The sequence below is a fragment of the Flavobacterium sp. W22_SRS_FP1 genome (assembly GCF_052113685.1).
GTDB lineage: Bacteria > Bacteroidota > Bacteroidia > Flavobacteriales > Flavobacteriaceae > Flavobacterium.
This window is the reverse complement of the sequence record NZ_JBGQOE010000010.1, coordinates 57,672-115,342: the sequence shown is the minus strand read 5'-3', so window position 1 is coordinate 115,342 and position 57,671 is coordinate 57,672. Positions and strand designations below refer to the sequence as shown.

Annotated in this window: 59 protein-coding genes and 1 pseudogene (2 of these 60 cut by a window edge); 32 read left to right on the top strand and 28 right to left on the bottom strand. The window is 34.4% G+C overall.

The genetic code is table 11. The annotated features are described in order from the left end of the window. The 13 genes from ilvD to ACEN2H_RS07965 all read left to right on the top strand — a co-directional run. A protein-coding gene (ilvD, locus tag ACEN2H_RS08025) for a dihydroxy-acid dehydratase (protein WP_441731806.1) crosses the window boundary here: on the top strand, positions 1-899 show its 3' portion. It extends 775 nt beyond the left edge of the window; the window shows 899 of its 1,674 coding nt (coding positions 776-1,674); the start codon falls outside the window, past its left edge; it ends in the stop codon at positions 897-899. 76 nt (positions 900-975) lie between these two features. Beyond that, complete coding sequence (ilvB, locus tag ACEN2H_RS08020) at positions 976-2,670, top strand: biosynthetic-type acetolactate synthase large subunit (RefSeq protein ID WP_441731805.1); 1,695 nt, start codon at positions 976-978, stop codon at positions 2,668-2,670. Positions 2,671-2,674: 4 nt separating this feature from the next. Continuing rightward, positions 2,675-3,208: an acetolactate synthase small subunit gene (ilvN, locus tag ACEN2H_RS08015; protein WP_441731804.1), complete on the top strand. Its 534-nt coding sequence runs from the start codon at positions 2,675-2,677 to the stop codon at positions 3,206-3,208. Positions 3,209-3,212: 4 nt separating this feature from the next. Then, the gene (ilvC, locus tag ACEN2H_RS08010; RefSeq protein ID WP_441731803.1) at positions 3,213-4,682 is read left to right on the top strand and encodes a ketol-acid reductoisomerase; all 1,470 of its coding nucleotides are present in this window, start codon (positions 3,213-3,215) and stop codon (positions 4,680-4,682) included. Between the two features lie 529 nt (positions 4,683-5,211). Next, entirely contained in the window at positions 5,212-7,119 is a 1,908-nt protein-coding gene (gene acs / locus ACEN2H_RS08005; RefSeq protein ID WP_441731802.1) for an acetate--CoA ligase, read from the top strand. A 256-nt stretch (positions 7,120-7,375) separates the two neighbouring features. Then, positions 7,376-8,650, top strand: coding sequence for a mechanosensitive ion channel family protein (locus ACEN2H_RS08000; RefSeq protein WP_441731801.1), 1,275 nt, complete (start codon positions 7,376-7,378; stop codon positions 8,648-8,650). Positions 8,651-8,782: 132 nt separating this feature from the next. Beyond that, complete coding sequence (locus ACEN2H_RS07995) at positions 8,783-9,907, top strand: NAD(P)/FAD-dependent oxidoreductase (RefSeq protein WP_441731800.1); 1,125 nt, start codon at positions 8,783-8,785, stop codon at positions 9,905-9,907. A 6-nt stretch (positions 9,908-9,913) separates the two neighbouring features. Further along, complete coding sequence (locus ACEN2H_RS07990; RefSeq protein WP_441731799.1) at positions 9,914-10,627, top strand: methyltransferase domain-containing protein; 714 nt, start codon at positions 9,914-9,916, stop codon at positions 10,625-10,627. After that, positions 10,624-11,676, top strand: a complete 1,053-nt coding sequence (locus ACEN2H_RS07985; protein WP_441731798.1) for a type III polyketide synthase — start codon at positions 10,624-10,626, stop codon at positions 11,674-11,676. The genes ACEN2H_RS07990 and ACEN2H_RS07985 overlap by 4 nt, the downstream gene beginning before the upstream one ends. A gap of 25 nt (positions 11,677-11,701) precedes the next feature. Further along, positions 11,702-12,130 carry a 3-hydroxyacyl-ACP dehydratase FabZ family protein gene (locus ACEN2H_RS07980; protein WP_441731797.1) on the top strand — a complete coding sequence of 143 codons (429 nt, stop codon included), beginning with the start codon at positions 11,702-11,704 and terminating at the stop codon, positions 12,128-12,130. 62 nt (positions 12,131-12,192) lie between these two features. Continuing rightward, positions 12,193-13,467, top strand: coding sequence for a beta-ketoacyl-[acyl-carrier-protein] synthase family protein (locus ACEN2H_RS07975; protein WP_441731796.1), 1,275 nt, complete (start codon positions 12,193-12,195; stop codon positions 13,465-13,467). 10 nt (positions 13,468-13,477) lie between these two features. Beyond that, complete coding sequence (locus tag ACEN2H_RS07970) at positions 13,478-13,732, top strand: acyl carrier protein (RefSeq protein WP_441731795.1); 255 nt, start codon at positions 13,478-13,480, stop codon at positions 13,730-13,732. Beyond that, positions 13,729-14,214, top strand: coding sequence for a 4'-phosphopantetheinyl transferase family protein (locus ACEN2H_RS07965; RefSeq protein WP_441731794.1), 486 nt, complete (start codon positions 13,729-13,731; stop codon positions 14,212-14,214). Before ACEN2H_RS07970 ends, ACEN2H_RS07965 begins: the two co-directional genes overlap by 4 nt. Before the next feature lie 11 nt (positions 14,215-14,225). On the opposite strand, the gene ACEN2H_RS07960 is transcribed toward ACEN2H_RS07965, so the two are convergent. Beyond that, positions 14,226-14,822, bottom strand: a complete 597-nt coding sequence (locus ACEN2H_RS07960) for a 3'-5' exonuclease (RefSeq protein ID WP_441731793.1) — start codon at positions 14,820-14,822, stop codon at positions 14,226-14,228. A gap of 2 nt (positions 14,823-14,824) precedes the next feature. After that, the gene (locus ACEN2H_RS07955) at positions 14,825-16,741 is read right to left on the bottom strand and encodes a DUF294 nucleotidyltransferase-like domain-containing protein (RefSeq protein ID WP_441731792.1); all 1,917 of its coding nucleotides are present in this window, start codon (positions 16,739-16,741) and stop codon (positions 14,825-14,827) included. Between the two features lie 339 nt (positions 16,742-17,080). Between ACEN2H_RS07955 and ACEN2H_RS07950 the strand changes: the two genes are divergently transcribed. Beyond that, positions 17,081-17,443, top strand: a complete 363-nt coding sequence (locus ACEN2H_RS07950) for a DUF2237 family protein (RefSeq protein WP_441731791.1) — start codon at positions 17,081-17,083, stop codon at positions 17,441-17,443. On the opposite strand, the gene ACEN2H_RS07945 is transcribed toward ACEN2H_RS07950, so the two are convergent. From ACEN2H_RS07945 to ACEN2H_RS07900, 10 genes are all read right to left on the bottom strand, one after another. Continuing rightward, positions 17,436-18,668 (bottom strand): FAD-dependent oxidoreductase, encoded by a 1,233-nt coding sequence (locus tag ACEN2H_RS07945; RefSeq protein ID WP_441731790.1) that lies wholly within the window; start codon positions 18,666-18,668, stop codon positions 17,436-17,438. The genes ACEN2H_RS07950 and ACEN2H_RS07945 overlap by 8 nt on opposite strands. A 133-nt stretch (positions 18,669-18,801) precedes the next feature. Continuing rightward, on the bottom strand, positions 18,802-19,758 hold the full coding sequence (locus tag ACEN2H_RS07940; protein ID WP_441731789.1) for an aldo/keto reductase: 957 nt from the start codon (positions 19,756-19,758) through the stop codon (positions 18,802-18,804). A gap of 20 nt (positions 19,759-19,778) precedes the next feature. Continuing rightward, entirely contained in the window at positions 19,779-20,294 is a 516-nt protein-coding gene (locus ACEN2H_RS07935) for a peptide-methionine (S)-S-oxide reductase (protein WP_441731788.1), read from the bottom strand. Positions 20,295-20,743: 449 nt separating this feature from the next. Further along, positions 20,744-21,460: an SDR family oxidoreductase gene (locus ACEN2H_RS07930; protein ID WP_441731787.1), complete on the bottom strand. Its 717-nt coding sequence runs from the start codon at positions 21,458-21,460 to the stop codon at positions 20,744-20,746. A 456-nt stretch (positions 21,461-21,916) separates the two neighbouring features. Then, a complete protein-coding gene (locus tag ACEN2H_RS07925) occupies positions 21,917-23,284 on the bottom strand; it encodes an NAD-dependent succinate-semialdehyde dehydrogenase (RefSeq protein WP_441731786.1) in 1,368 nt (455 codons plus the stop codon). Positions 23,285-23,648: 364 nt separating this feature from the next. After that, positions 23,649-23,939, bottom strand: coding sequence for a hypothetical protein (locus ACEN2H_RS07920; RefSeq protein WP_441731785.1), 291 nt, complete (start codon positions 23,937-23,939; stop codon positions 23,649-23,651). A 105-nt stretch (positions 23,940-24,044) separates the two neighbouring features. After that, positions 24,045-24,317 (bottom strand): hypothetical protein, encoded by a 273-nt coding sequence (locus tag ACEN2H_RS07915; RefSeq protein ID WP_441731784.1) that lies wholly within the window; start codon positions 24,315-24,317, stop codon positions 24,045-24,047. Positions 24,318-24,319: 2 nt separating this feature from the next. Further along, entirely contained in the window at positions 24,320-25,267 is a 948-nt protein-coding gene (locus tag ACEN2H_RS07910; RefSeq protein WP_441731783.1) for an L-histidine N(alpha)-methyltransferase, read from the bottom strand. Between the two features lies 1 nt (position 25,268). Beyond that, positions 25,269-26,417 (bottom strand): ergothioneine biosynthesis protein EgtB, encoded by a 1,149-nt coding sequence (gene egtB / locus ACEN2H_RS07905; RefSeq protein ID WP_441731782.1) that lies wholly within the window; start codon positions 26,415-26,417, stop codon positions 25,269-25,271. A 652-nt stretch (positions 26,418-27,069) separates the two neighbouring features. Next, complete coding sequence (locus ACEN2H_RS07900; RefSeq protein ID WP_441731780.1) at positions 27,070-28,083, bottom strand: zinc-binding alcohol dehydrogenase family protein; 1,014 nt, start codon at positions 28,081-28,083, stop codon at positions 27,070-27,072. 518 nt (positions 28,084-28,601) lie between these two features. Here ACEN2H_RS07900 and ACEN2H_RS07895 point away from each other — a divergent pair. After that, positions 28,602-29,048 (top strand): FKBP-type peptidyl-prolyl cis-trans isomerase, encoded by a 447-nt coding sequence (locus ACEN2H_RS07895; protein WP_441731779.1) that lies wholly within the window; start codon positions 28,602-28,604, stop codon positions 29,046-29,048. Between the two features lie 69 nt (positions 29,049-29,117). On the opposite strand, the gene ACEN2H_RS07890 is transcribed toward ACEN2H_RS07895, so the two are convergent. Then, positions 29,118-29,540, bottom strand: a complete 423-nt coding sequence (locus tag ACEN2H_RS07890; protein WP_441731812.1) for an Lrp/AsnC family transcriptional regulator — start codon at positions 29,538-29,540, stop codon at positions 29,118-29,120. Positions 29,541-29,650: 110 nt separating this feature from the next. Here ACEN2H_RS07890 and ACEN2H_RS07885 point away from each other — a divergent pair, with 110 nt between their 5' ends. Beyond that, entirely contained in the window at positions 29,651-30,364 is a 714-nt protein-coding gene (locus tag ACEN2H_RS07885; RefSeq protein WP_441731778.1) for a TSUP family transporter, read from the top strand. An 88-nt stretch (positions 30,365-30,452) separates the two neighbouring features. On the opposite strand, the gene ACEN2H_RS07880 is transcribed toward ACEN2H_RS07885, so the two are convergent. From ACEN2H_RS07880 to ACEN2H_RS07835, 10 genes and pseudogenes are all read right to left on the bottom strand, one after another. Continuing rightward, on the bottom strand, positions 30,453-30,911 hold the full coding sequence (locus ACEN2H_RS07880) for a VOC family protein (protein ID WP_441731777.1): 459 nt from the start codon (positions 30,909-30,911) through the stop codon (positions 30,453-30,455). A gap of 130 nt (positions 30,912-31,041) precedes the next feature. Continuing rightward, a complete protein-coding gene (locus tag ACEN2H_RS07875) occupies positions 31,042-32,292 on the bottom strand; it encodes an FAD-dependent oxidoreductase (RefSeq protein ID WP_441731776.1) in 1,251 nt (416 codons plus the stop codon). Between the two features lie 202 nt (positions 32,293-32,494). Then, positions 32,495-33,895 (bottom strand): alpha/beta hydrolase family protein, encoded by a 1,401-nt coding sequence (locus tag ACEN2H_RS07870; protein ID WP_441731775.1) that lies wholly within the window; start codon positions 33,893-33,895, stop codon positions 32,495-32,497. 324 nt (positions 33,896-34,219) lie between these two features. Then, complete coding sequence (locus ACEN2H_RS07865) at positions 34,220-34,357, bottom strand: hypothetical protein (RefSeq protein WP_441731774.1); 138 nt, start codon at positions 34,355-34,357, stop codon at positions 34,220-34,222. A 236-nt stretch (positions 34,358-34,593) separates the two neighbouring features. Beyond that, the gene (locus tag ACEN2H_RS07860; RefSeq protein ID WP_441731773.1) at positions 34,594-35,343 is read right to left on the bottom strand and encodes a phosphatase PAP2 family protein; all 750 of its coding nucleotides are present in this window, start codon (positions 35,341-35,343) and stop codon (positions 34,594-34,596) included. A 171-nt stretch (positions 35,344-35,514) separates the two neighbouring features. Then, a complete protein-coding gene (locus ACEN2H_RS07855) occupies positions 35,515-36,108 on the bottom strand; it encodes a hypothetical protein (protein WP_441731772.1) in 594 nt (197 codons plus the stop codon). A 153-nt stretch (positions 36,109-36,261) separates the two neighbouring features. Continuing rightward, positions 36,262-36,492, bottom strand: a complete 231-nt coding sequence (locus ACEN2H_RS07850) for a DUF2268 domain-containing putative Zn-dependent protease (RefSeq protein ID WP_441731811.1) — start codon at positions 36,490-36,492, stop codon at positions 36,262-36,264. 24 nt (positions 36,493-36,516) lie between these two features. Continuing rightward, the gene (locus ACEN2H_RS07845; protein WP_441731771.1) at positions 36,517-37,260 is read right to left on the bottom strand and encodes a gliding motility protein GldB-related protein; all 744 of its coding nucleotides are present in this window, start codon (positions 37,258-37,260) and stop codon (positions 36,517-36,519) included. 508 nt (positions 37,261-37,768) lie between these two features. After that, positions 37,769-38,659 (bottom strand): SDR family oxidoreductase, encoded by an 891-nt coding sequence (locus tag ACEN2H_RS07840; RefSeq protein ID WP_441731770.1) that lies wholly within the window; start codon positions 38,657-38,659, stop codon positions 37,769-37,771. Positions 38,660-38,916: 257 nt separating this feature from the next. After that, a pseudogene (locus ACEN2H_RS07835) lies at positions 38,917-39,321 on the bottom strand (aldehyde dehydrogenase family protein). 241 nt (positions 39,322-39,562) lie between these two features. On the opposite strand from ACEN2H_RS07835, the gene ACEN2H_RS07830 reads away from it, so the two are divergent. Continuing rightward, complete coding sequence (locus tag ACEN2H_RS07830; RefSeq protein ID WP_441731769.1) at positions 39,563-40,756, top strand: multidrug effflux MFS transporter; 1,194 nt, start codon at positions 39,563-39,565, stop codon at positions 40,754-40,756. A gap of 27 nt (positions 40,757-40,783) precedes the next feature. Here the strand turns inward: ACEN2H_RS07830 and ACEN2H_RS07825 are convergent, their stop codons facing one another. The 4 genes from ACEN2H_RS07825 to ACEN2H_RS07810 all read right to left on the bottom strand — a co-directional run bounded on the left by ACEN2H_RS07825 (position 40,784) and on the right by ACEN2H_RS07810 (position 45,826). After that, positions 40,784-42,070 carry an NAD(P)/FAD-dependent oxidoreductase gene (locus ACEN2H_RS07825; RefSeq protein ID WP_441731768.1) on the bottom strand — a complete coding sequence of 429 codons (1,287 nt, stop codon included), beginning with the start codon at positions 42,068-42,070 and terminating at the stop codon, positions 40,784-40,786. 96 nt (positions 42,071-42,166) lie between these two features. Beyond that, positions 42,167-43,504 (bottom strand): DEAD/DEAH box helicase, encoded by a 1,338-nt coding sequence (locus ACEN2H_RS07820; RefSeq protein WP_441731767.1) that lies wholly within the window; start codon positions 43,502-43,504, stop codon positions 42,167-42,169. Positions 43,505-43,646: 142 nt separating this feature from the next. After that, positions 43,647-45,191 carry a DEAD/DEAH box helicase gene (locus ACEN2H_RS07815; protein ID WP_441731766.1) on the bottom strand — a complete coding sequence of 515 codons (1,545 nt, stop codon included), beginning with the start codon at positions 45,189-45,191 and terminating at the stop codon, positions 43,647-43,649. A gap of 107 nt (positions 45,192-45,298) precedes the next feature. Next, positions 45,299-45,826: a DUF6155 family protein gene (locus ACEN2H_RS07810; protein ID WP_441731765.1), complete on the bottom strand. Its 528-nt coding sequence runs from the start codon at positions 45,824-45,826 to the stop codon at positions 45,299-45,301. A gap of 97 nt (positions 45,827-45,923) precedes the next feature. Here ACEN2H_RS07810 and ACEN2H_RS07805 point away from each other — a divergent pair, with 97 nt between their 5' ends. From ACEN2H_RS07805 to ACEN2H_RS07780, 6 genes are all read left to right on the top strand, one after another. After that, positions 45,924-46,208: a DUF3817 domain-containing protein gene (locus tag ACEN2H_RS07805; RefSeq protein ID WP_441731764.1), complete on the top strand. Its 285-nt coding sequence runs from the start codon at positions 45,924-45,926 to the stop codon at positions 46,206-46,208. Next, on the top strand, positions 46,201-47,457 hold the full coding sequence (locus ACEN2H_RS07800) for a mechanosensitive ion channel family protein (RefSeq protein WP_441731763.1): 1,257 nt from the start codon (positions 46,201-46,203) through the stop codon (positions 47,455-47,457). Before ACEN2H_RS07805 ends, ACEN2H_RS07800 begins: the two co-directional genes overlap by 8 nt. Positions 47,458-47,467: 10 nt before the next feature. Then, the gene (locus tag ACEN2H_RS07795) at positions 47,468-47,635 is read left to right on the top strand and encodes a hypothetical protein (protein ID WP_441731762.1); all 168 of its coding nucleotides are present in this window, start codon (positions 47,468-47,470) and stop codon (positions 47,633-47,635) included. Further along, positions 47,602-48,036 (top strand): GNAT family N-acetyltransferase, encoded by a 435-nt coding sequence (locus tag ACEN2H_RS07790; RefSeq protein ID WP_441731810.1) that lies wholly within the window; start codon positions 47,602-47,604, stop codon positions 48,034-48,036. Before ACEN2H_RS07795 ends, ACEN2H_RS07790 begins: the two co-directional genes overlap by 34 nt. Positions 48,037-48,113: 77 nt before the next feature. Then, complete coding sequence (locus ACEN2H_RS07785; protein WP_441731761.1) at positions 48,114-48,305, top strand: ACT domain-containing protein; 192 nt, start codon at positions 48,114-48,116, stop codon at positions 48,303-48,305. Then, positions 48,254-48,436, top strand: coding sequence for a hypothetical protein (locus tag ACEN2H_RS07780; protein WP_441731813.1), 183 nt, complete (start codon positions 48,254-48,256; stop codon positions 48,434-48,436). Before ACEN2H_RS07785 ends, ACEN2H_RS07780 begins: the two co-directional genes overlap by 52 nt. On the opposite strand, the gene ACEN2H_RS07775 is transcribed toward ACEN2H_RS07780, so the two are convergent. Beyond that, entirely contained in the window at positions 48,429-48,827 is a 399-nt protein-coding gene (locus ACEN2H_RS07775) for an acyl-CoA thioesterase (RefSeq protein WP_441731760.1), read from the bottom strand. The two genes, ACEN2H_RS07780 and ACEN2H_RS07775, sit on opposite strands and share 8 nt — an antisense overlap. Positions 48,828-48,893: 66 nt before the next feature. Here ACEN2H_RS07775 and ACEN2H_RS07770 point away from each other — a divergent pair, with 66 nt between their 5' ends. From ACEN2H_RS07770 to ACEN2H_RS07730, 9 genes are all read left to right on the top strand, one after another. Beyond that, a complete protein-coding gene (locus ACEN2H_RS07770; RefSeq protein ID WP_441731759.1) occupies positions 48,894-49,298 on the top strand; it encodes a glyoxalase in 405 nt (134 codons plus the stop codon). A 131-nt stretch (positions 49,299-49,429) separates the two neighbouring features. After that, positions 49,430-50,143: an esterase family protein gene (locus ACEN2H_RS07765; RefSeq protein WP_441731758.1), complete on the top strand. Its 714-nt coding sequence runs from the start codon at positions 49,430-49,432 to the stop codon at positions 50,141-50,143. 59 nt (positions 50,144-50,202) lie between these two features. After that, positions 50,203-51,150, top strand: coding sequence for an ATP-grasp domain-containing protein (locus tag ACEN2H_RS07760; RefSeq protein WP_441731757.1), 948 nt, complete (start codon positions 50,203-50,205; stop codon positions 51,148-51,150). Between the two features lie 129 nt (positions 51,151-51,279). Next, the gene (locus ACEN2H_RS07755) at positions 51,280-52,386 is read left to right on the top strand and encodes a carboxylate-amine ligase (RefSeq protein ID WP_441731756.1); all 1,107 of its coding nucleotides are present in this window, start codon (positions 51,280-51,282) and stop codon (positions 52,384-52,386) included. A gap of 45 nt (positions 52,387-52,431) precedes the next feature. Further along, entirely contained in the window at positions 52,432-53,262 is an 831-nt protein-coding gene (locus tag ACEN2H_RS07750; RefSeq protein WP_441731755.1) for a type 1 glutamine amidotransferase, read from the top strand. Positions 53,263-53,276: 14 nt separating this feature from the next. Next, positions 53,277-54,467 carry a hypothetical protein gene (locus ACEN2H_RS07745; protein ID WP_441731754.1) on the top strand — a complete coding sequence of 397 codons (1,191 nt, stop codon included), beginning with the start codon at positions 53,277-53,279 and terminating at the stop codon, positions 54,465-54,467. Positions 54,468-54,962: 495 nt separating this feature from the next. After that, complete coding sequence (locus tag ACEN2H_RS07740) at positions 54,963-55,523, top strand: gluconate 2-dehydrogenase subunit 3 family protein (protein WP_441731753.1); 561 nt, start codon at positions 54,963-54,965, stop codon at positions 55,521-55,523. 57 nt (positions 55,524-55,580) lie between these two features. Continuing rightward, positions 55,581-57,284: a GMC oxidoreductase gene (locus ACEN2H_RS07735; RefSeq protein WP_441731752.1), complete on the top strand. Its 1,704-nt coding sequence runs from the start codon at positions 55,581-55,583 to the stop codon at positions 57,282-57,284. A gap of 10 nt (positions 57,285-57,294) precedes the next feature. After that, positions 57,295-57,671: the start of a Gfo/Idh/MocA family protein gene (locus ACEN2H_RS07730; RefSeq protein ID WP_441731751.1), read on the top strand. It continues 787 nt past the right edge of the window; the window shows 377 of its 1,164 coding nt (coding positions 1-377); it begins with the start codon at positions 57,295-57,297; its stop codon lies off the right edge, out of view.

Genomic DNA, 57,671 nt, shown 5'->3' with positions numbered 1-57,671 from the left:
AAAATGCGATTACTATGGTAGCTGTTTTAGGTGGTTCAACAAATGCAGTTATGCACTTAATTGCTATGGCACATTCAGTTGATATCGAAATTACACTTAAAGATTTTCAAGATATCAGTGACAAAACTCCATTGCTTGCCGATTTGAAACCAAGTGGTAAATATTTAATGGAAGATCTACATGAAGCTGGAGGAGTTCCTGCGGTAATGAAATATTTATTGAAAGAAGGATTATTGCATGGAGACTGTTTAACGGTAACTGGGAAAACATTAGCTGAAAATTTAGCTTCTGTTCCTAGTTTAAATGACGGTCAGGAAGTAATACACGAAATTCAAAAAGCATTAAAAGCGACGGGAAATATACAGATTCTTTATGGAAATCTTGCAGAAGAAGGATGTGTTGCCAAAATTAGTGGTAATGAAGGAGAGTATTTTGAAGGAGATGCTATTGTTTTTGAAAATGAATATGATGTAATAACTGGAGTTCGTAACGGTGAAGTGAAACCAGGTAATGTAGTCGTCATCAGGTATTGTGGACCGAAAGGTGGACCAGGAATGCCTGAAATGCTTAAGCCAACTTCAGCCATCATGGGTGCAGGTTTAGGTAAGAGTGTAGCTTTAATTACGGATGGTAGATTTTCTGGGGGTTCACACGGTTTTGTTGTAGGACATGTTACACCAGAAGCTTTTGACGGCGGCGGAATCGCTCTTGTTAAAAATGGGGATATTATCACCATTGATGCAGTAAAAAACACCATCAATCTGAAAATTTCTGATGAAGAGTTTGCAACAAGAAAAGCAAATTGGGTTCAACCCGAATCAAATATTAAAAAAGGAGTTTTACTAAAGTATATCAGATCAGTTTCAAGTGCTTCCACAGGATGTGTAACTGATAAATAATTTATAAAAGAAAAGGGTGAATGTTAAAAGGTGTTTTACATCTCTTTTCACCCGCTTAAAACAACATATATAATCAATGGAAACAAATAAAATATCTGGTGCAGAAGCTATTATTAGATGCTTACTAGAGGAAGGCGTGAATTTGGTTTATGGCTATCCTGGTGGAGCTATAATGCCTGTTTATGATGAATTATATAAATTTAAAGATCAATTGCAGCATGTATTAGTTCGCCATGAACAGGGTGCAACTCATGCCGCTCAAGGATTTGCAAGAGCGACTGGAAAAGTAGGTGTTGCAATTGCGACTTCAGGGCCGGGAGCAACTAACTTAGTAACAGGTATTGCTGATGCACAAATCGATTCAACTCCTATGGTTTGTATCACGGGACAGGTTGGAAAACATTTGTTGGGTTCAGATGCCTTTCAAGAGACAGATATTATTGGGATTTCTACTCCAGTAACCAAATGGAATTACCAGATTACGGAAGCTTCAGAGATTCCGGAAATCATGGCAAAAGCATTTTATATCGCACGATCTGGCCGTCCAGGTCCGGTTTTGATAGACATTACTAAAAATGCACAGTTTGACGAATTGGAGTTTAGCTATAAAAAATGTACAGGAATTAGAAGCTATGTTCCAAAACCAATTTTAAATATTGATAAAGTAAAGGAAGCCGCGGAACTGATTAATAATGCTAAAAAGCCATTTATTATTTATGGTCAGGGAATCATTTTAGGTCAAGCGGAAGCGGAATTAAAGGCTTTTATTGAAAAATCAGGAATTCCGGCTGCTTGGACTATCTTAGGACTTTCGGCTTTGGCTACAGATCACGATTTAAATGTCGGGATGTTAGGAATGCACGGTAATTACGGTCCAAATGTTTTAACTAATGAATGTGATGTCTTGATTGCGCTTGGTATGCGATTTGACGACCGTGTCACGGGTAATTTAGCTACTTATGCTAAACAAGCCAAGGTGATTCACTTCGATATTGATCCGGCAGAAATAGACAAAAACGTTAAAACAACAGTAGCTGTTTTAGCAGATGTTAAAGAATCTTTAACAGCTTTGCTTCCGCTTATCGAAAGTAAAAACCATGATTCTTGGCACAATAAATTCAAAGAACTTTATGAAATTGAATTAGAAACTGTTATTAATGATGAGTTAAAACCTAAGAAAGAAGGTATTTCTATGGGAGAAACGATTGAAATGATTAACAAACATTCAAAAGGAGATGCTATTATGGTTTCGGATGTGGGACAACACCAAATGTTTACTTGCCGCTACTCTAAATTTAATGCTACCAAAAGTAGTGTTACTTCTGGAGGTTTGGGAACAATGGGGTTTGCATTACCTGCTGCTATAGGGGCTAAAATGGGAATGCCCGACAGAGAAGTGGTCGCAGTTATTGGTGATGGTGGATTCCAAATGACAATTCAAGAACTGGGAACTATTTTTCAAACAAAAGTTCCTGTAAAAATTGTAGTGCTGAATAATGAGTTCCTAGGAATGGTAAGACAATGGCAACAATTGTTTTTTGATAAAAGATATGCATCAACTGAGATGACCAACCCAAATTTCTGTGCTATTGCAGAAGGTTATTATATAAAAGCTAGAAAAGTAACAAGAAGAGAAGATTTAGATGCTGCTGTCGCAGAAATGATGGCTTCAAAAGAATCCTATTTCCTGGAGGTTATGGTAGAAAAAGAAAACAATGTATTCCCAATGATTCCTACAGGAGCCTCAGTTTCTGACATCAGATTAAGTTAATATTATGGAAAATCAAACATTCACTATTTCTGTTTATTCAGAAAACAACGTTGGCTTACTAAATAGAATATCAGGTATATTCTTAAAACGTCACATCAACATACTAAGTTTAAATGTTTCAGAATCAGAAATCGAAAACGTTTCAAGATTTATTATTGTAGTGCATACTACTGAAAAATGGGTGCAAAATATTGTAGGTCAAATTGGGAAGCAAATTGAAGTTATAAAAGCATTTTATCATGTAGATGATGAGACTATTTTCTTGGAAAATGCTTTATTTAAAATAGAATCAAGTTTACTATTTGACGAAAAACAAATCCAGAATATCATAAAAGAAAGCAACTCGGAAATAGTTACTGTTTCTAGAGATTTTTTTGTGATTTCCAAATCCGGTAGACGTTCAGAAATTGAGGCATTATATGAAAAATTAAAACCTTTTGGAATCATGCAGTTTGTGCGTTCCGGAAGAATTTCCATTTCTAAAGAAAAAATGGAAATTTCAGCATTATTAGAAGAATTAAAAAATAAACAAATATAACACGATGGCAAATTATTTTAACTCATTACCACTTAGATTACAATTAGAACAATTAGGAGTTTGTGAATTTATGGATCAGGCGGAATTCTCAGACGGTATAACAGCTTTAAAAGGAAAGAAAGTGGTTATAGTAGGCTGTGGAGCGCAAGGTTTAAACCAAGGTTTAAACATGAGAGATTCAGGACTGGATATTTCTTATGCATTACGTGCTGAGGCAATTACTCAAAAAAGAGCTTCTTACATGAATGCTTCCGATAATGGTTTCAAAGTAGGTACGTATGAAGAATTAATTCCAACGGCTGATCTTGTATGTAACCTTACGCCAGACAAACAACATACAGCTGTTGTAACGGCGATTATGCCATTGATGAAAAACGGATCAACTTTAGCTTATTCTCACGGTTTCAATATTGTGGAAGAAGGAATGCAAATTCGAAAAGACATTACCGTTATTATGTGTGCTCCAAAATGTCCTGGATCAGAAGTTCGAGAAGAATATAAAAGAGGTTTTGGTGTGCCAACACTAATCGCTGTACACCCTGAAAATGATCCGAATGGAGAAGGTTTTGAGCAAGCAAAAGCTTATGCAGTTGCAACTGGAGGTCACAAAGCAGGAGTTTTAAACTCTTCATTTGTAGCCGAAGTGAAATCTGATTTGATGGGAGAGCAAACTATTCTTTGCGGTATGTTGCAAACTGGATCTATTTTATGTTTTGACAAAATGGTTGAAAAAGGAATAGAGCCTACTTATGCTTCAAAATTGATTCAATACGGATGGGAAACAGTTACCGAGGCCTTAAAGCATGGCGGAATAACTAATATGATGGATCGACTTTCAAACCCTTCAAAAGTAGAAGCTTTTAGATTAGCGGAAGAATTAAAAGATATTATGCGTCCATTGTTTCAAAAACATATGGATGATATTATTTCAGGAGAGTTTTCAAAAAACATGATGATTGACTGGGAAAATGACGATATCAACTTGTTAACTTGGAGAGCAGCCACAGCGGAGACTAATTTTGAAAAAACGGCTGCCACTACAGCTGAAGTTTCTGAGCAAGAATATTTCGACAATGGTGTTTTAATGATTGCAATGGTAAAAGCGGGAGTAGAGTTGGCTTTTGAAACTATGACGCAAACAGGAATAATCGAAGAGTCAGCGTATTACGAATCATTGCATGAATTACCTTTGATTGCTAATACCGTAGCAAGAAAAAAACTATATGAAATGAACCGAATTATATCGGATACAGCAGAATATGGTTGTTATTTATTTGACCATGCCTGCAAACCATTATTAACTGATTTTATGAAAAACATTGACACTAATGTGATAGGGAAGCCTTTTTCTGCAACAAATAGCGTTGACAACTCAGTTCTGATTAGAGTTAATAAAAGCATTCGTCAACATCCGATAGAAGAGATCGGACAGTGGTTGAGAGAATCTATGACTGCAATGAAGAAAATTGGATAGTTTAAATTGGGAATTACCACACATGAGGGTGTGTTTATATTGGCGCTTTATTATTTGTTTCTACTATTTTGGATTAGTAAACAACATATTAACTTAGATAATTAATATAGCTGCCTAATACTTTCACTTAACTGGAAGCGAGCTCGAAAGTTAAGTGAAGTAGTTCCTCTTTAAAAAAAAAACCATTACGTTTTAGCCTAACTAACTAACTAACTAACTGATAAAAAATGAAACAAATCGATTTTATTTTTAAAGAGCTTTTTTAAATCATTTAAATGTTTAGTTTTTTCAAACAGCTGTGTTTTTTATAGTTTTATTGATTATTGTAATTATTCTTAATTTTAAAAGACGTTGGAGTTTATCTTCTGCGTCTTTTTATTTTTGTGATTATTCAGAAATTAAGCCAAGAATATCAAATACTCACAAATAGATAAGGTTTTGTGAAAATTGTTTAATTTTTCATATCTATTTATAAAATAAAAACCTTGAAGAATCAGCAGAGATTTAATACATTTATAAAAAAAATCGAATGAGTTACTACAAGATAGATAATCTAGAGCAATACTTCAAACATTATAACAAATCTGTTCGTGAACCCCGTAAATTTTGGGGTAAAATTGCTGAAGAGAATTTTACTTGGTATCAACAGTGGGATCAAGTTATCGATTTTAATATGGCCGACGCTGACATAAAATGGTTTACGGAAGCAAAAGTAAATATCGCAAAAAATTGTATCGATAGGCATTTAAATAAAAGAGGGGAAAAGACAGCTATCATTTTTGAGCCTAACGACCCAACTGAAAAAGCCTTGCATATCTCATATAATCAGTTGCATCAACGAGTTTGTAAAATGGCCAATGTTTTACGTGAGCAAGGGATAGAAAAAGGAGATCGGGTTTGTATTTATTTACCTATGATTCCGGAACTTGCTATAGCAATGTTAGCTTGTGCCAGAATTGGTGCGATCCACTCCGTAGTTTTTGCAGGGTTTTCTGCCTCAGCAGTAGCAACGAGAATTAACGATAGTGATTGTAAAATGGTTATTACCTCCGATGGTGGTTACCGCGGAAATAAAACCATAGATTTAAAAGCAATAATTGATGAAGCATTGGAAAAATGTCCTTCAGTAAGCTCTGTTTTAGTTGTAAAAAGAACCAACACCTCAATAAATATGAAGTCAGGTAGGGATATTTGGCTGCAACCATTATTAGATGAAGCTTCAGATAACAGCGTAGCCGAAATAATGGATTCAGAAGATCCTTTGTTTATTCTTTATACTTCTGGTTCCACCGGAAAACCTAAGGGTATGGTGCATACAACTGCTGGATATATGGTTTATACAGCTTATACATTTAAAAACGTGTTTAATTATGAAGAAAATGACGTTTTTTGGTGTACCGCTGATATTGGTTGGATAACAGGTCACTCTTATATTTTATATGGTCCATTGTTGAATGGAGCTACGACAGTTATTTTTGAAGGTGTACCTTCTTATCCAGATTACAGTCGTTTTTGGGAAATCATTGAGAAACACAAAGTGAGCCAATTCTATACTGCTCCAACTGCGATTCGTGCTTTGGCTAAAGAAAATTTAGAATATGTTCAAAAACACCATTTAAAAACCTTAAAAGTTATCGGTTCCGTAGGTGAACCTATAAATGAAGAGGCTTGGCACTGGTATAATGACAATGTGGGTGCAAAAAAATGCCCTATAGTAGATACCTGGTGGCAAACCGAAACAGGAGGAATCATGATTTCGCCGGTAGCATTTATTACACCTACAAAACCAACTTATGCTACGCTGCCGTTGCCAGGAATTCAACCTGTTTTAATGAACGAAAAGGGTATTGAAATTGAAAGAAATCAAGAAGTGGGTAGTTTGTGTATTAAATTCCCATGGCCAGGAATTGCAAGAACAATTTGGGGAGATCACCAAAGATATAAAGACACCTATTTTTCAGCTTTTCCCGGAAAATACTTCTCCGGAGACGGGGCTTTACGAGATGAAGTGGGCTATTACAGAATAACAGGTCGTGTAGATGATGTTGTGATTGTATCAGGACATAATTTAGGCACTGCTCCAATTGAAGATGCTATAAATGAACACCCGGCGGTTGCAGAAAGTGCTATCGTAGGATTTCCTCATGATATAAAAGGAAATGCCCTTTACGGTTATGTTATTTTGAAAGAAACAGGTGAGATTAGAAATAAAGAAAACCTCTTTAAAGAGATAAATCAGCACATTTCAGATCACGTTGGGCCTATAGCCAAATTAGATAAAATTCAATACGTGTCCGGTTTACCAAAAACACGTTCTGGTAAGATTATGCGTCGCATTCTTAGAAAAATTGCCGAAGGGGACTTTTCAAACTTTGGAGATACTTCAACTTTACTAAATCCGGAGATTATTGAAGAAATAATAGCAGGAAAACATTAATCTAACATTTTATATAAAAGGACTGTAGATCGATCTTTTTACAAAACATTATATTTTATTTATAAACCCTTTCCAAATTTAAATTTGGAAAGGGTTTTTTAGTTTACGACTATCCCTCAGTAAATAACAATAAGCTTCGCAATAACATAAACAGAAATAGATAAATACTTAGGATGTTAATGTAAACATAATAAAGATATAGTTGACGACTGCTTTGAATAGGAAGGTTATATTTGTGAATAAAGTTAAATTTCCTATGATTCAGATTGAAAAAAAATACAACATCGCGCTTTGGTTAGATAAATGGTTTATTGAAGATTTTGGTTTAGATACCACGCTGGCATTGTATTTAAAACTTTTAGCACTTATTTTAGGCTTATTTGCAATTTGCGCTCTGTCTTGGTACCTGACAAAAATAGTCATTGTCAGTTTTGTACATAAGATTTTTTTAAAGACCAAAGTAGTTTGGGATGATGTCTTAGTAGAAAAAAAGATTTTTGAAAAAATGGCATATTTGATACCTGCTTTTATAATTGTTTTAGCAGCTCCATACGTATTTGGAGATTTTCCGAAAGTAATTAAATTTGCAATTATTCTATCGAACATCTTTATAATTACTGTGATAATACGTTCCACTATCACTTTATTATCAGCCTTTGATAAAATTCTATCCAACACAGTAATTTTGCAAGACAAACCAATCACCACTTATGTTCAAGTTCTTAAAATTGGAGTCTATTTTATTGGAGGTATTCTAGTACTATCTTTAATTTTAGGGAAAAGTCCTTTCTATTTTTTAGGTGCAATGGGGGCTATGACCGCTATATTGCTTTTAATTTTCAAAGACACTATTCTGGGTTTTGTAGCTAGTATCCAAATGTCCGTTTATGATATGGTTCGGGTAGGAGATTGGATTTCGATGCCAAAATATGATGCGGATGGAGATGTTATGTCGATCAATTTAAACACAGTAAAAGTTCAGAATTGGGATAAAACAATAACTACAATACCTACTTATGCCTTTATTACAGATTCATTCAAGAACTGGCGTGGTATGAGCGACTCTGGTGGAAGACGAATTAATAGAGCTATAAATTTAAAGATGAGTAGTTTTAAGTTTTGTGATGAGAAAATGCTTTCACAATTGAAAAAGTACAAACTAATCGAAGATTTCATAATTGAAAAAGAAAACGATGTACATAAATTTAATTCGAAAATAATTGATGATAAGATAGACTCTGTAAACAATAGAAGGATAACAAACATAGGCGTTTTTAGAATTTATGCAGAAAAATATATCTCGGCTCATCCTAACATCAACGAGAATATGACATTGATGGTTCGTCAGTTAGAATCAACGTCTAAAGGCTTGCCATTAGAAGTTTATTGCTTTACATATGAAAGGAAATGGGTAAAATATGAAAGCGTTGTTTCAAATATCTTCGATCATTTATTTACAATTATTTCCGATTTTGGGCTAGAAGTTTTTGAAGAACCCACTGGAGATGACTTTCGGAATCTCGGTAGGTAATTCAGATTTATGCCGTTTAAACTGGCTGATAAGTCGATCTTTTTGGTTGTAAAAAATAATAGATCGGTTAGTTTGTTTTTTTAGCATTTGTTATAACGGTGTTTTCAAACAAATCCATAAATTTACTTCCATATGAAAGATAAAGCAGTGATAATTATTGGCGGCGGCTTAGCTGGATTAACCTCGGCTATACATTTATCTAAATTAGGGCTTCAGGTGACAGTTATTGAAAAGAATAGTTATCCAAAACATAAAGTGTGCGGTGAATATATCTCTAATGAAGTGTTGCCGTATTTTAGTTGGTTAGATTTAAAAATTTCTGAGTTGCAACCAACGGCCATCAACAAATTAGAGTTCTCAACAGTAAACGGAAAAGTAATCAATAGCGAGTTGCCACTAGGAGGTTTCGGTGTTAGTCGCTATGCCTTGGATCTCTTTTTATATGAAGAGGCCATTGCTAATGGCTGCTTAATGATACAAGATACCGTAGAAAATATAGTTTTTAAGGAGAACCGATTTACGATAACCACTTCGAATAAGACGGTGCTCGAATCCGAGATTGTCATAGGGGCTTTTGGGAAGCGCTCGAATGTAGATCAAAAACTAAACAGAGACTTTATTCAAAAAAAATCATCGTGGCTTGCCGTTAAAGCTCATTATTCTGGCAAATTCCCGAATGATTTGGTGGGCCTGCATAATTTTAAAGGTGGATACTGTGGAGTATCAAAGGTCGAAAACAACAAAATAAACATTTGTTATTTGGCGGATTACGATACGTTTAAACAATATAAAAACATAGAGGAATATCAAGATAAAGTAGTTTCACAAAATCCGAAAATGAAAGCTATATTCGATAACTCCAAATTACTTTTTGACAAACCAATAACGATCAGCCAAATTTCTTTCAGCAAAAAAGAAGCCGTAGAAAATCATATCCTGATGATAGGAGATACAGCCGGATTAATTCATCCTTTGTGTGGTAATGGAATGGCAATGGCTATTCACAGCGCTAAAATTGTTTCTGAATTGATTGTGGGCTATTTCAATGGCGAAATTAAGTCTAGAGATGTGTTAGAAAAAAGATATTTTAAGGAATGGGAGATGAATTTTAGTAAAAGATTAAAAACAGGAAGGTTATTATCTAAATTACTTCAAAAACAAAGTCTATCCTATGTGTTATTGCGTATATTAGTAAGATTTCCTTTTCTTTTGCCTATTGTCATTAGGAAAACTCATGGTAAACCCATTTTAAACTAATATTGAATGTCTTTAAATACCAAATACAGAACGGATAAACCCGAAATCATGGATGATTTTGCCATGGAAGGTGAAGTTTTACGGGAGGCTTTGGATAAAATAGCCAAAATAAATCAGCTTTTGGGAGGAAACAAACTAACCTTACTCGGAGTAAAATCATTGATAACTACGATTCCTAAAACAGCTGTAATAACAATTGTTGACATAGGTTGCGGTAATGGCGATATGCTGAGAAATCTTGCCGATTATGGACTGAAAAACAATCTAAATTTTAATTTAATTGGAATAGATGCAAATAATTTCACGATTAATCATGCCGCGAAATTGTCAAAAAACTACCCAAATATAACCTACCGTTGCGAAGATATATTTGATAAACCTTTTAGTGAAATAAAATATGATATAGCACTATGCACATTGACTTTACATCATTTCAAGGAGAACGAAATTCTTGATATAATGAATGTTTTTTACAATAACGCATCACTGGGAGTTGTTATTAATGACTTGCAAAGAAGTAGTCTCGCGTATCGATTATTCCAGTCGCTATGTCTTGTTTTCAAATTGAACGCCATGTCCAGAGAGGATGGCTTAATCTCGATTTTAAGAGGTTTCAAAAAGAAGGAATTAATCGATTTTTCAGAAAAATTAAATTTTAATAACTATACCATTACATGGAAATGGGCTTTCCGCTACCAATGGATAATTTCAAAAATATGAGTGTAAAAATACATACCGTTACAAAGCAACTGCCCAAATACTCCAGAACAACAGAGGAAATCATTCCGTTTTTAGATGCTTGGCTAACTGGACAGGAAGAACGTTTCATTAGAAAAGTAAAAAAAATATTTGAAGGGGCAGCAGTAGATAAGCGCTATTCCATTATGGACCCAATCGAAGTTTTTACAAAAACATCATTCGAGGAAAGAAATGACATTTATGTTCGCGAGGTCATTGATCTAGGTGAGAAGGTCCTTGAAAAGGCATTGGTGAAATCCAAATGGAAACCAGAAGATTTAGATTATATTATCACCGTAAGTTGTACCGGAATCATGATTCCTTCACTAGATGCGTATTTGATTAATAAATTGAAATTGCGCCAGGATATCGTACGTCTCCCTGTTACGGAAATGGGATGTGCAGCCGGCATTTCAGGTATAATATATGCCAAAAATTTCTTGCAGGCAAATCCAGGTAAGCGTGCCGCGGTAATTGCGGTCGAAAGTCCTACAGCAACCTTTCAACTTGACGATTTCTCCATGTCCAACATTGTAAGTGCTGCCATTTTTGGAGACGGAGCTGCTTGTGTGCTACTTTCGTCGCATGAAGATGACGAGGGGCCAGAAGTACTAGCAGAAGAAATGTATCATTTTTATGATAATGAACATATGATGGGTTTTAAACTTACAAATTCAGGTTTGCAAATGATTTTGGACATTGAGGTTCCAGAGACAATCGCGTCCCATTTTCCAGCAATTATTCACCCCTTTTTAGAGAAAAATGATTTGACAATTGAAAATATTGACCATTTGATATTTCATCCTGGTGGAAAAAAAATCGTTCAGACAGTTGAAAGTTTGTTCTCAGATTTAGGCAAAAATATTGATCACACAAAAGAAGTGCTACGTTTGTATGGAAACATGTCCAGTGCAACTGTTTTATATGTCTTGGAGCGTTTTATGGACGATTCACCTGCCAAAGGGGAGAAAGCCTTGATGTTGAGTTTCGGACCTGGATTTTCGGCACAAAGAGTTTTGTTGCAGTTTTAGAAGCTAAAAACCAAGAAGTACGATAATGACACATCAGGAAATCATCTCGAAATTACCGTATTCCAAACCCTTTTTATTCGTTGACGACTTAATGGAAGTTGACGAGAACGGGGTTGTGGGTAGTTATACTTTCGATGAAAACTTAGATTTTTACAAAGGACATTTCAAAGAGGATCCAGTGACACCGGGGGTTATTTTAACGGAAGTGATGGCTCAAATCGGGCTGGTATGCTTGGGGATATTTTTGTTAGATGATACATTTAATAAAAATACCACAATTGCCTTAACATCAACGTCTATTGAATTTATAAAAGCTGTTTTTCCAAATGAAAAAGTGAGTGTTACTTCAGAGAAAATATACTTTAGATTTGGCAAGCTTAAATGTAAAGTAAAAATGACAAATGTAAGTGGAGAAGTAGTTTGTATGGGAGAAATTGCAGGAATGATTATTTAATTAAAACAGAAAAAGTCAGAACTGGTTTTTTACGGTTCTTCAGATTTAAAAATAGCAAATAAATGAATAGGAGAGTGGTCATCACCGGATTAGGCGTTGTTGCTCCAAATGGAGTGGGGCTCGATGCATTTACTGCAGCGATAAAAAAAGGAGTTTCTGGAATTAAAAAAGATCCAGAATTAGAAAGATTGAAGTTTTCGTGCCAAATTTCGGGAAAACCAGAAGTTTCAGTAGAGCACTCCTTAAAATATTTTACTGAGTTAGAACTTCGAAATTTTAATTCCTCGGGTATTTTATACGGCGTAGTTGCAGCTATGGATGCATGGAAAGATGCAGGATTGTCTATCGCGGTAAATGATGAACCCGATTGGGATAGCGGAACTATCTTTGGAACAGGTACTTCGGGAATTGATAAGTTCCGCGAAAGTATCTATAAAATAGATGATTTTCAAACACGAAGGTTGGGAAGTACCGCCGTGGCTCAGACAATGAACAGTGGTGTGAGTGCCTACATAGGTGGAAAATTGGGTTTGGGAAATCAAGTCACCACCAACTCTTCTGCCTGTACAACGGGCGCAGAAAGTATTTTAATGGCATACGACCGAATAAAATCAGGACAAGCTAAGCGTATCTTGGCAGGAAGTACTAGCGATAGCGGACCCTATATTTGGGGAGGATTTGATGCTATGAGGGTCTGTACTTTTAAACATAATGAAACACCTGAAAAAGCTTCGAGACCAATGAGTACAAGTGCTTCTGGTTTTGTTCCTGGAAGTGGAGCAGGTGCTTTAGTATTAGAAGATCTAGAAACGGCTTTAGCTCGTGGAGCGCGAATTTATGCGGAAGTATTGGGTGGGAATGTCAATTCAGGAGGACAGCGTGGTCTTGGAAGTATGACGGCGCCAAATCCCGTAGCGGTTCAAAAATGTATCAAAAGTGCTTTAGAGAATGCAGGAATAGTAGCCGAGGCCATCGATGCTATTAATGGACATCTAACAGCTACTTCAAAAGACAGTTTGGAAATTCAGAACTGGAGCGAAGCCCTGGGGCGAAAAGGCCTTGATTTTCCATACATAAACTCATTAAAATCCATGGTAGGTCATTGCCTATCAGGTGCCGGAAGTATCGAAAGTGTCGCTTCGGTACTGCAATTACATCAAGGATTTATATTTCCCAATATCAATTGTGAGGATTTACATCCCGAGATTACGAGTATAATTGATAAGTCTAGAATACCACAACAATTAATTGAAAAAGAATTGACTATCATTGCAAAAGCCAGTTTTGGTTTTGGCGATGTTAATGGCTGTGTTATTCTAAAAAAAAATCCCATTTAAATTTTAAAAAATGAACAAAGAAGAGACATTAGAGCAGTTAAAGGAAATAATCAAGCCCTACACGAACAACCAAGAGGCTTTTGATAATTTTACAGCTGATACAGACTTTATTGCTGATTTAAATATTAATTCAGCCAATTTAGTAGATATAATTTTAGATGTGGAAGACGCTTTTAAAATTCATATCGACAATGAATCGATGGAAAAAATGCTTGATGTAAAATCAACCTTGGAAATTATTGAAGCTAAGCTATCTGAAAAGTGATTGGGAACGATATCGTAGATTTGGCTTTAGCTAGGAAACAAAGCAATTGGAAACGAACAGGTTTCTTAGAGAAAATTTTCACTGCCAAAGAACAATTGCTGATTGCAAATGCTGTGAACCCGGAAATTATGGTTTGGAATCTATGGAGTAGGAAAGAAGCTGCGTATAAAATTTACAATAGGCAAACTGGAATTCGGGCATATATACCCATACAATTAGAATGTTTTTATGAGAATGAGTATTCGGGCTCTGTTCATTGTAGAGGGAATATTTATTACACCAAAACAGAAATTTCAAAAGCTAAAATAGCGACCGTTGCTGTAATCCGAAAATCTGATTTTAAAGAAATAATAGTTGTAAAGCCCACGGCTATAATCCGCAAAAAAAATGGTGTGCCTTATTTATTGGATGCTAACAATTTAGCAAAGCCAATTTCCATAAGCCATCATGGGCGCTTCGTCACTGGGGTTAGCCTGAAATAAAGGGAATGCATTTATTTGATACCCAATCTTGACTTTAATTTCAAGAATAACAAAGCAGCTTTATAAGCATCTTCCGAAGCGGTATTCCTGTTACTTTTAGGAATTTTATAAATTTCTGATAATTGATCCAACGAGAATTTTGTATCTGTTATATCATGTAGTTTTTGATGCATAATATCAATATCCAGAGCTTCATTTCTAAGTCGGCCACATCCCTGTCTTTCTAGAGCGGCATTAATCATTTCGACGTGATCATCTATATGGTGCCCAACAATTACTGCGTTTCCAATAAATTCAACCAATGCAATAATGCCATCGATTTCCCCCATTTTTTTCATTTTGCTTTCAATAATAAATGCATTTGAAAGCTTATTTTGATGAAGAAATTTATACTGCAATAAAACAACCTCAAAACTATCACTAATAAGGATGCTATCATCCACCACAGCAAAGGCTCCTATAGAGAAGATGACATCGCTAGAATATTTTAAACCAGAAGCTTCCGTAGACAAAATGACATAGCGCGTCGATTTTTTATTGAATTCTGAAAGATAGGTTTTCCAGAATTCAGGAAACTCTTTATTGATATGTTTTAGCCAGTCTAGCATAACTATGAAAATTGAGTCAGTTGAAATTTGTTTTTTATTAATTCCTCCAATTCTTTCATTGGTAAAAGTGCGTTTTTTAGTTTTTCCTTATCAATTTTTGATAATTCTTCTAAATTTATGTAATGACCTGAGTTTTCGTTTTTGAGTCCCTCTAAGGTACTAAATTTTGATAAAATCAAGAAGGCCTCGGCGCAGTTCAAATAAACTTCGGAGTGTTTAGGATCCGAAATAGCTAATTGCTTAAATCGAACATAGGTATTATTTATGCCTTTTAGATCAAAATACAGAGTGAATAAGCGGGCCCCATCAACAAGTGGCAGAATGGCACGGGTCTTAATATCAAACATGTTTTTATAAGGACCTTCTTCCTCTACATTAAAATTTTTGAAAAAACTTAAAGGCGAATTTTTTCTTAAAGCATCGTTACCTAAATAATCAAAGAATAAGCTATTGTTTTTTGAAGTTATAAAAACAATTTTGCTAATCGCATCTTCCAGTTTTTGGTCCCCAAAGACAAGCTCATAATCAAAGAAAATACTACTTATATTATTATTCTTTTCTCCTGGTGCAGTCATCCAGCTATCATATTGTTTTATCCAATCAGTCAATGATTTACACCACATCATATTACTTGCCATATGTCCATTTGGGCATAATTCATAACCTACTTTTTCAAGAGTCAAAGTCGTCATTTTTCCAAGTTTAAGAAAATAATCTTTAACATCCCTATATTTTTCAGCTGCAACATCTTCGAATATTAAAATACTATCTTGGTCCGTAAGCAATAGCTGTTCTTTTCTTCCTTGGCTACCAATGCTTAACCAAGCAAACCGAGCAGGAGCTGAGCCTAATTCTAAAATTGATAGTTCTATTGCACGCTTTAATAAGGCAAAATTGATTTCACTTGTGAGATTAGTAATATGCGTAAGAGGAATGTTTTTTTGAATAGAAGTCTGAATGAGGCCTGTTAATCGTATTCTAATTTGTTTGAGTTCATTTGCACTTTGGGAACGTTTAATTTCCTTTATTAAAACTCCAGGATTACTGGCTTGGGCGATTATCAAATCATGTTCAGAAATCACTCCTTTGATAACACTAGCATTTGTTCCGTCTAATGTTACACATAAATGAGTCACATTATTTTTCAACATTAAAAGTTGAGCTTCCGCCAATGAAACATTTTCCAACACCGTTATCACCGGAGATGACATGATTCTATCGACAGAAACCGTTATAGGGAATCTCCCTGTAGCAATTTTAGAAGACATGTCAGTATAAGTTACAATACCAACTGGAATATTATTTTCACATACAATAGTGCTGTTAATTCGTGTTTCAGCCATCAATTGCGCTACATCTTTTACAATGCCGCTGATTGCCGTTGTTAATGGAGCTGTATTATAAGATAAGGTTTGGAAAAATTGCATTTCAGATTGTTGGTCAGTGTAGAATACCGAATCAGAAATTAAATTTCCACGCGAACTTTCATTGTCGTTAGAATCTGGGGTATTAGTAGCAAAGTTCTCCAACAGGAAGTTTAAAACATTCATATTACTGGCCAAAAAAGGTCGAAAAACAGAGATAGGAATGGCATAAACGATGCTTTCTTCCCGAGCTTTTGCTGTCATTCTGTAATTGTTTTTCGCAAAAAACGGCCGTAACCCAAAAATGGCACCTTCATGACATTTGTTTAAAATGGTTTCTTCGGCGTCAGCAATGACAGACAAATCGATAACTCCTGAAGCAACAACATAAAAACTATCGTGAACGATATCATTTATCTGGAAAAGAGTTTTATGTTTTTGTAAATTAACCACACGAATATTGCCTGCAATTTCAGATAACTCTTGAACTGTCAGTTGGTCAAATGGTGAGTATTCTTTTAAAAACTCCGCAATATTCTCTGCAATAGAATTCATGTTGTTGTAATATTATATTTCCGTAAAAATAATAAAATAAATAATTACAATGAAATCAAACCTGGTGTAAAAACATCAAATTAGTAAGAAATTCATTTTCGGTAGTATTTGGAAAGAGCTTATTCAAGTATAGAGTAGCACCGATATAATTTCAGGAATAGATAAGATTTTTAATTTTCGTGCTCTTATAGTCAATCAGGAGATCTACGCATATTCTATTTTACATAATATAAATTATAGTTCAAAACATTATATCATATTTTTAGAGCCAGTCAGCCATTTGATCGCTATATTTCAATAATCCGCCTATATTTGTAAAAAACTGTAATTTTTAAATTTATGACTTCTTCATTAAACGTTTATGGAAAACCTTTAGAAAACTGTTCCTGTGATCCAATGACTGGATATTTCCGTGATGGTCTTTGTAATACGATATCAGCAGATTTTGGAACTCATGTTGTTTGCGCAATTGTGACAGCGGAGTTTTTAGAATATTCATTAAAAAACGGAAATGATTTAATCACTCCAAAACCAAACTGGGATTTTCCAGGACTAAAAGCTGGTGATAAATGGTGTTTATGTGTTTCTCGCTGGAGCGAAGCTGAAAAAGCCAATGTCGCTCCAAAAATAGATTTAAATGCAACACATCAATTAACACTAGAATATGTATCACTAGAATTATTACAACAGTATTCTATTTAAAACGCTCAGCAATTAGCTTAGCAACAGATTCTCCACTTGTCATAGCCGCGTTTAAAGAGCCATTAAGCTGTGTATCTCCCGCTAGATAAATACTTTCTGAAAATTTAAACTCAGCTTCGGATCCATTATATTCAACATGTTCTAAATCTGGTAAAGCTTTTTTAATAATGTAACGCTTTATGAAGCGCTTAGTAATAATGCCGCAGTTGTTTTTCAACTCCGTTTCAACTTTGTTTATTAAGTCGGTTTCTTCTAAATCATGATGCTTAACAATGGTTACTGACAGTACATGTGCTTTGGATGTATTATTATTAGCAATACTTGTTGTAAAAAAAATATTATTTATTAAAGCATCATTATCAGCTACTAAACCTATAATTGGTTTTTTTAAGCTATCCTGTTCTATTTCAAAATAAAGATTATCACAGGCTTTCCAGCTAATGGGTTTTTCTAAACCTATTAGCTTACTAGGATCAGTCGCAATTATAATAATATCAGATGTAGTAATGGAGCCGTCTTCTAAAACAATACGCCCCTCCTCTACTGTTTTTACTTTAGTATTGAATCTAAATACAGTTTTAGTTAGTTGTGATTTTAACTGGTTAGGAATAGCTTGAATACCCTCTTTTGGGATAACTGCTAAACCTTCTCCAAACATTTTATACGTAAACTCAAACATAGCACTTGAAGTTCGTAAATCAGTTTCTAAAAAGATACCAGAAAAAAAAGGTTTGAAAAAATTTTGGATAATACGATCTGAAAAACCTTTCGCTTTTAAGTATTGAAGTGTACTTACTTGTTCAGAATCAAAAATAGCTTCTAGAGATTTGTTTTTGAGCGATAAATTCAACTTAAAAATGGCTAGTTTGTCTTTTATCGAACCCACATCAGCAACAAGCGTTGGCAACAACAATGAAAAATCCCTGAGCGGGTCACCGATTAAGGTCGTTTTACCGTTTTTATAAATTACGGCGCCCGGTATTAATTTTTGAAGTTCTAAAGTCTTGTAATTTAGATATTTCTTTGCTTGTGGGTATGCTTCTAATAGGACCTGAAATCCATGATCTAATTGAAGTCCGTCAACAATATCTGTTTTAACACGGCCACCAACACGATCACTAGCTTCAATAATTGTAGGATTAAATCCTAACTTTTCTAGTTCTATAGCGGTTATTAATCCGCTAATTCCTGCCCCAATTATTGTAATTTTCTTATTTGTGTTCATGTTTATTACCTTCAGTGCAAAGCAAAGATACAAATATCATTAATTGTTTTTAGTACAGAGCAGTCCATTTAATAGCTCTTATGAAATCTTATTTTACCGATCGTATTTACATTATCATCTGTAAACAAACCAATCAATTCCAAGACAGCTCATTTCTTTCTTTCCAGTACTTATGAGAATCTGTTTTAAAAGATTGTAGCACATTCAATTCCTCTTTATCCAACTTAAAACTATAAGCTTTTATATTTTGTTCAAGTTGTTCAATACTTGATGCGCCACTTAATACATATGTTGGTTCCAAATTATCCATTATAAACCGAAGTGCAATCGCATCTGTGCCTACCCGGTATTTTTTAGCTAAAGAGTCAACAACCATATAAAGCTTTTCATAATGGCTGAAATTTTCATTTTTAAATATACGACCGTTTGCCAAAGCTTCTTTAATAATTACTGTTTTTCCTAGCTGGAGCAAATACTTTAAAATGGCGTGTGTCGATTGTTCAAAAATGTTATACGTTACTTGATAACTATCAAACAAGTCTTTCTTTTCAACCTTAATTTTTAATGCTGCTTCAATAATTTGACTTTGATTTGTTCCACTTGTTGTGATACCAATCTGTAAGCCTGTCTCTTTTTTTATTTCGTAGAGTTGTTTAAAAACTTCTTTATTTTCCAATATGCCACTTTCAAATGTTGCAGAATGTACTTGGTATATTTTTAATTGGGAGTGTAGTTTTTTTGAAACCTGCCATTGCTCTATTAGTTTATCTAAAGAATGTTCTTTTACTTCGTGAGCTCCGCTAAAACCGAATTCCCAATTTGCCACATAGGTATATCCCCATTTTGTACTGAGAGTAACATCCTTGTGCTGATATTCAGAATTCCAGTTTGTTAAGAACTCTTCGCCCTTTCCATAAGAAGGAGCTGTATCAAAATAACGAATGCCGCTTTTATAAGCAAAATTAAGAACACTAAAAGCATTTTCCCTAAAAGCATCTTGGGATTTATCATGAGTACTCTCGTCTCTGATATTGATATATTCAGGCCTCCCTAAAGCCGCTAAACCTAATCCTATTTTAGTCTTTGACATACAATTAATACGGTTATAATTTATTTTAAATGTTTTACTTTTTCTGGATTTACTGCACTTGAAAATTGATTCAATAACAGTTTCAGTTTAGGGTTTATAAAGCTCTCGCAGAAAGGTTTCTTTGGATTATTATAATAGTAATTGGTTATTTCGTCTCTTGAAGCTTTAAAAGTTTGAAAAGGAAACACTTGTGTTATTAATTTCTTTTCTGAAAGCTTTTGAAACGTTGCAATGATTTGCTCTACTTCCTGTTTTTGGACTTCAGAAAATGTGTAAACTGCAGATCGGTATTTGTTTCGCATAGAATGGTTTGAGGTACTCTTGTGCGTCTGTAAATGAATTTCAATTAGTGCTGTAACAGCAATTTCTTCCGAATTAAAATACACGATAACGGCTTCAGAAAACGAGCTGTTATCTCCTATTGAAGCGACATGACCTTGTTCTACTTTTATGACACCCAGTAACGACTGAAACACCGCTTCAGTGCACCAGTGGCAGCCGCCGCCTAAGGCTATTTTATTTTTGTTTAATGTCATATTACTTCGTAGTCCAATTATTCGAGTCTTTATCTGAGAGAAGGCTTACTATTTTTTCTCTAATTGTATTTCTTGGAAAATTTAGCTTTCTAGTTTTATATGAACTACTTAGCTCTTCTTCATTAATTGCATTTGATTATGCATCAAGATTAGTGCGAGTTAAATACAAGTATTATAAATACTTTTTATAGTATTGGGTTTTAGGGCAACCTTAGGCGCCATAAAATCTAATTTCTGCTGTCATTTAGACTATTATTTAAAAAACACCAATGATTGCCCACGGCTTTCAGTAAAATATCAAATCATCATTTTTAGCAATAAAATAACAACCAAGGTGTTGCTGTAATTCCTAACTAACAAGCTAGTAATTTATGCAACTACTTTTCTCAACAATTAGAAATTATATGCTCTATTAGGGGTCATTTGCTTTTTAATAAATCTCTCGTTTTTTATTCAAAAGGGTTTGTTGCCCAAATAGTTACTTCAGGGACAAATCCTTTGTTACGCATTTCTACAATCGAAATGATGGTATGTGCAATATCTTCTGAACCTAGTTTGTTAGATTGTTCTTTACGTTCGTCACGATTTTCTCGGAATCTGTACGTAAATGCGGTTGTAACTTCACTTGGATTAACTAAAGTTACTCGAATATTATATTTTCGCAGTTCAGCCTGCCAAGATTGAGTCATACCTCTAACTGCAAATTTTGATGCGGCAAAAACGGAACCTTGTGCAAAACCTTTTTGGCTAGCGGTTCCTCCTATATTTATAATATTGCCTGAACCTTGCTCCTTAAATTGTGGTAAGACCTCTTGAGTTAACAAGGCCATGCCAAATACGTTAGTGGTGTAAACACTTAGTAAGTCGTTTTCCGTAATTTCTCCTAGAGCTGGAAAAGCTCCAATGCCAGCATTATTTACTAAAGTATCAATTTTCCCGTCTAATAGAGCGAGTGCCTCTTTGGCCTTTTGTGGTATTGATTTTAAATCACTAATGTCAAATGATAATGGAATTGCTCCTATTTCGTCAGCTACTTTTTTTAGTTTGTTTTGATCTCTACCAGTAATTACAACTTTAGCACCTCTAGCAATAAATTGTTTTGCTGTCTCTTTTCCGATTCCGGAACTTCCTCCCGTAATTAGAACCCTTGAATTATTAATTTCCATTTTATTATTTTAATAATCGAAAAAAATATTCCGATTTCTACTCTATTATTTGTTAAAAATGCTTCCGTTTTAAGCAGCATTATAATCACTCGCAGTAAAAGTAATCTTTAAATTCAATGCAGCAATAATTGATTTTTTTATTTAAAAGATACTCTTTCTCCATGTTTAATTTTGGAAGAAATACCTATCGAAACTGTAATCGCTTTGAACAACCAATAATCCATTATATTTTTTAAAGCTGCTTTCAAAAATAAAAATATTATCTAAAAATAATAGCTGCTGAAGTTTTATGCTAACTTAAAAGTCAAGCAACATTTACATTTTGGTTTACCTTCTTTGTCTGATAAGAGAGAAAACGATTTCACAAACTCAACATTTTTCAATGAAAATTAATTACAGAACATACTTAGCCTGTGAAGCAAAATAATAATTATATTCGTTTGAAAAAACTTTAGTTTATTGTATCCAAATAGTTTTTGTGTTCACAAATTCACGAATTCCATAAGCGGCAAGTTCCCTACCGTAACCACTATTTTTTACTCCACCAAAAGGCAACCTTGGGTCGGAGACTACTAGCTTATTTACAAAACTACTCCCCGCTTCTAACCGTAGGGCCAGCCTTTCCCCTCTTTCACTATTCCCTGTGAATACTCCAGAACCTAGGCCAAAAATAGAATTGTTGGCTAATTCTACCGCATGTGCATCATCTCTTGCACGGATCACTGAAGCCACAGGGCCAAACAGCTCATTGTCAAAACCTTCCATTCCTGGCTCTAAGTCGGCCAAAATAGTAGCAGGGTAATAAGCGCCTTTGCTATCAGGAATTTCACCTCCTAAAACCAATTTTCCTCCCTGAGCAATAGTTTTTAGCACTTGTTCGTGAAGCTCATTACGCAAATCTATTCGTGCCATAGGACCATAATATGTATCTTCATCTGTGGGCTCGCCCATTTTTGCAGCTTTCATTTTCTTAGTGAATAAAGTCAAAAACTCATCATAAATTGTATCAAGTACAACAAATCTTTTAGCGGCAATGCAGGTTTGCCCGTTGTTTTGTAATCGTCCAAAAGCGGCCAAATCAGTGGCTTGCTCTAAATCAGCATCATCGAGAATAATATAGGCATCGCTACCTCCTAGTTCCATCACTGTTTTCTTCAAGTTTTGTCCCGCAATCGAAGCGACTGAGCGACCTGCTGGTTCGCTTCCCGTAAGAGTTACGGCAACTATATTCTTATCTTCTATAATGTCTTTTACTCGTTTTGATTCGATATTTAGGTTGGTAAAAGTTCCTTCGGGAAATCCCGCTTTCGCAAAAGCGTCTTCCAGAGCAAAAGCGCAGCCTTGGACATTTGAGGCGTGTTTTAAAACACCGGTGTTTCCTGCCATCAAGGCTGGAACCGCAAATCGGATGACCTGAAAAAAGGGGAAGTTCCATGGCATAATCGCAAATATTACACCGATAGGCTGAAAAGTCACATAACTTTTTGAAGCTTCTGTTTTAACGCTTTCATCTGCCAATAGATCCTTGGTATTGTCCCCATAGTAACGGCATATAAATGCACACTTTTCTATCTCTTTGCGGGACTGACCGATAGTTTTGCCCATTTCCCTCGTCGCTAATTGTGCATATTCCTCCTTGTTGGCTTCAAGAACTTCAGCTAATTTAAACATGAGTTGAGCCCGCTCTTCAAAAGTCTTTTGCTTCCAGCTATCGTATGACCTTTTTGACTGAGCAATTTTTTCTTTTGCCTCATTTATGGTAATGCGATCATATTCTGCTATTTTTTCTCCAGTTGCTGGATTTATAGTTATAGTACTTGCCATGATTTTTATTTTTGAGATTCTTTGAACATTATTTTAAGATAAAACATAAAAATAAATAAACGCGCTCCAATAAAAGAGTGCCTTATGATAATTAATTGCCATTTTTTTGCTGTTTGGTGTAAAACCACGGCTTCCTAAACAAACCAGGTGCTTTTGGCCAGCATGAACAATATGGTTTTAAAAGAAATATCGAGACAGATTCTATTACCTGCCACCGGTTCCCTGTATAAATGTTGCTGTGTTTCAATCTAAAAAAGTTTTAAACTAGCCTATCTAAATTCAGTTTTTATCTTAGAATTGAATCACTGTTTTACCAGTGTATTTTCCTGATTATTGTATTTAAAATAGTTAAATAGGCATTATTTTACAGGACAGTTTTTACAGCTTCAGTAATTTGAAGTTGTGCCATATCCAAAATATTTTTGTTGTTGTTCTTAGGTTTAAAGACAGACAACTCCGTACAAGCTAATACTACGGGATTATCCACAGTATATTTTTCTATGAGTAAATGGTAATCTTCAATAAATTCTACAGTTTCCGTTTCTGAATAAACCCGTTTGCGAACTTCATCTATAAGCAATCTGTCTTCTTCTGAAGGAAGTTCTACTTCAATGTCATGGGCTTTAAAATTAGAACTGATATATTGAGACTGCATGCTATGCATTGATCCAAATAGAACGATTTTAGACCAGTTTTTTTCTTTGATTTTTGCTACAGCTAAATGAATAGGATGAATAATCTTTTTTTTGTGACTAATCGATCAATGGTTTCGTGTAGCGTAATATTTGGAATCAAGATACTTTCGATATCTGTTTTTTTCCAATTCCGTAATATAATCTTGAACTATTGCATCCAATGAATCCGAAGCATCTGGTAAAAGCGAATTAATAGCATCAAAATTGTAGTTCAAAAGAGTAAAAGGACAAGTGCTAAATCCTCCTTTTTCTTGATTATACAGTTTATTTAACTCATTTATATAAAATGTAGTTGAGCGACTTCCTAATCCTAATATCCCCAGTTTAATTTTATCCATTTTTAGCTCCTTTCTAGTATATAGTCGGCAAAATATTCTTTACTGTCCATTATTTTATTACAAATCCTAAAATCAGTATTGGCAATAATTTTTGCAAGGATAGCATCATTATACTTTCTAGAAACTTCAGTGTGAATTTTTTCGGCTGCAGCAAATTCAAATGATTTCCCCATTGCCTTAATCGTTACTTTTTGTTCGACTGTACTCGTAATAAAACTTTTGGCTATGCCTTCTTCCTCATTATATTCGGCTTGATGTTCAAAAAGATTTAAGTCGAAGTTCCCTCCTAATTCATCATTAATTCTTCTAAGAAGATTTAGGTTAAATTTTGCTGTTATGCCTTCATGATCGTCATAAGCAGGTAGTACTAATTCCTTAGGTTTTATCAAATCAACACCCAGCACTAATTTATCTCCAGCTTGAAGAATAGCACTCAAATTATGGATGAATTGCGCTGCCATTTCATCACTCATATTACCAATATTAGAGCCTAGAAACAAAACGATTTTAGGTAGTTTACTCTCTTTTAAAGAAGCCAAGACCCCAAAATAATCACCTTGTTTTGTTTGCACGGACACATTAGGTAATTCCTCGTTTAAATCTTGTTTCAAAAGTTTCAAAGAATTTATAGAAATATCAATAGGGAAATAGTCAAATTTAAATTTTTTTGCATCGATCATCCTTAGCAACTCTTTGGTTTTCGAACCATCTCTAGCTCCTAATTCAATTAATTCAAAGTAGCTATTAGGATCAAGTTGAAGTTTGTCAATGAGATCTTTGGTTTTATTTTGAAAAATATCTAACTCACAACGCGATAGATAATACTCTGGTAAATTCATTATTTCTACAAAAAGAGCATCTCCTTTTTTATCATAAAAATATTTTGAAGGAAGTGTTTTTGGAGTTGCGTTGAGTCCTTTTTCAACATCATTTTTGAATGTTTCAGTCATGTTATTTTATTAATCGGATTCCTGTATATTGCCAGCGCTCCGTTGGGTTAAAAAAATTGCGATAAGTTGGTCTGCTATGATTTTTAGAAGTTGCCACAGAAGCTCCTCTTAGCACCATATTGTTGCTCATAAACTTGCCGTTGTATTCGCCGAGTGCACCATTTTCTTTTTTGAATCTTGGATAAGCTAAGTAAGCACTGTTTGTCCATTCCCAGCGTTTCCCCCAATCTAAATGTTGAGCGGAAATTTCCCATTCAAACTCTGTAGGTAGTCGCATTCCTTTCCATTCAGCATAGGCTTTCGCTTCATAATAATTAATGTGACACAAGATCGCTGATTCATCGATTTGTTGTAAACCACTAAGGCTGTAATAATGCCAATCTCCTTCTATTTTGTGCCAATACATAGGGCAATTAATGCTGTTAGCATTTACCCAGGACCAACCTTCGCCTAACCAAAGATTAAAGTCAGCATAACCGCCAGCTTCCATAAATTCGATAAATTCACCATTAGTAACTAAATAATTGTTGATCTCAAAATCATCAACATATACTTTGTGAACACCTAATTCATTATCGTAACAAAAATCGTTACCTTGATATCCAATTTCATAAACGCCCCCATTTATTTTAATACTATTTGCATTAGAATTGCCACTGTTTATAAGATTGTACTCTTTGTTAAAAATTGGAAAAAGAGCATTGTGTCCCAGCATGTATTTGACATCAGTTATCAATAATTCTTGATGCTGTTGCTCATGATTTAATCCTAAAATTACTAAGTCAATTATTTCTTGATTAGTCACATCAGTCAGTAATTCTAGCATTATTGCATCTACATAAGCTCTATATTCATAAATTTCACTGGTGCTTGGTCGTGACATATTCCCTCTGTTGGTTTGCAAAATTCTATCCCCTACATTGTTGTAATAACTATTAAATAGAAAGTTGAAGTTTGGATTGAAAGGAATATAATTATTCGAATACGGGATTAAAATAAAGGTCTCAAAAAACCAAGTAGTATGGGCTAAATGCCATTTGGGTGGACTCGCAAACTGAACTACTTGGACTGCATAATCTTCAATATGGAGGTGTTTGCAAAAATCAATGGTTTGCAACCTTGTAGTTTTGTACTTTATGCTTGTGTTCATTTTTAATTATTTATGATTTACTAATATGTTTTTGATATATCTAGTCCTTATACAAATTCTGTGTTATCGGATGATTTACGAAATGCTTTAAGCCAAATCACATTTTTTTTGTCTCAATTATGCATAAATACTACAGTCTTTAGCTACCAACTTGTCATCCTGAAAAATGAGGAACCACATCAAGGAGAACTAAACTAGGTTGGTTTAATCTAGTGAACCGCTAAAAAAAAATCTGAAACAGTACTTCCATTAAATTTGAAAGTGTATTCAGTAGACCTGTTATAAGTATTACTATTTTAATAATTTGCGTTTCAAACGAGGGATCAACTTTTAATTTATTTAGGTACTAGAAGTAATTTAGCACCAATTGATGGAATCCTTGAACGTTATTTTGAGATAAAGCAGAAAAACAAACAAACGTGCTCCAATAAAAGAGTGGCTTATGATAATTGGTTACCATTTTTTTGCTGTTTGCCTTAACACCAGTACTTTTTTAATTAAAATAAGGAACTTTTAGCCACTCGGACAAATGGTGGCTCAAAATAATGTCACGACCGATTCCATTTCCTGAAACCGGTTTCCCCAGATAATTGTTGCTTAATTTCAGGTTAAAAAACAGCTGAAACTACAGCTATGAAAATGCGGTTTTATATCAGAACCGAATCACTGTTTTACCAATTGTTTTTGCAGATTCCTGCATTTGGTGTGCTTTTTTCAAATTCTCAACAGTGAATCCTTCCAATTTAGTTGTTAAAGTATTTTTGATAATTCCAGCGTCTAATAAATCAGCGATAGTATTCAAAATGAAGTGTTGTCGTTCGAGATCCTCTGTTGTATACATGGAACGGGTATACATTAATTCCCAGGAAAAAGTAACACTTTTTGTTTTAAGTATATCTAAATTCAATGGGGTGCTACTTCCTGTAATCGAAACGATATGACCTTGTGGTTTGATGATTTCGCCAATAGTGTCCCAATATCCTCCTAGATCCACGCAGTCCAAAATATAATTAACCTGATTATGGCCAATTTTCTCTAATTCTTCTTTTAACATGTGATGGTTAACCACAAAATCAGCGCCTAAACCTTTACACCATTCTATAGACTCTGGTCTTGAAGCGGTTGCTATGACGGTTAAGTTTCCTAATTTTTTAGCCAACTGTATTGCCATAGACCCTACACCACCAGCACCTGCCAATATCAATAGTGTTTTGCCTTGATCCTTCTCTGGATTTACTTTAATACGGTCAAAAAGAGATTCATAAGCAGTTAGTCCAGTCAAAGGGATGGCCGCAGCCTCAGCAATGCTTAAGCTTTTAGGTTTGTGGCCTACAATCCGCTCGTCAATTAATTGGTATTCTGCATTGCTTCCACTTCTGGTGAGGTCACCAGCGTAATACACCTGATCCCCAACTTTAAATTTTGAGGTGCTTTCTCCTACTGCTTCTACTGTTCCTACAGCATCCCAACCTATAATTTTAGGTATTTCGAGTATGTTTTCTTTTGCTGCGCTTTGTCTAACTTTATAATCGACAGGGTTGACAGAGATAGCTGCTATTTTTACTAATAAATCAAACCCTGATGGAATTGGTTTTTCGGTTTCGAATGAGATGAAACTGTCGGCGTGCGATATAGGTAGTGATTGCTTGAATCCGATTGCTTTCATGTTGGTATATATTTTATTTTTCTTTTTGGTAAGGTACAACATTAAAAAAGGAGTCCTTTTTTATATGTCATAATAAAAACCATTTAAAGGTTCATATCTATTTTCATTGCTTACAAAATGTTAGAATACCTCAAAAAAAAATAGCTAAATCAATATTAGAATTCAAATAAAAGTAGAACGAGTGATTCATAAATATAAAGTGTATGTCACGGTCGTAAAAGCGGAAGTCAGTCTGAACAGCTAAGGTTTTTGTCTTAAGCTTTTCAATTTATCACTTTTTGATGTTACATGACACGACTGCCGCTTTTAATTAAATAGCTAAAAAAAATGACTTTTTGCTGATTTTTTAGCCTTTTTTAGCTAAAAAAAGGCTTTTTTTTGACGATTTCGAAGGTTTTACTTGTATTGGGGTTCCTTTGGCTTGGTTTATGCGGTCTGAACAAGCATAAGTTTAAAATTAAATATTTGCTGCGTAAAAATTATGCGAAGAATGTTTTTTAAAATTAAAAAATAATACTATGAGTCAAGTTAAAGAGAATAACACGGTTAAAGTGCATTACACTGGAAAGCTATCAGATGGACAAGTTTTTGACAGTTCTGAAGGGAAAGAACCATTAGAATTTACTTTAGGACAAGGTCGTTTAATTCCAGGTTTTGAAAAAGGCTTAATGGATATGAAATTGAATGAGAAAAAAACGGTAACAATTGCCAAAGAAGAGGCATATGGTGAAGTAAACCAAGATTTAATACAAGAAGTACAAAAAAGTGAACTTCCACAAGAAATCACTCCTGAAGTTGGAATGGGACTTGTTTCCAAATCTTCTGATGGACAAGAAATGAACCTACAGGTGATTGAAGTTAGAGAAGAGAGCATCGTTTTGGACGGAAATCATCCTTTAGCCGGAAAAGATTTAACTTTTGATCTTGAAGTGGTAGAAATTAAAGATACAGTAGTAACTGAGTAACATTGTTTACCTACTTATTTAAAAGACCTGACAGCAATTGCTGTTAGGTCTTTTTTTTATACAAAAAAGTTAATTCCCTTTTTTTAAATCTGATAAAATCAAGTTTGTAGTAGGCTCCCCATATACCAAAAGTCGGTCTATGAATTGCTGCAGGTGCAATTGATCTACTAAAACTACCTTCATAATAATATTTTGAGGTCCGGTGATCCTAAAGACTTCTGTGATTTCAGGAAAATCTGTCAACTGATCACAAAATAGCTGCAGTTTACCACTAAAAAGTTTGAACAAAATAAAAACTTCCAAACCAAAACCCAATTCTTGGTTATTCAGCTGCACTTTATACCCCCGTATTACCGCTGTGTCTTCTAATTTTTGAATGCGTTCTCGTACTGAAGAAGGTGAAAGTCCAATTTGCTTTCCAATTTCCACATAAGAAGCTCTTGAGTTTATTTCGAGTTGCGCTATTATTTTTAAATCTATCGTATCAACCATTAAAAAAGTATTAAAATTCAAAAATACATTTTTATAACGGTAAAAAGAGATTTTATCGATGGAATAAATTTCAGCAATAGTCTAGCTAATGGTACTTTTGATTTATGGATATGAGTTTATTACTACTTATAATTGGAATTTTTGCAGGTTTCTTTATTCAGACCATAATAGGTTTTGGAGGAGCGTTGATCGCTTTGCCTTTCTTGCTGTGCGTCATGCCTTTACCTCAAGCAGTGTCCTACATTTCTATTTTTTATATGATCTCCGCTCCTATTTATGTCTATAAGGAATGGGAACATATTGACAAGAGCTTGATAAAGAAAATTGCCCTTTCCTCTTTTTTTGGAGTGCTTGTGGGTATTCTCGTTTTGATGTATGGAAAACCGCTGATTTTAAAGAAAGCATTAGGGGTTTTCATCATCCTGTTTGTATTAAATAGTTTGCGAGTCAAAAAGAAATCATTGCTATTTAAAAAGATGAAACACTTTTTTGGTTTTTTGGGCGGTTTTTTCTCGGGAGTATTTTCCACAGGAGGGCCTTTGTATGTAATGATAGTTCAAAACGAAACTGCAGACGTGAAGACTTTTAGAGCAACCATGTTTGCAGCTTTAGGACTGGTAACTCTGATGCGCATACCAGTATTAATTGCCGGAGGGTTAATAACGATGTCTGAAATTTACAATTCTCTTTATGTTTTACCTTTTTTTATAATGGCTTTGTTTTTAGGAAAAAAAGTCTATTTAAAACTCAATGAGGCATTGGTCAAGAAAGTTATTTTAGGACTGCTATTTATATCCGGACTCATGCTGGCTTTTGATATATGATTGTTTTTTTATCATAATACAGGAACTTTTCGCTTCAGCCAAGCTAATGCCTATCAGCAATAATGGCAGCTAAAACAGAACTCTATTTTTACCTCTGTCCGATATTGTTTACTTCTATCCAATAGTCGTCAGGGTCTTGAAAGTATATTTGTTTAATACCGTCTGCTCTTTTAGTGATGGTAGCAGAGGTCCCTAGCCAATCCGAATAATTAATTTTTAAAAGTTCAAGCCGTTTGATGAAGCTGTCAAAATTGGGTGTTGACAAGCTAAGATGTATTGCTTTATTGACTGTGAATGGGTCTTTCAAGGTCGAAATAAGATGTAATTCTTTAGCTTCTCCCAACGATAGCCAACGAATTCCTTCTACTTTTGTTCGGTTTGTAATTTCTTTAAGATCAAATACTTTTTTGTAAAAATCAATAGAACGATCTAGGTTTTTTACCGAAAGTGCTAAATGGTTAAAAGTAAAATTAACTGAAGTTGTATCCTGTGATTGAACAAAAGAGCTAAACGAAAGCGCAATTATTAAAACTATTATTTTTCTCATAAAAATCTAATTTAAAATAGTATATATTTTTTTATATAATCAATTACAATTTGCTCAAAAGTAGTTAAACAACTTAATACTAAACCTATTTCCATAAATTAAGATAGTACATGCATTATTCCCTTCAATATTATTGAGTGCTTAATGCGTCCTTCGTCTTGATGTACATGGGCTCATCATCATGCTTGTTAAGCAAAGTATTTGCGGCTATCAAACCATAACAAAGACTACCTTTTGCACCTACACCATTCATTCCTCCTATTACAACAAGACTATTGTCAATTTTATTCTTGACAGCTGTCACTCCTGGGATTTTTGATGCTGTTAGTGAATACACACAAGAGTGGCCATGAACATATTCAATATCTTCTTTCTTTAGAGAAATATTTATTGCTTTTAAGTACTGATACAACTCTTCTCCAGACCATTCTATATTTTCGGCAGACGGCTTTATACCCCAACATTCATCCATGTTTTCAATAGTATTATACACAGCGTGACCGCCTGTTTTAAAAATAGGAGAACCATCATCGTCAATACTGTCAATCATTGCATAGAACATATTGCCATATTGATAAAATAAGGGTACCGACAAACGTATTGTTTCTTTCTCTTGATCAGTAAATGTTTTATAAGTAGCTTTTTTAATCTTAAAAAAAACAGAAAATACACGAACAGGGTTTATAAGCTTATCAAAAGAAGGTGCAATTTTCGTCAGTAATTTTCCGGTATAGGGACCTGCTGCTATAACTAGTTTTTCTGTCTGAAATGTTGTGCTTTTTTGGGTGTTAGAGTCGATTGTTTCAATCTCGTAGAAACTGTCTTTTTGGGAGATACTAATAATGGTTTGACTGAACAAAATTTCATTATTATGGTGCCTAATCGCTTTATGAAGTTTGGATATCAACACTTTGGGTTTGATCATTCCTGTATAATCTCGGTATTCCCTAATTACGGTATCAGAGTTTTGAAGGTTCATTCCAAATACTTCCGATATGTTTTTAGCGGTCGCGACTTTATAGTTGTCCTGTTGTTTTGGGTGGCACAAAGCTTTGATTTCGTCTGTTCCAGTATCGTCAAAAATATAGGTTACGGGATTGGTTACATAAATATCTTCCATACTGTGCGTCGCATCATTTTCGATTGTATTAAGAAATGAGATTAATCGCTTTGCCTCGGACACTGCCTTGTTGTGAATAAAAGAAAAAATATCCTCCTCAGGTCCTAGAGACCTAGAAATTCGTGACTCTCCATAGCTTGATCCATTGGTATAAATAGGACCTTGCTGCTCAATCAATAGTACTTTTTCTCCATATTGCGAGAGCTGCCAAGCTGCAGAACTCCCCATTAATCCTCCTCCGATTACAATAATTTTTCCCATAAGTTTTAAATGTCATTTTTTTTTTAAAATCAAGTCAGTTTTATTCATGCCTTTCAGTAATGGTATTAAAGCTTGGCTACTTTGCGATGTAACTAACTACGGAAGCCTTTATTTTTTATTAACGAGTAATTCTTTAACTATAAAATTATTTTAAAATTAAGCTTAATCCCGCCAGATTTACAAATCGATGTTAGCACAAGTATTATTTTGTTTGTGTTTGTACCCACTTCAAAATTTCTGTCAAAGCTGTTGGTGAAAATGTTTGTTCTATTGTTGCATATTCTTCAGGCGAACCTGTTTTGCATTCTTGAAATAAATGATTTAGGTCTGGCAATTCTTTTATTGTTACTTTTTTATTTCCAGCTTTTGCCAATGCTTCTTTTATTGCTTCCAAATTTTCTTTTGGTGGAACTTGTAAATCTTTCTCTCCATTAATTGCTAAAACAGGACATTTTACTTTCTCCAATGCTGGTCTAGGATTGTATTTAATAAAATATTGCATCCACGGATTTGCAATTTGTTTGACTTGTAATTTTACAAAATCGTCATCACTCATTCCTTGCGGTTTTCCAGCGTTTGGATTATCTACTAAACTTTGCTTTATAAAATTAGTTAAGTCAATATTAAGTTGCTCCATACTGTTCGACTTATTTACAATTTCAAATGCTTTTCTATTTGTTAATTCGGTTTTTTGTAAATCTTCTTCGCTGACTCCAGAAGCTTTTCCAATTAATTTCTGTTGCAGTAAAAGTATTTGGTCCCCTTGTATTCCTGTACCCGCTAATAAAACGATAAAAGCCACGTCTTTTGATTTGCTGGCGACCATTGGTGCAATTAATCCACCTTCACTGTGCCCAATTAAACCAATTTTATTTTTGTTTATTTCTTTTCTTGTTTTTAAATATTCTATTGCACTTTCTACATCTGTTGCAAAGTCGGCAGAAGTTGCAGTTTTAAAATCTCCTCCTGATAAAGCAGTTCCTCCGTCGTCATAACGTAAAATTGCAATTCCATTTTTCGTTAAATAATCTGATAAAACAAGAAATGGTTTGTGTCCCAGTAATTCCTCATCTCTGTTTTGTGGTCCACTTCCACTTATTAAAATTGCAACAGGAAAAACTCCGTCTTTTTTAGGCAATGTCAATGTTCCTGATAAATTTATCCTTGCCTTACTATTTTCAAAAGTTACGTCCTCTGAATAATAAGGGTATGGCTTTATTGGTTCTTGTGGTCTTACAAGTTTTTCTTTTTCAATTACTTCTTTTGATAAGTTCATTGCAAAGGATTGTCCAGCTTGTTTGAAAGTGCCAACTATAATGTTGTCTTTGCCCAATGCTCCTACATATTCAATTCTTGCATTTTCGATTGTGATTGTCAAAATTGAGTTTTCAAAACTTGTACTTGTAGTTGGAATTCCTTTTGCTCCTTGGTCTGGACTGTCCATTGTTGAGCTTACACCTTTATCCGTTTTAGTAACATTAAATACAAGCCTTAATTGTGTTCCTTGCACTTTTAATACTCCATTCCACTGTCCTGTAATTTCTTGTCCTATTAAAGTAATTGAAGATAATAGTGAAATCAGTAAAATCGAAAATGTTCTCATATTAATTTGTTGTTTTTTAATTCATTGTTATTTTATGTAATATCTCTGTAATTTTTCTCTAACGTTTCGCCACTTTGAGATGGCTGGAAGTTCGCAACTTTTAAATTTTCGGTTTAACGAAATCTTGATGCGAAACGGTAATTCCACTAAACTCCAGCTAGCTCAAAATAGCTGTTGAGCGTTCAGTTTTTTAATTTCGGTATTATTTCGTCCAATTCATTATTTGGTTTTTAAAACCTTCAAGTTTTATAAGGTAAAAACCCGAAAACAAAATAATCCAAGTGATAAATACTAAAAACAATACAATTAGATTTATTCCATTTTCTATTTGTTTTCTTCTCGATTATTTAAATCTCTAATATTTATAATCATTCCAATCATCAATAATAAGTTAGATACATTTCCCCAATAATTTCCGTTTTGCAAATTCTTAAAATCTAAATTATAAATGTTTATTGCCATTAGTATTATACTTACAATTAATAACAAGTATGCTAATTTCAGTTTGTTCATTTTAATTAATTTAAAAATTTTTCGTAATGCCTAAATGACGTACAGCACCGTTCAGCTATACTCGGTTTGGGGATTAAATCTTGAGTTTTATTTGGTTAATAATTTTTATTCCAAGTACAAAACAAACTTAAAATTAAGCCGAATACCCAAATCCAGGAAAACAGCTGGTTGTGCGTAGTTCTTGATTAAAAACTCATTGACATTCCTATTCCTAAATTTTTCCCATTATAGACTGGCATAATTATACCATTCGATTTTTTATTGCCACTGAATATATTTCGTTTCATCCATGGATGAATCCAATATGCAATTTTTGTACTTAGTATACCTATTCCAGCTCCAGCCATAACATCCGTTAACCAATGTCTGTCATTATACATCCTGAAAAAACCAGTTCCTGCTGCAACGGCATAGCCGGAAATACCATACCAAATTGATTCATCTTTGTATTCCTGAAATAAAAATTCTGCTCCCATAAAAGCAGTTGCTGTATGACCTGAAGGAAAAGAATTATTGGAAGTCCCATCTGGTCTTTCAACATTTCCGGTGTTTTTTATGACATTAACTGTCGCACCCATAATTATGTATGCAGTTCCCAATATAATTGTTCTGTCTTTAAAATTATTTTTTCCTTTTATTCCTGTTACATTCAATGCGTAAACTGAAAGAAAAGGAGCATATTGTGAAATATCGTCAATCGTAAATTTCTTATCAATATGCTCATTAAATTCGTTTTTTATTTCTGAATTTATACCTTTTAATGTTTGACTTTCCAGACCAATTATTCCGTATCCAATTAATACTGTTGGAATTATTAAACTCTTGTATTTAAATTTAGCATTATTATCAATTTGTAAACTGTCAACAGTTTTACTTTGACCACATAAATTTAAGGTCAAGATTAAAGCAATAAATAAGAAATTATTTTTTTTCATCAGTTTTCTACAGAATTACACACAACGTTCTCGTACTACAACGAGTTTGGGATTAAATTAAGCCCATGATTCGAATTTGCCAAATCATTTCCAAATACAAAACCAAATTGCTACTAAGCCAATTGCCTAAATCAGTTGTAGTAGCTGTTATAAAGCGTTTATCTTCTGCTGTTATTGTGGAAGGATAGTTGTCGATTTCGAAAAATCAAGCTTTTTAAACTTACTATTTACTAAGTTATCAAATTGCATTTTGTCATCAGTAAAAGAAACAAGTCCTTTGTCAAAATGCCAAGTTCCGAGATAGTTTAATGAATTTTTTGTTATTTCAAACGTGAACTGTTCTAATTCATTTTGATTTATTTGTCCTGATTTGATTTTTTGCTCAAAATTGTCGGTTACGTCAATATTTTTAAAAATTGGTTCGGTAAAAAATTTTCCACCGTACCATGTACTTTTTGTCCACCAATAATTAAGTATTGCATATTTACCAGGTTTAATAAAGTACATGAATGTATTTTCTTTTGCAGATTTATAGGTAGGTTTAACCCTATATGCCAAAACTTCCTTAGTATCTATATTTATTAGTCGAATATCTTGTGGAAATCCGCCACTACTAAATCCAAGTATCTGAATAAAATTTCCATAAATGATTCCTTCTTCAGAAGATATAGTGTCACCGCTATTTGTTTCTTTAAGCGTTTTGATTTCTTGTCCTTTTGAAAAGATTGTCAATAAAAGGAAAAATGCTGTTGCTAAGTGTTTCATTGTTTGTTTTCGTCTTTTAAATGCTCTATCACGTTATGCCACTTTGAGATGGCTGGAAAATCGTAACCTTTCAATTTTCGGCTTAAAGAAAACTTGATGCGAAACGGCAATTCGACTAAATTCCAGCTAGCTCAAAGCGGTTATATGCAGTTTTTATTGCGAAAACTTGTAATATTCACTATTCTCAAAGATTAAATTTGGTTCATTTATTTCTATCAATACTTTAATTGCATTTTCTTTGTCTTTTTGGTTTTCAAAAAAATTTTTACAAATCATATAACCCATATAATATCCCATAGAGTATGGATATTTTGTTTCGCTACTCCAGAACCATTTTGAAAAATTTTTAGGATTTTTTAAATCTGTCGCAAATTCTTTCCAAATTTCCGTTCTGTTTTTTTTGGCGTATTAGATCATATCTTGGTTAATTCCCGCAATTCCAACTAAACTTCCTTTGCCGCAAAAATATGCAGTTAAGAAAACAGCAGCCCCTTCAGTGATCGCTTGGTCTAAAATCGAATTTTCATTATGTTCGATTTTCTGAAAAGTATGTAGATTTTCGTGAACCACTAAATATCCTAAATCTTTAATGGTTGATGTTTCATCTACGAGCCACGAGTAATTTTCTGGAAACTCGCTGTAATCTGTTTTTTCGGTTCTTATAGAAGCCTCTAAACCCACAAAAATAGTTTTTGGGTACACCATTTGACCTTGTGTATTGAAAAATCCAATTGAAAAATATGTTGGTTGGAATTTAGCATCTGGGTAAACTTCTTTTATTTTCTGAAAATATTTATCATATTCATCAAGTTGATTTTCAATATCGGATAAGAGTGGTTTTTGGGATTGAAAGTATTTTGGGAAAGATCTGATTATCTTTAAGTATTCTTGTTTGATGTCTCGTTTGTTACTGCTATTTTCATTTTCGAGATAACCTTTCAAACCAATGCTCGCTTTTTGCAAATAGCTCTCGTTCAAAATTTTTAAAGTGTCATTTAATGAAGTTGCGTTCTCAATTTGAGAAAGCATATCATAAAAATTATGAATATCTTGTGTTACAAATTTATTTGATTGTTTCTTTTCTTTTTGGCAAGAAAAAGACAGCATCAATACTGAAGAGAGAATAAAGAATAGTTTGATTTTTTTAATCACGATGTTTTTTTTAAAATTGCATATACTCGCTAATTAATATCGGTTATACACCCAAAATTATAAGAATTGTCGCTATTCAATAGCGGATTTTCAGTTATTCAAATATATACTATTTTACCGAAAAATCTGATGAATTAATTTAACTTGAGCAATTTTTCAAAAACGACACTTTTTTAGGTAGTATTTTTACGACAAACGGTATTTATTACCGCAAAATATTTAGCCCCGGTTGTAGTGGAACCTCTTTACAGGCTAAAGACTGCTCTTTCTGTTATTGGCAGAGCGACCAATGAAAGCTCCTACCCTGAGCCTAAAAAAAGGTTGAAGCTGGAAAAATTATAATGGATGGCGGTAAAAGTTACTTAAATAATGAGCTTTAAAATCGTCTTATGGATTTTCAGGACACAAAAAAAACCGAAACAGACATCTGTGTCCATTTCGGTTTTATTATAGGATCGTTTCCTTTCAGTTATCATTTGTACTTATATCCTTCTTTCGTCTTAGATTTTTAATAATCTAATTCAGATTTATGTTTTTCGATAAAATCAGCCCATTTTGTTGGCTGTTTTCCTGTGATTTCATAAAAGGTGTCAAAGGTATCGTCAGCGCCGGGAATAGTTCCAGCGGCATAACGTTTCCAGTGGTCGTATACGCAACCCATATAAGCCATTTCGGCACCCGACTCAATCATAGATTGAAGAAATACCTCAGGAGAAAGTGCCTCATAACGGAAAGGCTTGCCAACAATGGAAGTCATTAGCGTGGCTATCTCGTTAAAATTCTTAGCATCATAGCCAAGCCTGTATGTTTTTCCTGCATGTATTTCTGGATGGGTCAATGTGATTGCAGCCGCTTCGGCCACATTATCAATATCTACCCAGCTCATTCTGGCATCAGCTACATAGTGATGCAATACGCCATTTTCTATTGCTCCTTTACCGCCATAGGCCAGTAGGTTTTGCATAAAATCCTGAGGTCGCAAATGTGTATAAGAAAATCCAGCCCATTCAATATAACGTTCTACGAACTGATGCCAAGCCCAATGCCCGATAGAAGTATCGTCTGGACCGCAAGCGCCAAGATGCACGATGTGTTTCACGCCTGCTTTTTTGGCGTTATCCAGTAGCGCTTTGCTTTGGCGCAGCATGTCCACTGTATAGGCAGTGACCATCAAAATACGATCAATGTTTTTGAAAGCAGCCATATGTGTACTTTCATCATCATAATCAAGAATAACTGTTGCTATTCCCTTTGCCTTAAATGGAGCCGCTTTCTCAGCTGTACGCACTGCAGCCACAATTTCTATATCTGTATTCGATAAAAGAAAATCAATTGTTTTGCCTCCCACCTGGCCGCTTGCGCCCGTTATAAGTATTCTTGGTTTTATTGTATTTGACATATATTTAAAATGTTATTTTTATTTTTAAACTGAAATTATATAAACTCAAAGATACAATTCATTAAATAGCTCAGTCTTGATTTAAGACAAGAAAACTTAAAAACAATAACCCCCGGACAAGTCCTGGGTCTATCTATAGATTATAATCTAATGTTGATCAAAAGAAACCAACTGGTTCTTTATCCAAGAAACCAACATGTTTTAACCTTACGATAATTGTCTAAAGCTAATTTATGATTATGACGACCAAATCCTGATTATTTAACTCCACCAAACGATGTTTGAGCAGGATACGTATTGTATTGGTTTACCCAAACTCTACCGGCATGTATCGCTTTTGGTACTTGGAATAATTCGTGAGCATCTCTACTCCAATCTCCTGCACGCAAACCAAAAATGGTGTTATTTGAAGTTTCAATCGCTTCTTCGGTAGAATTAAAAGTAGTTAATCCAACTACTGATCCGAAGATTTCTTTATAGTAAACAGGCTTTTTGCTGTTTCCTTTTAAGATTGTTTGTTAAATGTACTATCCGTTAGACATATCGCCTTAATAGTTCCCTGCTGAACCAACTGCAAGTACTTCTGCCAAGTCTTCTTTACAAATATTTATGTGTCTAGAGATTTTTTCCAATTGGCTTTGAGAAACTTGTGAACCAATCATCGTTTCAGCATTTAATGGATTTCCTACTTTTATTTTTTGATTCTTTCTGGCATTCGTTCGATGAATTTATCGCCGATGCTTTCAATAACTAAAATTAAGATTTTTATTCTCAACTTTTTATCCGGGTGAAATTAGCATGTACACATTATCGATTTATCTATAATCTTTATCAGTAGGACTTTCGATTACTCCTCTAAATTTTTACCTTCGCAGAAAACAGTAAAAACACACCACAACACCGATGACTAAAGCCCGTTATTTCAAATTAATCCTGATTTTAGGTTCGCTTACGGCACTTGGTCCCTTTTCCATCGATATGTATTTACCAGGTTTTGCAGGTATTGCAAAAGACTTAAATACGACTGTTGCTAATGTTGCCATGACTTTATCTAGTTACTTCATTGGGATTTCCGCGGGGCAATTACTATATGGTCCGTTGTTAGACCGATTTGGAAGAAGAAAACCCTTGTTCATTGGCTTGTTAGTTTATATACTGGCTTCTTTAGGTTGTTTTTTTGTACAAGATATCAATACTTTTATTGGATTACGTTTTATTCAAGCCGTCGGGAGTTGCGCCGCTACCGTGGCTTCGGTTTCTATGGTTCGCGATTTATTTCCAGTACGCGATATTCCTAAAGTATTTTCACTTTTGATGTTAGTCGTAGGGATTTCTCCAATGTTAGCACCTACAGTTGGTGGCTACGTAACAGTGGCCTTTGGTTGGCACATGGTATTTTTTATTTTGATGTGTATTGGGATCCTAATTCTTTTTGCTGCTAAATTTGGTTTGCCGGACACCTACAAACCGGATCCTAGTATTTCCTTAAAACCAAAACCGATTTTTAATAATTTTTTCAGTGTTCTAAAAGAACCTCAGTTTTATACCTATGCCTTTACTGGCGCTATTGCTTTCTCTGGTTTGTTTACCTATGTAGCTGCTTCTCCAATCTTATTCATGGATATTTTTAAAGTAGAACCTAAAATGTACGGGTGGATTTTTGCCTTTATGTCTTTAAGTTTCATCCTGTCCAGCCAGCTAAACACCCTGTTTTTAAGGAAGTTTAGCAGTGAACAGATGATTTACGGCGCCTTAATGACTCAATCGATTATTGTGATTACTTTTTTAATAGCTTCCATGAATAATCTTTTGGGGTTGTATCAAACTATTGCCATGTTATTCCTATTTCTATCTTGTTTGGGGATCTCAAATCCCAATACCGCAGGCTTGACACTTGCACCTTTTACAAGGAATGCAGGAAGCGCTTCTGCTTTGATGGGTGCAATCCAATTAGGTCTTGGCGCTTTAGCTTCTTTTGCTGTAGGCACTTTTGTGAAAGACTCTATGGTACCCATGGTGGTGATTATGACCGTTTCAACAATTACAGCTTTTGTCGTTTTAAGTATTGGAAAAAGAAAGATTAAAGTAAAATATTAATACAACTTCATAATCTAATTTCTGTATTTAAAAATTTGATTCATCGCTTACAGACGTTCTAGTTTTATTAGGTCTTATAATCATTCGGAACGATTGATCTTTTGAAAAATAAGCAATCATCCAATTAATAAATGTCGAGATTCTATTGCGGTAGGTGATCAAGGAAATTAGGTGTATAAATAACCAAACTAGCCATGCAAAAAAGCCTTTGAAATGCAATTTTGGTTTTGGCAAATCTACCACAGCCTTATTTTTACCAATAATTGCCATAGAACCCTTATCGTTGTATACAAAAGGGATCAATGGTTTATTTTGAATCATTGATTTGAAGTTTTTTGCTAGATTTAATCCTTGCTGAATAGCTGTCTGTGCCACTTGAGGATGTCCTTCAGGGAAATTTTTATCTGTTAATTGAATACAAGTATCCCCGATAGCATAAATGTTTTTTGTACCATTTACTTTATTGAAAGCATCTGTTGCCATTCGTTTCCCACGACCATAACTTTCTGTCGGTATACCTTCAAAAATTTTCGCGGAAACTCCTGCAGCCCAAATAAGGTTTTTGGTTTCCAATGATTTTCCATTGGAGAAATACACCGTATCGTCTTTATAATCTATAACTTGGGTGTTCAGCTTTATAACTACCCCGAGGTCTAACAATGCTTTATGAGTGTCTTCTTGTGAAGCTTTACTCATTGGCGCTAACAAAGTGTCTCCACCATCAATTAAATAGATATTGCTAGCTGATGTTGCTAACTCTGGATATTCTTTTAAAAAAATATTTTTTCTCATTTCGGCATACATGCCAGATACTTCAACGCCAGTGGGTCCGCCACCTACAACAACAATAGTTAGTAATTTCCTGCGTTTGCGGATATCTTTGCAAATCGCCGCTTTCTCTAGGTTTTTTAGTATTGTATTACGCATTACAATGGCATCATTGAGCGTCTTCATTGGGATCGCATTTTTCTTCACGTTCTCCATCCCAAAATAACTGGTTTCAGCACCTGTTGCAAAAACTAAGTGGTCGTAGTGCAATTCTCCGTTATGAAGAATAATTTTATTTTCTTCCGGAACGACCTTCTGCATTTCACCAAGACGAAATTTAAGATTTTTTTTGCCTGCAAAAAATTTTCTAAAAGGGTAACTGATGCTAGATGGCTCTAGAAATGCAGTGGCAACCTGATATATTAATGGCGAGAAAAAATTATAATTATTTCTATCGACAAGCGTTACGTTAATTTCCTTTTGGTCTAGTAATTCTTTGGCTAGATTTAGTCCAGCGAATCCTCCTCCTATTATTACAATTTCCATATATGAATTTCATTATTTATTTTAAAAAAAATAGCAACAATAAAGGTACGCTTTTTATAATTGCTAATAAACTAACAGTAGTCAAATCAGGAATATCTAGTTCCTTTTCAACTTTTTGACTGGTTTTTCGACAGGCTCATTTTTGTTTAGCAATAAATAGTTTGCCAATAATTTTTCGATCAATTCGTCTTTCGTCAAATGATGAAAAACCGTTTTTATTTTTGTTTTTAATTCCGCATCCACTTCGTGATTGGGTTTGGTTTTAAAAATTTGTTTTGCCCACAACAACGTATTATTTTCTTCGATACTAGCAACAGATGGCTTTTTAAATTTGGTAAATTTTATTCCAAGTTCTTTTTCGAAATCAACAATTTCTTTTTCTTCTTCGGGTTGTAGCACGGTTAATGAAAGTCCCTTAGCCCCTGCTCTGGCGGTTCTTCCGCTACGATGTACGTACGCTTCATAAACGTCAGGCAAATGGTAATTTACGACATAGGATATTTCTTTTACGTCAATTCCTCTTGCGGCTAAATCTGTAGCGACTAATATATTGATGTGTCCTTCACGAAATTGTTCCATGATGCGATCTCTGATTCCTTGCGACAAACTTCCGTGTAATGCTCCTGATGAAAAACGATTGATAGCCAAGTTTTTGGCTAGTTTATTGACCGCCGCTTTTGTTTTACAAAAGATAATTCCGCGTTCGCCTTCTTTTGAGTTCAAAAAATGCATCAGAACATCTAGTTTTTCAATCGGATCAACCACTATATATTCGTGATCGATTCCTTGATTTCCTATTGTTTCCATATTGGCGCTAACTTGCACCACATTTTTGTTTAAGTAATTCTGAATCAATTGTTTTATCGTTCCTGGCATGGTTGCCGAAAACAAAAACGTTCTATGTTCTTTTGGAAGTTCAGCAACGATTTCATCTAAACTTTCTTTAAGGATGCTTACCATTTCATCGGCTTCATCAAGGACCAGAAATTTAGTTTCTTTGAGGTTTATAGCTTTGCGTTGAATCAAATCTATCAAACGTCCGGGTGTAGCCACAACAATATGTGTTGGCGAAGCTAAGCGTTCCATTTGTGGTTTAATAGGTATTCCTCCGCAGGTTGCTGCTATAGAAACTTCGGGAAGATGTTTTGCGAAATCTTCTAAGTTTCTAAAAATTTGATGTCCTAATTCCCGCGTAGGAACTAATATTACAGCTTGTACTGTAGGTATTTGTGTGTCTATTAATTGTAAAAGTGGTAGACCAAAAGCAGCTGTTTTTCCAGTACCTGTTTTTGCAAGACCTACTAAATCAGTAGCGTTTGCTAAAAGTAACGGAATTGCTTTTTGTTGTATTTCTGTTGGCACAACAATTTTCAATTCGGTAATTGCTTTTAATATAGGTGCTGAAATCCCTAAATCAGAGAATTGTTTTGGCATTTTTTTGGATTTATAATTTTAAAAATAATAGTTGTTTTTGTGTATTTATCCCTAGCCCTGATGGAAACGATATCCTGTTGTGGTGGTTTTTACCACAACAGATTTAGTGTACAGCGGGATTAGCTCCTTGTTATATTACTTTTTATTCTTCATCAGGCTCGTTCATGATTTTCTCACGATACTTTTTCCCTATTAACAAAGTCATTTTTAGTTTATAATCATCAACTAGCCATTCGCGGTAGTTTTTACTGCATTGGCTCAGGCATTTAGAATAGCGCTTTATACGACACTCTATGTCCTCGTCTAACTCTCTTGACAATGATTTTGCTTCTTGTAAAGTTTCTGTATTGTCGACGCACATGGCAGCGTGCTGTTCCAATGATTTTTCCAAAACCACTTTTGAACGTAAGTTTTGGGCAATAACGAGTTTGTGTTCCTCATCGACATCAAAAGTTACTTCTTCTGTTTTGCTGAATTTTGCTCTCAATTCTGGAGACATTACAAATTTAAAATACAATTCTATCTCAGTATCGTCGCGCAAATTTTCCAGGTAAAACTCTGGAGATTTGAAAATATGTTGCCAGTTTACGGGTTCACTCCACAATCCGAATCGGGCTGCGTTATTCCCTAAATCAATCACGGTAAACATATCTTTATTTGGTAGTTTTCTTGAACCGCGACCAATCATTTGGTAATATAAAGTCAATGATTTTGTAGCTCTGTTAAGGATTATTGTGTCAACTGTAGGTTCATCAAAACCAGTTGTCAAGATACCAACTGATGTCAAAATAGCATCAGGGGTCTTCTTAAACCACTGTAAAATATCTTTTCGTTCCTCAGTACTGCTTGTATTGTCGAGATGACGAATTGGGTATCCTGCTTCTCTAAATGTTTCATAAACATATAAGGAGGTATTGATCCCGTTATTGAAAATTAAGGTCTTTTTCCCCAATGATTTCTCTGTATAGGCATGCAATAACTTCTCTTGCATGGCCATATTGGTGTATAAATCATCAGAGGACTTAACAGTATAATCACCATTAATTCCGACTTTCAAAGAAGTTAAACCTACGTCGTAACTGTAAGTAATCGCTTTTGCTAAAAATCCGTTTTCAATCAATGAATTAATGGTATCCCCAACGATTAATTCATCGTAGCTTTCGTGCATTGGCAGCTTAATGTTTGAGCTCAAAGGAGTTGCTGTAACCCCTAGAATAAAAGCATTTGTAAATGAGCTGAGTAGCTTTCTAAATGAATTGTAATGCGCTTCATCTATGATTACTAAACCTACATTGTCAAGATGTAGTTTCTCGTCATTAATACGGTTTTTCAAAGTTTCCACCATGGCAACAAAACAGGAGTATTCGTTCTGGTCTGGGAGTTCTTTTACTTTACTGTTGATGATTTTATTTTTTACATCAAATCCCTTCAACATCTTAGAAGTTTGCTTACATAACTCAATTCTATGTGTTAAAACAACTACTTTTTTATCGTTTTTTGACAAATAGCGGCGCACAATTTCTGAGAACACTACTGTTTTTCCACCACCGGTAGGCAACTGGTAAAGTAAGTGATGCTGTTTTGGGGCATTGTCCATACGCTCAAATATGGCGTCGATATCGCCTTTTTGATAACCGTATAGTTCTTTTCTGTCTTCTTTTTCTGTTTCTATACTATTTTCAAACATTATTTTTTGTTGGGTTTTTGCAAAAATACACTTAAAAAACAGTTATTCTATTACATTTAAATTAAAATATAGGACATGATTTAATTAATTTGGGTTAAAGCGACTTGTTAATACTCAAATCGCTCTACTATCGCATTAAATTCATCTTCGTTTTTCCATTTTTGCAAAATTGTCTCATTATGAATGGAAGTAATTCTAGTTTTAAATTCACTTAACAGGCCATTTGCGATCATAAAAATCACAGCTTGTTCAAATGAATTAAACATACTTTTATAAAACAACTCTTGTTTTATAACTTGCCCAGAGCAGAATGTTTGTGCAATTTCTATATTATAAAGCATCACATCAGCGATAATAAAGGGATCTACACCTAATACGATAAAATGCTTAATGTATTTTTGAGCAACGGAACGTCTCATTTTAGGTTTTTTACCTCTTCCTGTAGTTTTTATCGGAAAATATTCATTCGAAATTTTTATTTTGCATTCCTGCAAAAGACTTTCTTCCTTTGGATTAAAAACAAAATTATAATAGACTTTAACGGGGCTGAACTTTTCATAAAGTTCGAGGACCTGTTCTTCGAGTTGCTCTTTATTCAGTTCGTTTAGGTATTTTTTTAAATCGCGTTTGCTCATTGTCACAGTTTAAGATTAACAAAAGTAAATTACTTAGGCATTGAATACTTCAATCATAATAGTTATTTTTGTAAATTATTACTTAAAAAAAAATTAAATGCTCAAGATTTTTAAGATTACAGCAATTCTAGAAGGAATTTCCTATTTGGCATTATTATCTAATATGCTTTTTATCAAGCCATCAAACATAGAATTATATCATAGTTTGCTTTACCCTATTGGCATGAGTCACGGCGTCTTATTTATTGGATATGTTTTATTGGCTTTTGTAGTCAAAAGCTCCCAAAAATGGTCTTTTAAAACATTATTTATTATTTTACTTGCTTCTTTAATTCCTTTTGGTGCTTTTTACGTAGAGAAGAAATACTTAAAAAATGTATAAGTTTATTGAACATGTATTTGGTTTCCTATACCCAATTTTTAGAAAATGGGGATTGGGGTACAACTTTGCTTCCTATTTAAGTTTGATATTTAATATAGCGCTGCTGTGCTTGTTAGCTTACTTTATTTATGTTGTATTTCGTCTTGTTTTGGTAACTGTTATGGTCTTTATAGCCAAAAAAACCAAAACTAAATTCGATGATTTATTGGTGACCAATAAGACCGCCAAGTACATAGCGCACCTGATTCCGTTATTATTCATCTACAAAGCGGTTCCCGTAATTTTGAATAAGTATGAATATTGGGAAGGCGTTTTCGGGAAACTCGTTGGCATTTATATCGTGTTTTTGCTTTTATGGATTGTAAGGACCATATTTAACGCGTTGAAGGATTATTTAAAACTGAAGCCCCGGTACAGTGACAAGCCCATCGACAGCTTCATTCAGGTTATCATGATAGTGCTGTGGTTGGTTGGGATCACCGTGATTATCTCCCGACTTTTTGAAATCAATCATACGGAAATCTTAACCACTTTCGGTGCCGTATCAGCTTTAATAATATTGATTTTCCGGGATATCATCATGGGTTTTGTGGCAAGTGTCCAGGTTGCGATAAATGATATGATTCGAATAGGTGATTGGGTAACTATGGACAAGTTTGGTGCTGACGGGGATGTGATTGAAATCAATCTGACCACCGTGAAGGTTCGGAATTTCGATAATACTACCACCACCATTCCTACCTATAGTTTGAGTTCTGATTCATTCCAAAACTGGCGCGGAATGCTTAACTCTGACGGGCGACGTATAAAAAGACACATTCTAATAAAAACAAGCAGTATCCGTTTTCTGGAAGATGCGGAACTATCCAAATTAAAAAGCATACACCTCATAAGTGATTATATCGATACCCGAAAAAAAGATATTGATGCTTACAACAGCAGTAATTCTATTGACAAATCAATCCTCATCAACGGCAGGAACCTCACTAATTTGGGCTTATTCAGAAAATACATCACATCATACCTTCGAAGTCATCCTGCATTGAACCAGGACATGATTTTGATGTGTCGCCAATTGCAGTCCACATCCCAAGGTGTTCCGATAGAGATTTACGCGTTTTCACGTGATAAAGTATGGGAAAATTATGAATATGTTATGTCGGACGTTTTTGACCATGTCTTTTCTTCGGTCAAATACTTTGATCTGGAGGTTTACGAACTGCCGTCTGAAAAAGAATATTTGAAATAATAATTTATTTATGATCAAGACTATAGAATTGTTTAATGAAAGATTGAAACTGAGATTGATTGAGTTTTCAGACTTGAATGCTATCCACAGCTTACAATCGCTTCCGGAAACGGATCAATATAATACCTTAGGTATTCCTGAAAAATTGAGGTCACAAAAGAAATTATTACTCCTCTAATTTCAGATAATCAACGGCAAAATATTCTAAATTATACTTTTGCTATAGAGGAATTAAGAACTGGAAAAATTATCGGAATACTGGGTTTCAAGTTAGGTTCGAAAAATTATAATAATGCCGAGGTTTATTACAAACTGAATGTAGATTATTGGGGAAAAGGGTTTGGAACCGAAGCATTAAACCTATTCTTGGATTTTGGTTTCAAGAATTTAAAGCTACACCGAATTACAGCAGGATGCGCAATAGATAATATTGGTTCCATCAAAGTACTCGAAAAAGTGGGTATGAAACGAGAAGGACATGCTCGGCAGTCACTTCCCTTAAAATCAGGTTGGTCTGATAATTTTGAATACGCCATATTAGAAACAGACGAAAGAAAAAGTAAACAACTAAAATCCTAGTTTATCCAGCTTAGAGGAATAAAAACAGAACTAAGTTTGCAGATATTACTTTAAGCTGATAACCCTCTACACAATATTTGGAATATGTATTTTGTGTTTTCAACGATGTAAAAAATATAAGCCTTGAAGTAGTTTTAGTTTTCAAGGAACAGGAAGGGACAGCTATTATTGGAGAATTGGCTGACCGCTTAAAAAGATCTTATTCATTTATCGCCTCTTGGATTACATTAACAGTTTATTCGTCTTTGGTAGCATTGGATTATCGGTAGCTTTTTCTAATGCACTAGCTCAAAATGGAAGAAGCTGTAATGTTGTTGCCGCATTGTACTATGACTATATCTTTGTTGCTTATACCGATATTACTAAAGTATTGGAAATATTAAAACAATTTTCTAATTAATAGGTAAATCTATTCGGTCTTTTACGAATTCAATCTGCGTTTTTCCATGAGCTTTTGGTTTTCCATCAGTCCCCAAGTTGACCATTGTGGTGCTATCTATAGTAAGAATTGTCTCTCTAGTCATCATGTTGCGAGCTTCACATTTAAGCGTTAATGATGTTTTTCCAAATTTAACGACAGCAATACCAATTTCGATGATATCGCCTTGTTTTGCTGAACTTGTAAAATTAATTTCAGACATGTATTTAGTCACCACTCTTGAATTTTCTAATTGGATAATGCTGTATAAAGCCAGTTCTTCATCAATCCAAGCTAATAATTGACCTCCAAATAAAGTTCCGTTTGGATTTAGGTCTTGGGGTTTTACCCATTTTCTGGTGTGGAATCGCATAATTTTTATTTTAATACTGCGAAAGTAGCACATCTCCCTTAATTTCTTTAATTTTAAAGAAAAAAAATGAATCAAAGAGATGTGTTTTTAAAAGAGTTTCGCGGCGGAGCAATAGGTTCTGTAAGTTCTCAATCCTCCTCTGATGAAACCTTCCAAAACGAAGTGCTTCGTCCTATACTCAAACTTCAGAATGACTTATTCATAGCATCATTTAAGAATTACATAACTAAGTATAAAAGTGATTTTTACTCTCAAACAGCAGAGCAAAAGTTAGTTGCAATCGAAAACTCAATTCAGAAAGACGTTAAATATCGAAATGCGTTAAAAGGAATGGTAATAGGATTGTTTACTGCTGATGAATATTCCATATACATCAAAAAATCTTCTAGCCTTAACAAAAGAATGATGACTATGCTTATCGAAAGATTAAAAAGTCAAGTACAATTATTTGAAAACAGCATTAGTAAATAGTCTATTCCCATTTTAAGCTTAAATTACTGACTATTCAACAATTTTCTTTTTTTTATGTTATAAAAATATAATATAACAGACAAAATCTTACTTTTAATACCTATTTTTCGCTATAATTGTTAAAACGTTTTATGAAAGAAGAGTATTTCAAATGGTATTCTCCAAACCTCAAGAGAGACATCGAAATGTTAGTGTTCGGGGATTCTGGATACCCCGTAATTCTGTTTCCCACCTCGATGGGAAGCTTTCATGAAAATAAAGATATGGGGCTGATAGAGTCTGCAAGATGGTACATTGAGCAAGGTTTAATACAAATCTATTGCCCCGATAGTACTGATAAAGAGAGTTTCTATAATAAAAACATTTACCCAATCCATCGGATAGAAAATCATGTGAGCTACGACAAGATGATTTGCCATGAAATTGTCGAAAAAATAAGAAACAATTCGCCATCAGGAAAAGTGGCTCTTGCCGGTTGCAGCTTTGGTGGCTATCATGCCGCAAATTTTTCTTTTCGACACCCAGGTTATGTTAGCCATATGTTTTCCATGAGTGGTGCCTTCAGTATAAAAAGTTTTATGGACGGTTTTCATAATAATGATGTGTTTTACAATAGTCCAGAGGACTATTTATATGGACTAAATGATCCAGAATTATGGAAAATGGATGTTGTTTTAGGAACTTCCAATTGGGATATCTGCTATGATGCCAACCTAAAACTAAGCAAAGTTTTGAACCAGAGAAATGTACCACACAGGCTTGATATTCGCCAAGATAAAAAGCACGATTGGCCAGTTTGGAAAGAAATGTTTCCACATTATCTGTCAAGAATCAAGTTTTTTTGAGGAAGTTAACCGATATCACGAATATAACGTAATCACACAATTAAGATAAAAATCAAAAAATGAAAAAAATTGGAATTTTATTTGGAATGGAAGACAGCTTCCCAAAGGCATTTATCGATCGCGTAAATTCAAAAAACACAAAAGGTATTATTGCAGAAGCAGTTACAATTGACAAAGTAGTTCAAAATAAGGATGGAGAATACGCTGTCATTATTGATCGTATTTCGCAAGATGTTCCCTTTTATCGTGCCTACCTTAAAAATGCAGCTTTAACAGGAACTAATGTCATTAATAACCCATTCTGGTGGAGCGCTGACGATAAATTTTTCAATAATGCTCTAGCTGATACTTTAGGTGTGCCTTTACCTAATACCGTATTGCTTCCTTCAGCTCAACACCCAACAGACACCTCTGAAAAATCATTTAGAAACCTAAAGTTCCCTATGGATTGGGAAGCGATATTTGATTATATCAAGTTTCCCGCTTATATGAAGCCGTACGCTGGTGGTGGTTGGAAAAACGTATACCGTCTTGAAAATAAAGAAGATTTTTGGGAAAAACACCAGGAAACCAATCAGTTGGTGATGATGCTTCAGGAAGAGATAGTTTTTACAGAATATTTCAGGGTTTACTGCTTAGGCCGCAAAGCAGTTAGAATCATGCAATACGAACCGCGAAACCAACCTCATTTACGCTATGTTATAGATGGCCCGCCTTCTGATAAGAAATTATTAGCTACGGTGAAAGAATACACATTGAAACTTTGTGAAGGTCTTGGTTACGATTTTAATACCGTCGAATTTGCCGTACGTGACGGCATTCCTTATGCTATCGATTTTGGAAACCCTGCTCCTGATGCAGAATTGACATCTGTAGGTGCTGAAAATTTTGAATGGGTAGTTGAAGAATCTGCAAAAATGGCGATTGCTGCGGCCAAAAAACAGAAACCAGGTAAAATAAATTTGACCTGGGGAACTTTTATGAAAAATGCAGTAATAGGCAAATAATATAATTTCGGGGAATGAATGAACCCCAAGCCTATATTGTAGTAGAAGTTCCGCTCTTTTGGTGAGGATTGAAACGAAATGCGGGTCGTAAGCGAAATGACTGAGTAAATAGCTCCTAAAAATATTTAAATGAAAAAATTACCTAATTTCACACTTGGTATTGAAGAGGAATATCAAATTATAGACCCCGAAACAAGAGACCTCCGCTCCCATTTATCAAAAATTGTTGACGGAGCAAAAATAATACTGAACGAGCAGGTAAAGGCAGAAATGCACCAATCTGTTGTTGAAGTAGGTACAAATATTTGTAAAAATGTTGATGAAGCCGAAAAGGAAATCAAATTTTTAAGGACAAAAATTGTCGAGCTAGCAGACAAGCAAAATTTAATAGTGGGCGGAGCAGGAACACACCCATTTTCGAAATGGCAAGACCAACCCATAACCGATGACCCGCGATATCATGATATAGTAAATGAATTACAAGATGCCGCTCGTTCCAATTTAATATTTGGAATGCATTGTCATGTAGGAATTGAAAATCGTGAAATTGGTTTACAGTTAATGAATCAGGCCTGTTATTTTTTACCGCATATTTTTGCACTATCAACCAATTCCCCTTTTTGGGAAGGAAGGCAAACTGGATATAAATCATTTAGGACAAAGGTTTTTGATAAATTCCCCAGAACTGGCCTGCCAGAATATTTCGATTCAGTAGCCTCTTACGATAATTTTCTAGACACTTTAGTGAAAACAAAGTGTATTGACAACCCCAAGAAAATATGGTGGGATTTACGCTTGCATCCATTTTATGATACGATCGAATTTCGTATATGTGATATGAGTCTAACAGTTGAGGAAACCATGTGTATAGTATCTGTTATACAAGCAGTTGTAGCTAAACTATATAGACTAAATCAAAATAATATGAGCTTCAACATCTATCGCCTAGCTCTGATAAAAGAAAATAAATTTAGGGCTGCACGTTATGGAATAGAAGGACATATGATTGATTTTGGCCTTCAAAAAGAAGTAGAAACCCGGGTTTTATTGTTGGAATTACTAGAATTCGTGGATGATGTGGTAGATGAATTGGGGAGCAGGGAGCATATCAATTATGTTCACCAAATTTTGAAAAACGGAACAGGAGCAGCTAAACAATTAGCCGTTTTCAAAAAAACAAACGACTTGACAAAAGTGGTCGATTTTATAACTAGCGAGTTTACCAAAGGATTATAATAGTTTAGATTATATTTGCAGTATATTTTTATTGAAGTTTACCCCATGAATAATAAGACCATAACAATTGCTATTTTAGACATGTACGACGGTTTACCAAACCAAGGTATGCGCTGTATTATTAATATTATTAAAAGATTTAATCCTTTTGTGAACTTGAAAATATTTGATGTTAGAGGCAAATGTGAGTTGCCTGAAATTGACAAATATGATATTTATATCTCCACCGGCGGCCCCGGGAATCCATTAATAGGTGATGGTGACTGGGATGTGAAATATTACCAATTTATCGATGCATTAACCAAATGGAACACCGAAAATATGGTAAAAAAACATGTTTTATTTATTTGCCATTCTTTTCAAATGGCTTGTAAACACTTTGGTTTAGCTGAAATTACTAAAAGGAATGATACCTCATTTGGTGTTATGACAATTCATAAAACTAAGGATGGACTTACAGACCCCCTTTTTACGGGATTAGAAGATCCTTTTTACGCCATAGATTCAAGAGACTATCAAGTCGTACAACCCAAATTGAGTGTTTTTAAAAAGAATGGAGCAAAAATAATTTCTTTAGAAAAAATAAGGGACCATGTTCAGTACGAAAGAGCAATAATGGCGGTACGTTTTACGGATTACTTTGTTGGAACTCAATTTCATCCTGAGGCAGATCCCGTTAGTTTTGTTTCACATTTAAGAAATAAAGAGATAAAAGAAAAAATCAGAGAAATGAAAGGAAAAAGGAAATTTAGGAATATGCTTGAAGATCTACTCGATGATGACAAAATATACAGAACTAACGAAACTTTGATTCCTAATTTTCTTCGTGCTGCCATAAATGACTTGATGCAGACTAAGAAAATGATGTCCAACTAACAATTCTTTGCTCTATGATTTCAAAATATCGAAAACTATTCAATGACCAATTTACGGGGAAGAAATATCAGGAACTTAAAGATGATATTTCCGGCGATTTTGGTTACGAACCTACTTTTCGATTGGGAGAGACGCCCTTTTTTATATCTAATGAGTTAAAATTACAACTGATTGAAGCCTGCAATGAAGTTATAAAATTGATTCAGACGGAAGGTTTTAAATCTCTTACTGACAAGTCATTAGAATTAAATCATAAAGTTCCAAATGAGGACAAGCATACTACTTTTCTGGCGATAGATTTTGGGGTTTGTGAAGAACAGGGTTTAATTGTTCCAAAGTTAATAGAGGTACAAGGTTTTCCTTCGCTATTTAACTATCAGATGAACTTGTTCGAAAAGTTCAAAAATCACTATCCTTTTTTAGAAGAATTAACACCATTTATTAATGGTATTAGCTCAAAAGAATACCTTCTGATACTTGAAGATGTAATATGCAACGGTCATCCCAAAGAAAATGTAATTCTGCTTGAGATTGAACCCGAAAAGCAAAATACCAAAATTGATTTCTATTACTGCAAAAGAGATATCGGGATACCTATAATATGCGTCACAGAACTAATCAAAAAAGACAAACAGCTTTTTTATAAGGATGAAAATGGGACTGAAATTCTTGTAAAACGGATATACAACAGGGTTATTTTTGATGAACTCGATTTGCGTACCGATCTAAAACTTAACTTCCATTTTTCAGATGAACTTGATGTGGAATGGGCAGGACATCCCAACTGGTTTTTTAGAATTAGTAAGTTTATATTACCTTTTTTAAAAGGTAAATATTTCATTGAAACCACTTTGTTAAGTGAATTGACCGTAATTCCAGAGGACTTGGAAAATTACGTCTTAAAACCCTTGTTTTCATTTTCGGGCACTGGTGTCATTTTCCATGTCAAAAAAGAAGATATTGAAGCGGTTGTAGATAAGGAGCTTTATATCCTTCAAAAAAAGGTAAATTACATCCCCATTGTACAGTCACCGGAAGGAAAAGTAAAGGCAGAAGTCCGCGTGCTTTGCGTATGGAAAAAAGAAGATGTAGCTCCTACTCTGCTGTGCAATCTTGTCCGACTGAGCAGAGGCGAAATGATAGGCGTGAAATTCAATAAAGACAAAGACTGGGTTGGTGGTACTATAGGACTTTTTGAGAATTAGATGGTAAATTTTTATTTAACAAAAGCTCATTTGTGTAATTGCTTTGGCATCCTTTAGTTTTATTACTAGAGTTAATATTAAAACGGCTCTTACAGTTTCAGTGATTTTACTATACTTCATTATTTGACTTATTCTAGGCTTTCTTTTTTATAAAAACCTTTTTCATTGTTTCTTTTTTAAGCAATGGAATTGTTATTTGCCGATTTCACAAACAATTTATCAATAAAAACAGCTCTTTTTTCTAATTTTAGCGTCTTTTTTTATCTAAATAAAATGGTTCGCTTTAATTTTTATTGAATAAAAACCAATTTAAAATTGTTTGAAGTGAAAAAACATAAAATTTTATGTTAAATCATCTAAAAAAATAATTATTTGACATTTTTTATACACTTAAGAATAAAAACATCCGATTACAGCACTAAATTTAGTAATATTGAAAGGATGTAATAATTACATATTTAGCTCAAAATTATATACCCACCTAACAATTTGATAATGGATAGAAGAAAAGCACTAAAAAATGTGGCGTTTTTATTAGGAACTGCCCTTTCCTCAACTACGGTAGGCGTTTTATTTGAAAGTTTCACACTCCCCGAAAATGAAAAAAACACAGTTTATTTTTCTTCATTCGAAGAAGATGTTTTAACTGAGTTTGCAGACATTATTATTCCAACAACTAAATCATCTCCAGGAGCAAAAGCTGCTGGGCTAGGCACATTTATTCCAATGATGATACAAGATTGTTATCCTGCAGAAATTCAACTTCATTTCGCATCGGGTTTGAAAGAAATGGAATCAAAATGTACAGAACAGCACAATAAAAATTTCGTTTCCCTCACGGTTGAAGAACGTCAAAAAATTGTAGGAGAATTAAGAGATGAAACTATTGCTTCTAAAGACAAGAAATCTTTTTTCACTATTGCCAGAGATCTAACACTTTTAGGCTATTTTTCTTCTGAAATTGGTTGCACTCAAGCACGTGAATATCTTCCTATTCCCGGACGTTATGACGGTAATGCTGATTATACACCAGGACAAAAAGCTTGGGCCACTTAAAATATTTCAAATCCTTTGATTTTCGAAAAAATTATTAAATAAAAAAACGTTATAAAAGTGAATATAAATTCCAAATTAAAAGAACAGAATACCTATGATGCAATTGTCGTAGGTTCGGGAATTAGCGGAGGTTGGGCTGCAAAAGAACTAACTGAAAAAGGATTGAATGTCTTGATGCTAGAACGCGGAATGAATATAGAACATATCAAGGATTATGAAACTGCGATGAAAGCACCATGGGAATTGCAACGTGCAGGAACCTTAACAGAAGAGCAAAAACGCACACATCCAGTTCAAACCAGAGATTATCCTTATTCAGAAGCGAATGAAAAATGGTGGGTCAACGATTTGGAATGTCCTTACACTGAAGACAAACGCTTTGATTGGTACAGAGGTTTTCATGTTGGAGGAAAATCCCTAACATGGGGACGACAAAGTTACCGTTTAAGTGATCACAATTTTGAAGACAATGCTCGTGATGGGCATGGAAATGACTGGCCTATTCGCTATAAAGATATTTCTCCTTGGTATGATTATGCCGAGAGATTTATTGGTGTTAGTGGTCAAAATGAAAATTGGCCATTACTACCTGATGGAGATTTCCTACCTCCTATGGATTTGAATTGTGTCGAAAAATCAGTTAAAGAAAGACTCGAAAAACATTATAATAAAAGCCGAATACTTACCATTGGTCGTACTGCTAATTTAACGGTACCTCATAATGGTCGTGGAAGTTGTCAATATAGAAATTTATGTAGTCGTGGCTGTCCTTTTGGTGCTTATTTTAGTACACAATCTTCAACTCTACCTGCAGCAATGGCTACTAATAGACTAACTGTTAGACCCTACTCTATCGTAAATCATATCATTTATGATAAAGACACTAAAAAGGCAAAAGGAGTTATGGTTATCGATGCCGAGACTAATGAAACCATGGAGTTTTATGCTAAAATTGTTTTTGTAAATGCTTCTACACTAGGCTCTACCTTCCTACTTTTGAATTCTACATCAGAAGCTCATCCGGAAGGAATGGGTAATGCCAGCGGACATTTAGGTCATAACTTAATGGATCATCATTTCCGTTGTGGAGCTGAAGGAAGTGCAGAAGGTTTTGAAGATAAATATACTTATGGCCGAAGAGCTAACGGTATATATATTCCAAGGTATCAGAACGTTGGTAATGATAAAAGAGATTATCTAAGGGGTTTTGGTTATCAAGGTGGCGCTTCAAGAGGTTTGTGGCATAAAGAAGTTGCCGAATTATCTTTTGGAGGTGATTTTAAAGACAGCATGTCTTTACCTGCTGACTCTTGGAGCATGGGATTGGGTGGTTTTGGAGAAATGTTGCCTTATTATGAAAATAAAGTTTACATCGATCATTCCAAAAAAGACAAATGGGGTCAACCTGTTTTAGCAATTGATTGCGAAACCAAAGAAAATGAAGCTAAAATGAGGGAAGATATGATGTGGGATGCCGCTGAAATGCTGGAAGCTTCAGGAATAAAAAACGTTAAAACCTATGATAATGATTATTATCCGGGAATGGCCATTCACGAAATGGGAACAGCTCGAATGGGTAATGATCCTAAAACATCAGTGCTTAATAAATGGAATCAAATGCATGAAGTAAGTAATGTTTTTGTTACTGATGGTTCTTGCATGCCTTCTATAGCTTGTCAAAATCCATCTCTAACTTTTATGGCTTTAACCGCACGTGCTTGTGATTATGCAGTTAAGGAATTGAAAAAAGGAAATATTTAGATTAGTAAATATGAATAGAAAATTAAGAATGGGAATGGTTGGAGGCGGTCAAGATGCTTTTATAGGTGCTATTCATCGATTGGCTGCCAACATGGATGGTCTTATAGAATTAAGTTGTGGAGCTTTAAGTATAAATCCTGAAATAGCTGTTGCCTCAGGAAAAGCATTATTTCTTCCTGATTCAAGAACTTATTTGACTTACGAAGAAATGATCGTGGCAGAATCTAAATTGCCTGCTGGCGAACGAATCGATTTTGTTACGATAGTTACTCCCAATTTTGCTCATTTTGCTCCGGCGATGATGGCATTAGATCACGGCTTCAACGTGGTAATCGAGAAACCAATTACCTTTTCATTAGAAGAAGCTAAATTATTAAAGCATAAGTT

Coding starts and splice junctions, on each gene's coding strand:
- ACEN2H_RS07865 (WP_441731774.1), bottom strand. CDS start 34,357: ATGGCAATAAACATTTATAATTTAGATTTTAAGAATTTGCAAAACGGA.
- ACEN2H_RS07815 (WP_441731766.1), bottom strand. CDS start 45,191: ATGTTTGAAAATAGTATAGAAACAGAAAAAGAAGACAGAAAAGAACTA.
- ACEN2H_RS07795 (WP_441731762.1), top strand. CDS start 47,468: ATGATCAAGACTATAGAATTGTTTAATGAAAGATTGAAACTGAGATTG.
- ACEN2H_RS07820 (WP_441731767.1), bottom strand. CDS start 43,504: ATGCCAAAACAATTCTCTGATTTAGGGATTTCAGCACCTATATTAAAA.
- ilvN (WP_441731804.1), top strand. CDS start 2,675: ATGGAAAATCAAACATTCACTATTTCTGTTTATTCAGAAAACAACGTT.
- ACEN2H_RS07985 (WP_441731798.1), top strand. CDS start 10,624: ATGAGTGTAAAAATACATACCGTTACAAAGCAACTGCCCAAATACTCC.
- ACEN2H_RS07805 (WP_441731764.1), top strand. CDS start 45,924: ATGCTCAAGATTTTTAAGATTACAGCAATTCTAGAAGGAATTTCCTAT.
- ACEN2H_RS07945 (WP_441731790.1), bottom strand. CDS start 18,668: ATGAACACAAATAAGAAAATTACAATAATTGGGGCAGGAATTAGCGGA.
- ACEN2H_RS07885 (WP_441731778.1), top strand. CDS start 29,651: ATGAGTTTATTACTACTTATAATTGGAATTTTTGCAGGTTTCTTTATT.
- ACEN2H_RS07975 (WP_441731796.1), top strand. CDS start 12,193: ATGAATAGGAGAGTGGTCATCACCGGATTAGGCGTTGTTGCTCCAAAT.
- ACEN2H_RS07970 (WP_441731795.1), top strand. CDS start 13,478: ATGAACAAAGAAGAGACATTAGAGCAGTTAAAGGAAATAATCAAGCCC.
- ACEN2H_RS07755 (WP_441731756.1), top strand. CDS start 51,280: ATGAAAAAATTACCTAATTTCACACTTGGTATTGAAGAGGAATATCAA.
- ACEN2H_RS07810 (WP_441731765.1), bottom strand. CDS start 45,826: ATGAGCAAACGCGATTTAAAAAAATACCTAAACGAACTGAATAAAGAG.
- ACEN2H_RS07825 (WP_441731768.1), bottom strand. CDS start 42,070: ATGGAAATTGTAATAATAGGAGGAGGATTCGCTGGACTAAATCTAGCC.
- ACEN2H_RS07890 (WP_441731812.1), bottom strand. CDS start 29,540: ATGGTTGATACGATAGATTTAAAAATAATAGCGCAACTCGAAATAAAC.
- ACEN2H_RS07750 (WP_441731755.1), top strand. CDS start 52,432: ATGAATAATAAGACCATAACAATTGCTATTTTAGACATGTACGACGGT.
- ACEN2H_RS07775 (WP_441731760.1), bottom strand. CDS start 48,827: ATGCGATTCCACACCAGAAAATGGGTAAAACCCCAAGACCTAAATCCA.
- ACEN2H_RS07760 (WP_441731757.1), top strand. CDS start 50,203: ATGAAAAAAATTGGAATTTTATTTGGAATGGAAGACAGCTTCCCAAAG.
- ACEN2H_RS07880 (WP_441731777.1), bottom strand. CDS start 30,911: ATGAGAAAAATAATAGTTTTAATAATTGCGCTTTCGTTTAGCTCTTTT.
- ACEN2H_RS07830 (WP_441731769.1), top strand. CDS start 39,563: ATGACTAAAGCCCGTTATTTCAAATTAATCCTGATTTTAGGTTCGCTT.
- ACEN2H_RS07875 (WP_441731776.1), bottom strand. CDS start 32,292: ATGGGAAAAATTATTGTAATCGGAGGAGGATTAATGGGGAGTTCTGCA.
- ACEN2H_RS07960 (WP_441731793.1), bottom strand. CDS start 14,822: ATGCTAGACTGGCTAAAACATATCAATAAAGAGTTTCCTGAATTCTGG.
- acs (WP_441731802.1), top strand. CDS start 5,212: ATGAGTTACTACAAGATAGATAATCTAGAGCAATACTTCAAACATTAT.
- ACEN2H_RS07935 (WP_441731788.1), bottom strand. CDS start 20,294: ATGACATTAAACAAAAATAAAATAGCCTTAGGCGGCGGCTGCCACTGG.
- ACEN2H_RS08000 (WP_441731801.1), top strand. CDS start 7,376: ATGATTCAGATTGAAAAAAAATACAACATCGCGCTTTGGTTAGATAAA.
- ACEN2H_RS07955 (WP_441731792.1), bottom strand. CDS start 16,741: ATGAATTCTATTGCAGAGAATATTGCGGAGTTTTTAAAAGAATACTCA.
- ACEN2H_RS07840 (WP_441731770.1), bottom strand. CDS start 38,659: ATGTCAAATACAATAAAACCAAGAATACTTATAACGGGCGCAAGCGGC.
- ACEN2H_RS07765 (WP_441731758.1), top strand. CDS start 49,430: ATGAAAGAAGAGTATTTCAAATGGTATTCTCCAAACCTCAAGAGAGAC.
- egtB (WP_441731782.1), bottom strand. CDS start 26,417: ATGAACACAAGCATAAAGTACAAAACTACAAGGTTGCAAACCATTGAT.
- ACEN2H_RS07740 (WP_441731753.1), top strand. CDS start 54,963: ATGGATAGAAGAAAAGCACTAAAAAATGTGGCGTTTTTATTAGGAACT.
- ACEN2H_RS07800 (WP_441731763.1), top strand. CDS start 46,201: ATGTATAAGTTTATTGAACATGTATTTGGTTTCCTATACCCAATTTTT.
- ilvB (WP_441731805.1), top strand. CDS start 976: ATGGAAACAAATAAAATATCTGGTGCAGAAGCTATTATTAGATGCTTA.
- ACEN2H_RS07910 (WP_441731783.1), bottom strand. CDS start 25,267: ATGACTGAAACATTCAAAAATGATGTTGAAAAAGGACTCAACGCAACT.
- ACEN2H_RS07860 (WP_441731773.1), bottom strand. CDS start 35,343: ATGAAAAAAAATAATTTCTTATTTATTGCTTTAATCTTGACCTTAAAT.
- ACEN2H_RS07920 (WP_441731785.1), bottom strand. CDS start 23,939: ATGCAGTCTCAATATATCAGTTCTAATTTTAAAGCCCATGACATTGAA.
- ACEN2H_RS07770 (WP_441731759.1), top strand. CDS start 48,894: ATGAATCAAAGAGATGTGTTTTTAAAAGAGTTTCGCGGCGGAGCAATA.
- ACEN2H_RS07940 (WP_441731789.1), bottom strand. CDS start 19,758: ATGTCAAAGACTAAAATAGGATTAGGTTTAGCGGCTTTAGGGAGGCCT.
- ACEN2H_RS07925 (WP_441731786.1), bottom strand. CDS start 23,284: ATGGCAAGTACTATAACTATAAATCCAGCAACTGGAGAAAAAATAGCA.
- ACEN2H_RS07990 (WP_441731799.1), top strand. CDS start 9,914: ATGTCTTTAAATACCAAATACAGAACGGATAAACCCGAAATCATGGAT.
- ACEN2H_RS07980 (WP_441731797.1), top strand. CDS start 11,702: ATGACACATCAGGAAATCATCTCGAAATTACCGTATTCCAAACCCTTT.
- ACEN2H_RS07895 (WP_441731779.1), top strand. CDS start 28,602: ATGAGTCAAGTTAAAGAGAATAACACGGTTAAAGTGCATTACACTGGA.
- ACEN2H_RS07870 (WP_441731775.1), bottom strand. CDS start 33,895: ATGAGAACATTTTCGATTTTACTGATTTCACTATTATCTTCAATTACT.
- ilvC (WP_441731803.1), top strand. CDS start 3,213: ATGGCAAATTATTTTAACTCATTACCACTTAGATTACAATTAGAACAA.
- ACEN2H_RS07915 (WP_441731784.1), bottom strand. CDS start 24,317: ATGGATAAAATTAAACTGGGGATATTAGGATTAGGAAGTCGCTCAACT.
- ACEN2H_RS07745 (WP_441731754.1), top strand. CDS start 53,277: ATGATTTCAAAATATCGAAAACTATTCAATGACCAATTTACGGGGAAG.
- ACEN2H_RS07855 (WP_441731772.1), bottom strand. CDS start 36,108: ATGAAACACTTAGCAACAGCATTTTTCCTTTTATTGACAATCTTTTCA.
- ACEN2H_RS07900 (WP_441731780.1), bottom strand. CDS start 28,083: ATGAAAGCAATCGGATTCAAGCAATCACTACCTATATCGCACGCCGAC.
- ACEN2H_RS07950 (WP_441731791.1), top strand. CDS start 17,081: ATGACTTCTTCATTAAACGTTTATGGAAAACCTTTAGAAAACTGTTCC.
- ACEN2H_RS07995 (WP_441731800.1), top strand. CDS start 8,783: ATGAAAGATAAAGCAGTGATAATTATTGGCGGCGGCTTAGCTGGATTA.
- ACEN2H_RS07930 (WP_441731787.1), bottom strand. CDS start 21,460: ATGGAAATTAATAATTCAAGGGTTCTAATTACGGGAGGAAGTTCCGGA.